The following is a 41,634-nucleotide window of genomic DNA, read 5'->3' on the forward strand; positions in this document are numbered from 1 at the left end:
GCCGCGCCGACGTCGAGGTGCTGTGCGGCGGGCCGTACAACCTCGGCGGGCTCTATCTGCTGCCCGAGGTGCGCGCCGAGCGGTTCGCCGGCTTCCATGCCGTGCGCGCCGAACTCAAGGACGCCTACCGGCAGTTGCTCGCCGCCACGGCCGCGGGCAGCGCCCTCGCCAAGAGCGAGCTCGAGCTCCGCACGGACCTGCTGTTCGGTCTGATCGAGGGCGTGATCCTCGTCCACCGCTCCGACCCCGAGCGACCCGTCTCCGTCTTCGCGGAGGCCACCGCGGACGCGGCCCTGCGCATCGCCGGAATCGGAGCCGGGAACCCGGCCGAACACTGATCTTCACTCACCGCAGTGAGTGGGATTCGCGCGCCCGCACGCCATGACTCGACGTGTTCGAATGGTGCCGGAGCGTGTAAATGGACCGAGGCTACTCCAGTCGCAATGCCCGTTTCAGGCGCTTGCTGAATATGACACGGCGATGATCCGGTCGGACTAAGCTCGCCCGCAGCGCACCGAGTTGATGTGTATTCGTGCGCTTGTTCCCTATATGTGCGACTCCCCGTCGATACGTCTCAGAGGGCCCACATGGTGAGTGTTCAATCCCCCCCAGGACGCCGTGAACTGCCGTATGCACGCGTGCTGTTGCTCCCCGCCATAGTCATGGCCGCGGTGACCGGGTCCGGTGTCGCGCTGGTGCAGCAGCCCGCCAGGGCCGCTGTCGGCTGGTGCGGTGCCATCGCCACGCTGCTGGTGATCGCGGTGGCGGCCGAAGCCGTACGGCGCGGTCGTGAACTGCGTGAGCAGCGACTCGAGCACACCCGTCACACGGCTCATCTGAAGCAGCGCATCGCCGACCACGACCAGGACATGATCCGGTTCGCGAAGGAGATCGCACCCGCCGCGCTGGACTGGCTGCGCCGCGGAAGTTCCCCCGGAGAGGTGATTCGCCGACTCGGCGAGTTCGACCCCGCGTGGGGGAACCTGCCCGAGGCGCAGATCCGGTTGCTCAAGACGGTGCTCACCATCGTCGACACCGAGGAGATCATGCGTGACGCCGCGCAGCGCTCCTTCGTGAACATCGCCCGGCGCGTGCAGGCCATCGTCCACCAGCAGGCCAACGAACTGCGGGAGATGGAGGAGGACCACGGACGCAACCCGGAGGTCTTCGACGACCTCCTGCGCATCGACCACGGCACCGCGCTGATCGGCCGGCTCGCCGACTCCATCTCCGTCCTCGGCGGCGGCCGCCCCGGCCGGCAGTGGCCCGAGCCCGTGGCGCTGTACAGCGTGCTGCGCGGCGCCATGTCCCGGATCCTGGAGTACCGGCGCATCGACCTCTCCTCGATCGCCAAGGTCAACGTCAAGGGCACCGCAGTCGAGCCGGTCATCCACGCCGCGGCCGAACTCCTCGACAACGCCACGCGGTACTCGCCGCCCCAGAGCAAGGTGCACGTCACCGCCACCGAGGTGCAGACCGGCGTCTGCATCGAGATCGAGGACGCCGGCGTCAGCCTCAGCGAGGAGGCCCGGCTGCGGGCCGAGGGCATGCTGGAGCGGGCCAAGGCCGGCGTGGACTTCCAGGACCTCGGCGAGTCGCCGCGCCTCGGCCTCGCCGTCGTGGGCCGCCTCTGCGCTGCGTACGACATGCAGGTCTCCCTGCGCGCCTCCGCGTACGGCGGCGTCCGCGCCATCCTCGTCGTACCCAGCGACATGCTCACCGACGAGCCCGGCGTCGGACTCGCCCACGGCATCGGCGCCACCGCCGTGCCCAAGGCCGAACTCGGCGCCCTGCCCGGCCCCAAGCGCACGATCAAGAAGCGCCGCCCCACCAGCCCCAAGTTCACGACGCCGGTGTCCATGGAGGACGACGTTCCCGAGGTCACCGAGTGGACGGCGAACGGGCTGCCGCAGCGCCGCAGCCGGGTCAAGACCTCGCTCACCCAGCGCTACGCCGAGCAGGCCGAGATCGAACGCGCCGAGCGGGAGGGCCGCCCGACCATCTGGTCGACGGCCAAGCGCGAGCCCGAGCCCGAGCCGAAGCCCGACGACACCCCGCCGGGTCTGTGGGTCCAGGCCTTCATGGACGGCCTCAAACGCCCCGCCTCTTCCACAGTCACCCAGCCGACCGACGAACCGGCCCGTACCGAGGCCGAAGACGAGGGGAACCTCAAGTGATCCAGCAGCGAGGCAACTTCGACTGGATGCTCCAGGACCTCGCCAAAGGCGTACCGGGCATCCAGATGATCGTGGTGCTCTCCGCCGACGGCCTGCGCATCGCACGGCACGGCGGCGACCCGGACACCGCCGACCGCGTGGCCGCCGCGTGCGCGGGTCTGCAGAGCCTGGCGGGTGCCGTGGCCGGGGAGATCCCGGGCAGCGACGGCAAGATGAAGATGGTCCTCATCGAGATCCACGGCGGCTACTTCTACCTCATGGCCGCCGGCCCCAACGCCTATCTCGCGGTGCTCTCCGACATCATCACCGAACCCGGCCACATGAGCGCCCGCATGAGCGATCTGGTCGTCCGCATCGGCGCGCACCTGACGAGTCCGCCCCGGCGCAACGGGCAGACCGTATGACTCCTCCACAACGCCGACGGCGATTCCCCAAGGCCGGTCAGGAACCGACCCCGCCACCCCCGCAGGAGGGCCAGGACCCACCCGAGGGACCGAAGAAGAACCCCGAGCGGCTGTACGTCATCACCGGCCCCGACGGAGCCGAGCGCTCGGAACTCGACCTGGTCACCTTAATCGTGGCGCACGCCGACCCACCGCCCTCCGCCACGCCCGAGCAGGCGGCGCTGCTCAGGCTCTGCACGGCCCCCCTGTCCGTGGCCGAGCTGTCCGCCTATCTCAGCCTGCCGTTCAGCGTGGTGACCGTCCTGCTCACCGAGCTGCTGACGGCCGAACTGGTGACGGCGCGCGCCCCTGTGATCCGCCAGGCGCTGGCCGACCGTTCCCTCCTCGAAGCGGTGATGCATGGACTTCAAAGGCTCTGACACCATCCCCGGTCCGCGAACAGCGGACCACCTGCCCCAGACCGCCGAGGCCGCGGTGAAGATCGTCATCGTGGGCGGCTTCGGCGTCGGCAAGACGACCATGGTCGGCTCGGTCAGCGAGATCAAACCGCTGACCACCGAGGAGACCATGACCCAGGCCGGCATCGGGGTCGACGACAACTACGGCTCCGAGACCAAGACGGCCACCACCGTGGCCATGGACTTCGGCCGCATCAGCATCACCGAGCAACTGGTGCTGTACCTCTTCGGCACCCCGGGCCAGGAGCGCTTCTGGTTCCTGTGGAACGGCCTGTTCGAAGGCGCGCTCGGCGCGGTGGTCCTGGTGGACACCCGACGCCTCGAGGTCAGCTTCGACGTCATGGACCGGCTGGAGGAACGCGGCGTGCCCTTCGTCGTCGCCGTCAACACCTTCCCCGACGGCCCCCGCCACCCCCTCGAGGACCTCCGCACCGCGCTCGACCTCAGCGAGGACATCCCCATCGTCGAGTGCGACGCGCGCCGACGGGCGTCCAGTCGGGACGTGCTGATGACGTTGTTGCAGTTCCTTCATTCGCTGGCGGTGGAGAAGGCGGCTGTGTGAGGCGGGGCATGGACGTCCGGTCCTTCCGCATCCAGTACGTCCGGGCACGCTGCCCGTCCCCGGCTCCCGCGCGAGCCTCCCTGTCCGGGCTTCGCTCGAACCGGGGCCCCTTACTTCCTGTACACCAGATCGACCTCAGCTTCGGAGCGACATCGTGACGCCTGACTCCTTTTCCCTGGCTGGCAAGGACGACCCCACGGTCGTCCCGCCCCCCGGCTGCCCCGCACACGACATCGGCGTCGGCGGACTGCGTCGGTTGTACGGCCCGGGGTCCGAAGACCTGGAGGCCGTGTACGAGAAGCTCCGCGCCGAGCACGGAGCCGTGGCTCCAGTGCTGCTTCACGAGGACGTACCGGTCTGGCTGGTACTCGGCCACGCCGAGAACCTGCACATGGTGCGCAATCCCTCGCAGTTCTGCCGTAACACCCGATTGTGGTCCGCTCTCCAGGACGGCACGGTCAAGCCCGACCATCCGCTCATGCCGCACTTCGCCTGGCAACCCATCTGCAGCCATGCCGAGGGCGATGAGCATCTGCGGTTGCGGGGTGCGGTCACCGGCGCCATCTCGACCATTGATCACCGGGGCATCCGCCGTTACGTCAACCGAGCGACCCAGCAACTCGTCAACAATTTCTGCGGAGAGGGAAGGGCCGACCTGGTAGGACAGTTCGCCGAGCACCTGCCGATGATGGTGATGTGCGAAATCCTCGGTATGCCCGACGAGTACAACGACCAGATCGTGCAGGCCGCTCGTGACATGCCCAAGGGCAGCGAAACCGCAATCGCCAGCAACGCGTACCTCATGGACGTCCTGATGCGTCTCACCGCTCGCCGCCGAGCCGAGCCCAGGGACGACTTCACCAGCCACCTGATCAACCACCCGGCACAGCTCACCGACGACGAGGTCGGTCAACACCTGCGCATCATCCTGGTCGCAGCGTACGAGGCCACCGCCAACCTCATCGCCAACGTGCTGCGGGTGGTGCTCACCGACCCACGGTTCCGCGCCCAGCTCAACGGCGGCCAGATGACGGTTCCGCAGGCGGTCGAGCAGTCCCTGTGGGACGAGCCGCCGTTCAGCACCGTGCTTCCCTACGTCGCGAAGCAGGACACCGAACTGGGCGGCCAGCGCATCCGCAAAGGTGATGCCCTCATCCTCGGGATCGCCCCCGGCAACGTCGACCCACGGGTGCGGCCCGACACCAAGGCACACATGCAGGGCAACCGCTCACACCTGGCATTCGGCGGTGGTCCCCATGAGTGCCCGGGACAGGACATCGGCCGTGTCATCGCCGAGGTCGGTGTTGACGCGCTGCTGACCCGCCTGCCTGACGTCCAACTCGCTTGCGAGGAAGATGTATTGCGCTGGTGGGCGTCCATTTCGAACCGGCACTTGCTGGAACTACCGGTGAAGTTCGAGGCGAAGCCCCAGCAGGATGTCATGGCGCGGCCCGCGCACCCGCTGGCGTTCCACAATTCCAGCAACTGGTTGATCAGCACACCCCAGCGCAAGACGGCGCCGGTTGAGGCGACCACTCCACCCACCGCTCCGACGCAGACGCCCGTACCGGACCCTCGGCCCGGAGTGTTCCAGCGCCTCCTGCGCTGGTGGCGCGGCGAGTGAGCCGATCGGCACCGGAGTCGGGCCTACGACCCGGTGACCCATTCGTCGTACGACGACCAGGCCCGCAGCACGCGCGGACTGACGAACCGATGCTCGCGTCCGGTGACCGGATCGGTGAACTCCAGCGTCCGTGACAGCAGTTGGAGCGGACGCCGGAAGTCGCCGGGCGCCACTGGAGCGGTGACCACCGGATAGAGGGGGTCGCCGAGGATGGGCACCCCCAGAGCGCTCATGTGCACTCTCAACTGGTGCGTCTGCCCGGTACTCGGTGTGAGCCGGTACCGGGCGCGCTCGCCCCGGTGCTCCAGCAACTCGATCCGGCTGACGGCGTTGGGCTCACCGTCGACCTCGCGGGCCGCCAGGACTCCGCGCTCCTTGACAATGCGGCTGCGCACGGTACGGGGAAGGGGCAGCGTCGGGTCGTAGGGGGCCACGGCTTCGTACTCCTTGGCCACCCGTCTGTCCCGGAACAGCGATTGGTAGGTGCCGCGTTCCTCGGGGCGCACGGTGAACATGACCAGGCCGGCCGTGAGCCGGTCCAGCCGGTGCGCGGCGCCGAGCGTAGGGATGGCCAGCTCCCGGCGCAGCCGCGCCAGGGCAGTCTCGGCTACATGGCTGCCGCGCGGGGTGGTGGCGAGGAAGTGTGGTTTGTCGGCCACCACCAGGTGTTCGTCCCGGTAGACGACGTCTATCGGGAAGGGGACCCGTTCCTCGGCGGGCAGGTCCCGGTGGAACCACACGAACATCCCCGGCACGTACGCCAGGTCCCGTGGCACCGGATGCCCGGCGGCATCCACGATCTGCCCGGCCGCCAGCATCCCGTCGATGATCTCGGCCCGGGCCGCGAGCCGCGCCACGAGATGATCCCGCACGGTCGGCCAGGCGTCGCCGGGCGGCAGCCGCACCCGCACCGGATCGACCCCGTCGCGCTGCGGCAGGGGAGAAGGCGGGGGCGGAGTACGGCGTCTCATCAGGGCCCAAGCCTACGAGAGGGCCCTGACACCGAGGGCGAGCGGGAGGCTCGGAAGAGGGGCGCGTCCTCGCCACGTTCCCTGCAGGCGCCGAGAAGTTATGGAGATACGGTCGTGAGGTTTGCGGGGTGGAGCTGGCCGGTCATATTCGGGCTCAGGGCGCTGGCTGTTCGTGGCGAGTAACGGCCGTTGCTGCGGCTCCAGTCGTAGCTCCCGCGTATCCATGTGAACAGGGCGGACGCATAGCGTTGGACTTTCTCGGACTCTGTGCTCTTAAGCCCCAGCCGGGCACAGAAAAGGGGGATCAGTTTCATCTGATCGAAGAGCTGACCGACTTTTGTCTGGATGAGGCTGACGGTGACCCTGATGGCTTCCTCGCGTGAACAATTGCTTTGCCGCATGAGGCAACGCACCAGATTGGGATCGCCTCGTGCGTCATCGTTCTCGAGGGACATCACCTCGTTGATGAGTTTGACGGAATCGACAGCTGCTCGTCGCATCGATTCCAGTTGGCTGCTATGCCAAATGATCTGCGGGATCTCGAAGTGGCCCACCCTTTCGGCCAGGTCGAGCGAGGGGATAAGCCCAAGAGTGCGGTGACCCACCCTCATTCGGGTGGCGAAGTCCTGGGGGATCCAGGTACGCCGATCGATCTCCTCAGTGAGGTTTCCCGTCAGGTAGTCCACCCAGTTGTGGGCGGCCCGCTGCTGCCATTCGTGGGACATCCCCGTCGTGGCTCGACGCCAGATGTCCGCGAAGGCGCCCACCAGAGGCGCATCGCGGTTGGTTTCCCGCGGTGACGGCTGGGTGACGAGCGCGATGAGTTGCTGGCACACATCGACGGCTACATCGGCTTCACGCCCCTCGGGTACATCAAACAGATCATCGAACAGGAAGAACCAGCCCATGGTGTCAAAGGCCAGGTCGAGGTCAGCACCTTCGGCGTCCGGATAGCTGTAGGCGGCCAGGTCCGCCACTGCCGAGAACATGTAGCGATGGATGGCCTCGTGTCCCGACACCAGGTTATGTCGGCGCATCCACTCCAGATTGCGTTCTCTGGCGGTTGCTAAACCGGTGTTCAGTCGGGACGGAATGGGCAACTTGATGGTTATGTTCTGGGGCATTATTGTCTCCCAGTTTCTGCCTCAGCATGCTTGTCTACCCAGCAAGTCAGGTGGTCGCCGATACCTCGTACCTGCGGGTGTCGCTGCTTCAGTATTCTTGTCCAGAGACCAATGAAAATGATCATCAGAGGATGAGAAGGAGTAGGCCGTTTCTGACGGCTCCTGAAACCGCTCTTCGGCCGCTTGTGCCGAGGTGGACGAGGCGAGCAGGAGCATCATCCGCCTTGCGACGGATGACCGCGGCCGGACCGTGTCCGATCAAGAGCCGTCAGAAGCGCCCTGGGGGAGTGCCCGGCAAGAGCCCCGCACCACTCCGGCGCCTCGGGGGGAACCGGGTGTCTGCGAGCCCGTGGGGGCGGAGAGGGGCAACTGGGAACGAGCAGAGCTTTTCATGATGCCCTCCGGGAGGCGGAGTCGACCAAGTTCATGAACTGTGCGTTGTGCTCCATACGCTGAACTGCGGCGTCGCTGACTCATGCACGGTTTGTGCGGCCTGTCGGCCGAGTAGGTCGAGCAGGGCTTCGTCAATCGCATGCCGGGCAGTTCTCTGGTGTGACCTTCGAGGCGGCCACCCGGCGGCACCCACAATCGGTGGCCACCACCGCCACGACAGCGTTGTCGGAGGCGAGGTCGTGGATCATCCCTACCTTCCAGTGCCACCGTGGGTTTCGTCAACCGTGTGGGGCCAGTTGACGCAGGTGCGAGGCACCGTGGGGGACGGCTGCGAGGGGCGCGTCGGGCAGCAGCCGGTTCGTTGGTCTCGGCGACATTCCGGGCGGCCCGGTCAGTAAGGGGTAGGCCTCCGGCGCGGTCGGATTCGCACTGGTACACGACCACGCCGACCACGCCGACCGTACCGACCGCATCCGCGCCTTACGCGCGACACGCTCCCGAGGCCCTCCGCCGACCATCGCAGGCATTCGGCCACCACCCTCACGGGCCCGGGTGCGACACCGCTCATGCTCGCAATTCACCCTGACAGCCCACCACTTCGCACCATGCGACGATTTTCGGCCGTGGGAAAGGGGGCGCAGCCCCGGCGCACGGAGCGGATCCCCTGGCCGCCGGATGCACGGCCGCGCATTCCAGGCCGTCGATGCGCCGTGGGTACCACCCGCGTTTGCGGCAGTTGGGAAGCAAGTTCACCGCGAGGCGGCACGTCTGGTCCGCGCGGCCGGGGGCGCGGGCTGCGGTCGCCCGAGGGTGGGTACCGACTGGCCAACGGCTCCACGTCGGCAAGGGGAAAAACCGTTGGGACGGGCCTTGCCCGATTGGCAGGATGCGGGTCATGCCCTTCCTCACTGGCCCGGTGCTCGCACCCGGCACCCTCTCCAGCACCGCCCAGCCCACCCTCCCCACCGGCGACGGACTGCTCCTGCGTCCCTGGCGGCCCGAGGACGCTCCCGCCGTCCATGCCGCGTTCCAGGACCCGGTGATGCAGCAGTGGCACGCCCGAGCCGCCGACTCCGTGGACGAGGTCGGCGGCTGGATCGAGGAGTGGCGACAGGCCTGGGCGGGGGAGAAGACCGCTCAGTGGGCCGTGGCGGACGGGGACACCGGTCTGCTGCTCGGCCGCGTGGCCCTGCGTGAGATCAATTTCGTCGACGGGCAGGCCGAGATGGCCTACTGGACGACCGCCGAGGCCCGGGGGCGGGGGGTCGCGGCGCGTGCCACGGTCGCCCTGTCCCGCTGGGCTCTCGACGAGGTCGGCTTCCACCGCCTCGAGCTCATGCACGCTGTCCGCAACGAGGCGTCGTGCCGTGTCGCGACCAAGACGGGCTTCGTCCTGGAAGGGACCAAGCGAAGTGCGGTGCTGCACCCGGACGGCTGGCACGACATGCATCTGCACGCGCGGGTGCGGGGCGACTGAGGGGCCCGCAGGGGCGGCGCTCCTGAGCCACCCCCGCGGTCCCCCCGCGTTCCACCCCCGCGTTCCACTCCCGCGATCAACCCGCCGACGTACGCCCGCGCAGTGCACGCCATGTCATGCCCACCGCCAGCGTCGCGGCCAGGAACAGCACCGTGAACCACTGGAAGTACCAGTGTCCGCCCGCCGGGTCGTACACCTCGGCGCGGGGCCAGGCCAGGTTGACGGTCATCAGGAGGCCGTAGAGGAGGGCCAGGGCGTTGACCGGGATGCCCCAGCGGCCCAGGGAGAACAGGCGGGCGCCTTCCTCGTCGGTGCCCGACGAGGTGAACTCGCCCCGGATGCGGCGGATCAACAGGGGGCCCGTGACCATCGCGTACGCCAGGTACAGCATCACGATGCAGGTCGTGCCGATGGCCAGGAACGCCTCCGGCGAGGCGAAGTTGAGCAGGAGCAGGGCGGCGGCCAGGATGCCGACGACCAGGGCGGGGGCGGTGGGCATGCCCGTGCGGGGGTTCACGCGCGCGAGGCGGCCCGCGAAGGGCAGTTGGCCGTCGCGGGCCATGGAGAAGAGCATGCGGCAGGCCGCCGTCTGGATGGCGAGGGTGGCCACCGCGATCGCGACCACCACGTCGGCCAGCAGAGCCTTGCCGACGCCGTCGCCGAGGCTGCTGGTGAGTACGTAGCTGAGGCCGTCGACCGAGAGGTGTCCGTCGGTGAGGCTGGGGGCGGCGAGCAGGCCGGCCAGGACGATCAGGCCGCCGAGCGCGCCGGCCGCGGCGAGCGCGGTGAGGATCGTGCGGGGCGCGGTGCGCCGGGGGTTGCGGGTCTCCTCGCTCATCTCGCCCGCGCTGTCGAAGCCGATCATCACGTACGCCGCCGTGAACGAGCCCACCAGCAGCGCCCCGAACAGGCCGTTCTGCGCGGCGCCCGCGGTGTGGAAGGTGATGCTCGGGGTGCGCTCGGAGTGGGTCAGCAGCAGCACGATGATCAGGACCGCGCCGATGATCTCGGCGGTGACGCCGACCCGGTTGATCAGGGACATGACGCGGTTGTCGACGACGTTCACGACGGTCGTCAGGACGAGCAGGATCACGCCGAGGACGGCCGCGTTGGCGGCGCCGTCCGCCGAGGTCGGCGCCGGGTCGGTGCCGACCAGCTGGAAGCCCGACCAGATCGCCGGGAGCACCATCTGCAGGGCCAGCGCCGCCGCAGCGACCACGACGATCTGCCCGATCACCATGATCCAGCCGGCGAACCAGCCGAAGGTCGCGTTGGAGAGGCGGGACGACCACTGGTAGATCGCGCCCGAGAGGGGGTAACGGGCCGCCAGCTCCGCGAAGCAGGCCGCAACCAGCAGCTGTCCGGCCAGTACCGCCGGCCAGGCCCAGAAGAAGACGGGGCCGCCGAACGCGTACCCGAAGGCGAAGAACTGGAAGACGGTCGTCAGGACCGAGATGAAGGAGAACCCCGCCGCGAAGGACGCGTACCGGCCCAGGCTGCGGTGCAGCTCCTGGGAGTAGCCGAACTCGGTGAGGGACCGGTCGTCGGAGGAGGGGGTTGGGGAGTGCGGGGGATCGGGACGGACGTCGGAGGGACTGGTCGTCGTCACGGCGGTACCTGCCTTCGGCGGCATGAGGGCGGAAGCACGGAACAGCGGTGCGGCAGCTGAATTCCTGTCGGGTGACAGAAATTAGGGAGGAGCTGTTTCGGGTGCGTGACGCGGGCATGTCGGCGCGGAGCCCAAGTCCTCACGTGCTTGCGTGGGCCTACAAAAACGCGATACATCGTGTCTATTGACGGGGCTTTCTGGATCGCGATATAGCTGGCCACGGATATTCGGATGCGAGGTGAATCCATGCAGCGCCGCAAGCTCCGCAACCCCCTGGCACTCGCCGTGCTGGCGACGCTCCGGCAGAAGCCCGTGCATCCCTACGAGATGGCCCAGACCCTGCGCTGCCAGGGCAAGGACTCCAGCACGACGCGGGGGAGCGCTGCTCGGCTGGCGGTCGTGGTGGTGTGGCTGTCGATCCGGACGTCCCGGTCGTGCCAGCGGTCGGTGTGATCCCTCCGGACACGACTACCTGACACGACTACCTGACACGACTCCCGGACACGACTCCCGGACACGGCTCCCGGACACGACGAAAGGGGCGGCACCTTCCAAGGTGCCGCCCCTTTCGGAGACCTATGCCTAAGCGGCCGATGCCGCCCCCTCCTGCTCCGCCTCGATGCGTGCGTTCCAGTCCCGCTTGGAAGCCTGCCAGCCGTCCTCGTTGTGGCCCAGGCGCCAGTAGCCGGAGATCGACAGGTCCTCGCGCGGGACGCCGCGCTCGACGCGCAGCAGATGGCGCAGCTGCTTCACGAAGTGCGCCTCGCCGTGCACGAACGCGCACAGCCGGCCCTCCGGGAACTCCAGCGCGCGCACGGCCTCGACCAGGGCCTCGCCGACGGGGCGGGAGCCGCGGTGCAGCCAGACGACCTCCACGTCGGAGTCGATCTTCTGTTCCTCCTCGGGCCCGGAGACCTCGATGAAGGCGTGCGCCCGGGCGCCGTCCGGCAGCGACTCCAGGGAGCGGGCGATCGCGGGCAGCGCGCTCTCGTCACCGACGAGCAGATGCCAGTCGGCGTCGGGGGCCGGGGCGTAGGCGCCGCCCGGGCCCATGAAGCGCACGGTCTCGCCGGGCTGGACGCGCATCGCCCAGGGACCGGCCAGGCCCTCGTCGCCGTGGATCACGAAGTCCAGGGTGAGCTCGCGCTGTTCGGCGTCCCAGTGGCGCACGGTGTACGTGCGGGTCACCGGCCACTGCTCGCGCGGGAACTCCTCGCGGATCCGCTGCATGTCGAAGGGCTCGGGGTAGGTCGCGCCCTCGGCCGGGAAAAGGATCTTGACGTAGTGGTCGGTGCAGGTGTCCGCCCCGAAGTCGGCGAGTCCGTCGCCGCCGAGCACCACGCGCTGCATGTGCGGGGTCAGGCGTTCGGTGCGGACCACCTGTGCGGAGTGGGGCTTGCGCGGCTTGCGTCCCGGTCCTTCTGCCATGGCGGCCTCCCAGTTCCCTACGCTTAGGCTTACCTAAGTTAGCACTCGCCTCGCTGGCGACGGCGTGCCACTTGTGGAAAGCGAGGGCAATATTTACGCGCCGAGCGTCGCCACCAGCCGCTGCAACGAGCCTCCCAGTCCCCATCGCTCCGCCAGCTTCTCCAGCGCCGCGGGATCACGCGGCGCACCCGGAACCGCGGTCTCCACCGGCGGCAGCGGGACGTCGCCGGCCACCCGCACGACCTTCGGCGCCACGGCCAGGTACGGCCGCGACTCGTCCAGCCGCTTGCGCTGCGACGGCGTGAGCTTCGTCCTCGGATCGTCGACCGCGGCCATGATCCCGGCCAGATCGCCGAACTCGGCCAGCAGCTTGGCCGCCGTCTTCTCACCGATGCCGGGCACGCCCGGCAGACCGTCGCTCGGGTCGCCGCGCAACAGCGCCAGATCCGCGTACCCCCGGCCGTCGACGCCATACTTGTCGCGCAGCCACGCCTCGTCGGTCAACTGGAGCGTGCCGACGCCCTTGAGGGGATACAGCACCCGCACCTGGCGCTCGTCGTCCACCAGTTGATACAGGTCGCGGTCGCCGGTGACGATGTCGACCGGGCCCGTCGCCTGTCCGGTGAACGTGCCGATCACGTCGTCCGCCTCGTATCCGGCGACCCCCACGCGCGCGATGCCGAGCGCGTCCAGGACCGATTCGATGACCGGCACCTGCGGCGACAGGGTGTCCGGCACCTCCTCCTCGTCCGGTCCGCTCTCGCGCTCCTCGGCGACGCGGTGCGCCTTGTAGGAGGGGATGAGGTCGACCCGCCACTGGGGCCGCCAGTCGGCGTCCATGCAGGCCACCAGCGCGTCCGGACGGTGGTCCTTGACCAGGCGGTCGATGAATTCGAGGAGGCCGCGCACGGCATTCACCGGTGTGCCGTCGGGAGCCTTCACCGACTCCGGCACACCGAAGTAGGCACGGAAGTAGAGCGAGGCGGTGTCGAGGAGCATCAGTCGTCCGGTCACGTCTCGCATCATGCCGTACCCCACTGACACCGGCCGTCGACGCTTGACTCGTTCGGCGGTGCGAGCGCCCTGTGAGCCGGGACACGGGTGTGTTTGCCTCGGAGACATATGGGCATGCGCCGCCCCGGAGCGGGGCAGGTTGCACCTTCAACTGTTCGCGGCCCTTCGTCTCCCCCACTGGTCGAACACTGGTCGAAGAGACGAGAGGCACGCGTGTCATCAAGGCTTGAGGCAGAGCAGTTGTACAAGGTCTTCGGAAGACGGCCGGCCGAGGCGGTCGACAGGCTCCGCGAGGGCGCCGACCGGGAGGGACTGCGTGCCGAGGGCACCACGACAGCGGTGATCGACGCCTCCTTCACCGTGGACCCGGGCGAGATCTTCGTCGTCATGGGCCTGTCCGGCTCCGGCAAGTCCACGCTGCTGCGCATGCTCAACGGCCTCCTGGAGCCGACCGCGGGCCATGTCCGCTTCGACGGCCAGGACCTCACCGCGCTCACCGACCGCGAGCTGCGCGCCGTACGCGCCCGGAAGATCAGCATGGTCTTCCAGCACTTCGCGCTCTTCCCGCACCGCAGCGTCCTGGAGAACGCCGCCTACGGCCTCGCCGTCCAGGGCGTCGCCAAGGCCGAGCGGATCGAGCGGGCCACCGAGGCCCTGGAGCTGTGCGGCCTGGGCGGCTGGGAGAACTCCTGGCCCGACGAGCTGTCCGGCGGTATGCAGCAGCGCGTGGGCCTGGCCCGCGCCCTCGCCACCGACGCGGACCTGCTCCTCATGGACGAGTCCTTCAGCGCGCTCGACCCGCTGATCCGCCGGGACATGCAGGACCAGCTCCTGCAGCTCCAGCAGACCCTGAAGAAGACCATCGTCTTCATCACCCACGACCTCAACGAGGCCATGCGGCTCGGCGACCGGATCGCCGTGATGCGCGACGGCCGGATCGTCCAGACCGGCAGTGCGGAGGACATCCTCGTGCGGCCCGTCGACGACTACGTCGCCTCCTTCACCAAGGACGTCGACCGCTCCCGCGTCCTGACCGCGTCCGCCGTCATGGACACGGACGTGAGCGGCGTCGAGGCCGACTGCGAGTGCGCGGGCGACTGCGAGACCGCGACGCCCGACACGCCGTTCACCGAGCTCTGCGCGATGAGCGCCCGGTCGACGCATCCGGTGGCCGTCCTGGACGAGCACCGCAAGCTCGTCGGCGTGGTCGCGCAGCAGAGACTGGTCGGCTTCATGGGTGACGTGGAGGTGGCCCATGCCTAGGATCCCGCTCGGCGACTGGGTCAACCACACCGTCGACTGGCTGCTCGACCACGTGGCCTGGCTCTTCGACTTCCTCAAGACCGTCTTCACCGGCACCTACGACGGTATCGACGCCGTCCTCCAGGCGCCCCAGCCCCTCCTGCTCGCGGGCATCTTCGCCGTGATCGCGTTCTGGTTGCGCGGCACCCTGGCCGGGCTCCTCACCTTCGCGGGATTCGCCTTCATCGACTCCCTCGAACTGTGGGAGGACGCGATGACGACCCTCTCGCTGGTCCTCGTCGCCACGATCATCGCGCTCGTCATAGCCGTGCCCGTGGGCATCTGGGCGGCCCGCTCGAACCGGGTCAGTGGCATCGTCCGCCCCGTCCTGGACTTCATGCAGACGCTGCCCGCGATGATCTACCTCATCCCGGCGATCCTGTTCTTCGGCACCGGCGCCTCCGCGGGCATCGTCGCCACCCTGATCTTCGCGCTCGCCCCCGGCGTCCGCATGACCGAGCTCGGCATCCGCCAGGTCGACAAGGAGCTCGTCGAGGCCGCCGAGGCGTTCGGCACCACCCCTCGCGACACCCTCCTGCGCGTCCAGCTGCCGCTCGCGCTGCCCACCGTGATGGCGGGCGTCAACCAGGTCATCATGCTCGGCCTGTCGATGGCCGCGATCGCCGGCATGGTCGGCACCGGAGGCCTCGGCGGCGACGTCAACGAGGCCATCGGCCAGCTCAACGTGGGCCTCGGCTCCGAGGCCGGTGTCGCCATCGTGATCCTCGCCATCTACCTGGACCGCATGACCAGTGCGCTCGGCACCCAGGTCTCCCCGCTGGGCCGCCGCGCCGCCGCCAAGGCCCGCGCGAGCCAGGGGCTCAGGATCTGGTCCTACCGCCCCCGCCCCCAGGTCGCGGTGATCGGTGTCGTCGTCCTCGCCCTCGTCGCGGGCGGCATGGGGATCTTCGGCGGCACCTCGGGCGAGGCCACGGCCGTCTCCGGCGGCAAGGACGTCGGCCAGGGCAAGAAGATCAGCATCGGCTACGTCCCCTGGGACGACGGGGTCGCCTCCACCTTCCTCTGGAAGGAGATCCTGGAGCAGCGCGGTTACCAGGTCGACGCCAAGCAGCTCGACGCCGGGCCGCTCTACACCTCCCTCGCCTCCGGCAACGCCGACTTCATGACCGGCGCCTGGCTGCCGACCACCCATGAGCAGTACTGGAAGAAGTACGGCGACAAGCTCGACGACCTCGGCGCCTGGTACGGCAAGACGTCTCTGGAGCTGAGCGTGCCGTCGTACATGAAGGACATCAACTCCCTGGCCGACCTCAAGGGCAAGGCCTCGCAGTTCGGCGGGAACGTCACCGGCATCGAGTCGAGCGCCGGTGAGATGGCCCTGCTCAAGAGCAAGGTGCTGAAGGCGTACGGCCTCGACAAGGAGTACAAGGTCGTCGACAGCTCCACGCCGGCCATGCTGGCCGAGCTGAAGCGGGCGTACGCCAAGAAGGCCCCGGTCGTCGTCACGCTCTGGTCGCCGCACTGGGCGTACAACGACTACGACCTGAAGAAGCTCAAGGATCCCAAGGGCGCCTGGGGCTCGGGCGACGGCATCCACACGGTGGCCCGCAAGGGCTTCGCGGACGAGAACCCGGTTGTCGGACAGTGGCTGAAGAACTTCAAGCTGGACGAGAAGCAGCTCACCGGCTTGGAGGCCGAGATCAACAAGGCGGGCAAGGGCAGGCAGCAGGACGCCGTCCGCAGCTGGCTGAAGCAGCACCCCGGCCTGGTCGACGAGCTGGCCCCCGTCCAGAAGACCGCGGCGGAGACCAGGCGCCCGGTGAACGTGGCCTGGTTCCCCTGGGACGAGGACATCGCCGTCACCTACCTCTGGAAGCACGTGCTCGAGAAACGCGGCTACCGGCTCGACCTCAAGCAGATGGACGTCGGCCCGGTCTACACCGGCCTCGCCTCCGGTGACCTGGACCTCAACTTCGACGCCTGGCTGCCGTACGCCCAGAAGAACTACTGGGACAAGAGCAAGGACAGCCTCGCCGACCTCGGCACCTGGTATCAGCCGACCTCGCTGGAGGTCGCCGTCCCTTCGTACGTCAAGGGCGTGAAGACGTACGAGGACCTCAAGGGCCGGGCCGCCGAGTTCGACGGGAAGATCATCGGCATCGAACCGGGCACCGGCGAGATGAACCTCCTCAAGAACAAGGTCCTGCCGGGCTACGGCCTCGACAAGGAGTACGAGGTCGTCGACGGCTCCACGCCCGCGATGCTGGCCGAGCTCAAGCGCGCCTACGCCAGGAAGCAGCCCGTCGCGGTCGTCCTGTGGTCCCCGCACTGGGCGTACAGCCAGTACGACCTCACCAAGCTCAAGGACGACAGGAAGCTCTTCGGCGAGGGCAACACGATCCGCACCATCGCCAACGAGAAGTTCCCCGGGCAGTACCCGCAGCTCACCAAGTGGATCAAGGGTTTCCGGATGAGTGAGGACGAGCTCGGTACTCTGGAGAGCGAGATCAATCGGTACGGCCAGGGGCACGAGGGGCAGGCGGTCGCGGCCTGGCTGAAGAAGCACCCGGAGATGGTCGGGCGGATGACACCGTCATAACCGCTCCGGGCACACGGTAAGGATCCGGCCAACCACATAGAGCTACGCCATCGCCCGAACTCCGATGCCGACGAGGGGACTTGGGCCGCTCGCGGCGGACGGGTGACCGAAACCCGGCCCCCTCGCCGCGGTGAGGGGGCCGTTCGGCTGGCGCGAACTGTGAGGTACGGTCGCACGCCGTATGACATGGATGTGACGGCCGCGTGAAACGGTTTGCCGAACATGCGTAGGGTGCAGACAACTCATCAGGGGACGGGTCACAGGACCGACGAGCGGAGGAGGGAGCCGGAGCCATGGGCGACCACAAAGAACAGCCCCTTCGGGTCGGCGCGGCCGTGCGCCGCAGGCGCCGCGCGCTGGAGCTCACCCTCGCCGTCGTCGCCGAGCGCAGCGGCCTCTCGGTGCCCTTCCTGAGCCAGATCGAGAACGAACGCGCCCGGCCCAGCCGCAGCTCCCTGGAGAAGGTCGCCGACGCCCTGCGCACCACGGCCGTAGAACTCCTCGCCGCGGCCGACCCGGCGTGCAGCGTCGACGTGGTGCACGCCGAGGGCCCGGAGCCGGACGGTGAACCCCGGATGCGCTCCCTGGTGCGCGGTCACCACCAGATGCACGCTCAGGAGTTCACCGGCGATCATGACGCGGGCCGTGAATTCCAGTTCCGCAACGACCAGTTGATGTACGTCGCCGACGGAGCGGTGGACGTCGAGGCCGAGGGCCGCGCGTACCGGCTGGGCCGCGGTGACACCCTGTACCTCACCGGCGGGGTGCGGCACCGCTGGCGGGCGACCGTGGCGGACACCCGCGTGCTCGTCGTCGCCGTGGCCGAGCACGTCGAGGCGGCCTGGGACCGGCCCCGGCAGTGAGAGTCGTCTCCCTGGTCCCCTCGCTGACCGAGGCGATCGCCCGCTCGGCCCCCGGCGTCCTGGTCGGCGCCACCGACTGGTGCACCTACCCGGCGGACCTGGACGTCACCCGCATTGGCGGCACCAAGAACCCGAAGGTCGACCGGATCGTCGCCCTCGCTCCCGACCTGGTGATCGCCAACGAGGAGGAGAACCGCGAGCCGGATCTGCGGGCTCTGCGCGAGGCGGGCCTGGAGGTCCTGGTCACCGAGGTCCGTGATGTCCCGCAGGCCTTCCGTGAACTGGCCCGGGTCGTCGAGGCGTGCGGCGTCGTACGGCCGCGCTGGCTGGACGAGGCCGAGGAGGCCTGGTCGGCGCTCGAACCCCCGTCGCGCCGCAGGACGGCGGTCGTGCCGATCTGGCGGCGGCCGTGGATGGTGCTGGGCCGGGACACGTTCGCGGGCGACGTACTGTCCCGGCTGGGCGTGGACCACGTGTACGCCGGTCACGAGGACCGCTATCCGCGGATCCCGCTGGAGGAGCTGCGGGCGGCGGCCCCGGACGTGGTGGTCCTGCCCGACGAGCCGTACCGCTTCACCGCCGACGACGGCCCGGAGGCCTTCCCCGGTCTGCCCTGCGCCCTCGTCAGCGGACGGCACCTGACGTGGTACGGACCGTCGCTGGCCGAAGCACCACGGGCACTGGGCGAGGCCCTGCGAGCAGCGCTCCGCTGACCAGGCCGCGCGCGGTGTGCACGGCGGCCGTGCTCCAGGCGGCGACGAGAGCGACGTAGAGGCCGGTGGCGAGCCAGTCGTAGACCACGAGCCCGGTGTGCCGGGCCAGCGCCTCGGAGCCCGTGACGCAGGTGCCGACCGGGAAGGTGAACGCCCACCAGGTCATCGAGAACCCCATCCCGTGCCGACGGGCCCGGACCACGTGCGCGGTGGCCAGCCCCAGCCACAGCAGTGCGAACCCCATGACGGGAACGCCGTAGAGGACCGCGAGGACGCCGAAGCCCTGGCTGTAGGGGGCCGGTATGACACCTGGGGCCACGTCCGCGAACTTGCCGACGGCGGTGGTGGACTGGCCGAGCGGGCCGAGCACCAGGAAGAGGGTCGGGGTCAGCGCGAGGGGGAGCGGGCCGCCGGTGACGATCCGGGCGAAGACGAGCGGCAGCATCAGCAGGGTGGCGAGAAGGCTGAGCCCGAACATCGCGAAGCAGGCGAGGAGGAGGGTCTCGCGCGGCTGACCGGCGGGGAGATACGGCACGAGGAGCGGCCCGAGCGCGGCGGACACCATGGGCGCGACGAGGGGCAGCAGCCACACCGGCGTGGCCTGCCCCGGCTCGGCCCGCTGCCGTACGGCCATGAGGTACGGCACGGTGATCGCGGCGGCCAGTCCCACGGCCGTACCCGCGGTGAACAGCACGGCGTCCAGAGCGACCGCGGCCGTCGTCCCGATCCGGTACCGGCCCACGGTGAGGGCACCGCCGCCGACCGCCAGCAGGGCCATGGCCAGGCAGCCGTAGAAGGGGGCCATGCCAGGGTCGAGGAGGTGGGCGCGGGCCTGGTCGGCATGGTGACGCCAGTGCAGGGCGCGGGCGCAGAGGAGGGCGAGCAGCAGGGCGAGGGACAGCAGCCAGCCGGCGGCGCAGATCGTGCGCCGGCCGGGGAGGTGCACGGGGAGCGCGACGCCGGCGGTGGCGACGATCGCGGTGCCCATGACGCAGGCGTACCAGTTCGGCCCGAGGTGACGGACGGCGGTGACCATGGCTCCACGGTGCCGCCGGGGGAGCGCCGCGACCAGGGAGTACGGCTCTATGAGGACATAAGCTGGTCTTATGAGCGGTGAGGAAGAAGTTCGGTCGGCGGTGGGCGGGATGCTGGCGCACCGGGTACCGGATCTCGGGGCGCTGGAGCTGCTGCTGGCCGTGGCGCGGCTCGGGAGTCTCGGCGGGGCGGCCCGGGAGCTGGGCATCACCCAGCCGGCGGCGAGCAGCCGGATCCGCTCCATGGAACGGCAGTTGGGCGTGGCCCTGGTCGACCGCTCGCCCCGGGGCTCACGGCTCACGGACACCGGGGCGCTGGTGACCGACTGGGCGCGGCGGATCGTGGAGGCGGCGGAGGCCTTCGACGCCGGGGCGCAGGCGCTGCGGGTTCGCCGGGACTCCCGGCTCCGGGTGGCGGCGAGCATGACGATCGCGGAGTACCTGCTGCCGGGGTGGCTCCTCGCCCTGCGCGCGGGGCGTCCGGACACGGCGGTGTCGCTGCACGCGGGGAACTCGGCGACGGTGGCGGAACGGCTGCTGTCGGACGAGGCGGACCTGGGCTTCGTGGAGGGGCTGACCGTCCCCTCCGGCCTCGACTCGGTGGTGATAGCCCACGACCACCTGATCGTGGTGACGGCCCCGGGGCATGCCTGGGCCCGCCGCCGACGTCCCCTGGAAGCCGCTGAACTGGCCGCGACGCCGCTGATCCTGCGGGAGAAGGGCTCGGGCACCCGACAGGTCCTGGACGCGGCTCTGGGCGGCCTGGCCCGCCCCCTGATCGAGCTCTCGTCCACCACGGCGGTGAAGGCGGCGGTGGTGAGCGGGGCGGGCCCGGCCGTCCTGAGCGAACTGGCCGTGGGCGAGGAACTGTCGATGCGCCGACTGGTGCGGGTGCCGGTGGAGGGGGTGTCGCTGGCCCGGGACCTGCGGGCGGTGTGGCCCACGGGCCACCGCCCGGTGGGCCCGGCGAGGGACCTGCTGTCGCTGACGCGGGCCTAGGGTCTGTCTGTCGTCGCGTTCCCGCCTGCCCGAACGGTGTCCGGCACGCGCGTTCGCCGCGCTGCCCACCGGCGCCGCCACCAGGGCGTCCCGACCGCACGGTGTTCTGGGCGGTGCGCAGGCGCCGTACGGCCGACACCACACCCGTCGGCACGGGCGTCTGACGTGGGTGCCGGACACGCCTTGCGATGACCCGCGGGACACCGCCAGGACCGCCGTCCGAGCGGACGACGGGAAATCGACGACAGGGCCTGGCCGACGACAGGGACCAGGACTGGCCTAGGATCGGCCCGCCGCCGAGACCAGTCCCCGCATCACCCGCAGGTCCTCGCCCATCTCCGGATGCCACTGGACGCCCAGCACCCAGTGCGGGCCGGGCAGTTCGACCGCCTCCACCGTGCCGTCCGACGCCTGCGCCGACACCAGCAGGCCCCTCCCGAGGCGGTCCACCGCCTGGTGGTGGTAGGTCGGCACGGAGGTCTCCTCCGGGGCGAGGTCGCCGTAGAGCGTGGCCGGTACCGGCTTGACCGGGTGGCGGCCGAAGACGCCCGGTACCTCCGCGTGGCCGTCGATGTGCTGGACGAGGGTGCCGCCCAGGGCGACGTTCAGCAGTTGCATGCCCCGGCAGATCCCCAGCAGGGGGACGCGGGCCGACAACGCGGCCTGGATCAGGGCCAGTTCCCAGGCGTCGCGGGCGCGGGCGGGCGGGCCGGTGCGGGGATCGGGGGTGGCGCCGTAGTGGACCGGCTCCACGTCCGGGCCGCCCGCGATCACCAGGCCGTCCAGACGGGCCACCGTCGCCGCCGCGTGCTCCGGGGCGTCCGGCGGGAGCATCGCGGCCAGACCGCCCGCCCGCTGCACCAGACGCGGATAGCCCGCCGGCAGCAGCGCCGCCTCCAGCTCCCAGACGCCCCAGCGGGCCCCGGCCTCCAGATACGTGCTGACGCCGATCAGCGGTCGTACGGTCACGCGGCCCTCCCAGGCTTGCAATGGCACACACGCATACCTTTGCCTCCCGGGGGCACGGGCGGCAAGGTCACGCCAGAAATCCCCGCAGCAGCGCCGCCGTCCCCCCGCAGTGCTCCCGCATCATCTCCCGCGCCCCGTCGGCGTCCCCGTCCAGCACCGCCTCGACCAGCGCCGCGTGCTGCCGCTGGGAGTGCTCCAGGTTGCGCACCAGCAGCGGGATGCAGTCCAGGAGGTCGTTCACCGAGGCACGTACCGCCGCGTACTGCGCGGTCAGCGTGGGCGAGCCGCACAGTTCCGCGAGGGTCAGGTGCAGCAGGGTGTCCAGGCGCCGGTAGTCCGCCAGCGGCGCCTCCTGCGTGGCCGCCAGCGCCTCGCGCAGCCGCTGTGCCTGCTCGTCCGTGAGGCCGTGCGCCGCGCACAGGCCCGCCGCGCCCACCTCCAGGACCTCCCGGAAGCGCAGCACGTCCTCGATGTCCACCTCGGCGATCCGGCGCCGCAGCTCCTCCTCGCCGACCGCGGCCCGGGCGCGGGGCAGCACGAACGTGCCCCCGTACCGGCCCCGCCGCGACTCCACCAGCCCCTGGTCCTGCAGCACCTTCAGCACCTCGCGCAGCGTCACCCGGCTGATCCCGAGCCGCTCCGCGAGTTCCCGCTCGGCCGGCAGCCGCCCGCCCCCCGGCACCAGCCCGAGCCGCACCACCTGCAGGATCTGCTCCAGCGCCTCCTCGAAGCCGTTGCCCGCCCTGACCGGCCGCAGCACCGGAGTCAACCGGTCGTCCGGGCCGCCGTCAGCGTCCACCGACATATGGCCGAGCCCCCTTCCCAAGCAATGGTTCAGAGCAATACCTTATGGCTCCCGGCCCGGTCGGAAAAACGCGCAGCAGCCGAAGGAGCTCTCCCGTGGCAGACCGCACACCCCCGCTCAGCGTCGAGGAGCTGCACACCCTCGTCGCGGGCGGTGAGATCGACACCGTCGTCCTGGCCTTCCCCGACATGCAGGGCCGCCTCCAGGGCAAGCGGTTCGCCGCCCGCTTCTTCCTCGACGAGGTACTCCACCACGGCACCGAGGGCTGCAACTACCTCCTCGCCGTCGACACCGAGATGAACACCGTCGACGGCTACGCGATGTCCTCCTGGGACCGCGGCTACGGCGACTTCGCCATGCGCCCCGACCTCGGCACCCTGCGGCGCGTGCCCTGGAACGCCGGTACGGCCCTGCTGATCGCCGACCTCGCCTGGGACGACGGCTCCCCGGTCGTCGCCGCGCCCCGCCAGATCCTGCGCCGCCAGCTGCAGCGGCTCGCCGAACTCGGCTACACCGCCCAGGTCGGCACCGAGCTGGAGTTCATCGTCTTCAAGGACACCTACGAGCAGGCCTGGGACGCGAACTACCGCGGGCTCACCCCCGCCAACCAGTACAACATCGACTACTCGGTCCTCGGCACCGGACGGATCGAGCCGCTGCTGCGCCGCATCCGCAACGAGATGGCCGCCGCCGGGCTCACCGTCGAGTCCGCCAAGGGCGAGTGCAACCCCGGCCAGCACGAGATCGCCTTCCGCTACGACGAGGCCCTGACCACCTGCGACCAGCACGCCGTCTACAAGACGGGCGCCAAGGAGATCGCCGCCCAGGAGGGCGTGTCGCTCACCTTCATGGCCAAGTACAACGAGCGCGAGGGCAACTCCTGTCACATCCACCTCTCGCTCGCCGACGCCGCCGGCGACAACGCCATGGCCGGCCCGGACGGCATGTCGGACGTGATGCGGTACTTCCTCGCGGGGCAGCTCGCGGCCCTGAGGGACTTCTCGCTCCTCTACGCCCCCAACATCAACTCCTACAAGCGGTTCCAGCCGGGCTCCTTCGCCCCCACGGCCGTCGCCTGGGGCCACGACAACCGCACCTGTTCGCTCAGAGTCGTGGGCCACGGCCGCTCCCTGCGCTTCGAGAACCGGCTGCCCGGCGGGGACGTCAACCCGTACCTCGCGGTCGCCGGACTGGTCGCGGCGGGTCTGTACGGCATCGAGCAGAAGCTGGAGCTGCCGGAGGTCTGCACCGGCAACGCCTACACCGCCGACTACGCCCACGTCCCCACCACCCTGCGCGAGGCCGCCGAGCTCTGGGAGAACAGCCCGATCGCCCGGGCCGCCTTCGGCGACGAGGTCGTCGCGCACTACCGCAACATGGCCCGCGTCGAACTCGAAGCCTTCGACGCGGCGGTCACCGACTGGGAGCTGCGCCGCTCCTTCGAACGCCTGTGAGAGGTATCTCGTTGTCCCCGTCGTCCTACGAGCACGATCTGACCGTCCTCAACCCGGCCACCGAGGAGGTCGTCGCCACCGTCCCCGCCGCCACCGCCGCCGACGTGGACGCGGCGGTCGCCCGCGCGTCGAAGGCACAGGTCCGCTGGGCGGCCCTCGCCCCCGCCGACCGGGCCCGGCTGCTGCGCCGGTTCGCCGACGTCGTCGATCAACACGTCGAGGAACTGGCCCGGCTGGAGGTCCGGGAAGCCGGTCACCTCCTCGGCAACGCCCGCTGGGAGGCCGGCAACGTCCGTGACCTGCTCGCCTACGCGGCAGGCGGGGTGGAACGGCTGAACGGCCGCCAGATCCCCGTCCCCGGCGGACTCGACGTCACCCTCCTCGAACCCCTCGGCGTCGTCGGCGTCATCGCGCCCTGGAACTTCCCCATGCCGATCGCCGCCTGGGGCACGGCACCCGCGCTCGCCGCCGGCAACGCCGTCGTCCTCAAGCCCGCCGAGACCACCCCGCTCACCGCCCTGCGGCTCGCCGAACTCGCTCTGGAGGCAGGGCTGCCGGAGGGTCTGTTCCAGGTGTTGCCGGGCCACGGGCCGGTCGCCGGCACCGCCCTGGTCGAGCACCCCGGTGTCGCGAAGATCGTCTTCACCGGCTCCACCCCGACCGGCCGTGACGTCATGGAGCGCTGCGCCCGCCAGGTCAAGCCGGTCACGCTCGAACTCGGCGGCAAGAGCCCCAACATCGTCTTCGCGGACGCGGACCTGAAGACGGCCGTCGACCCCTTCTCCTTCCTCGACAACTCCGGCCAGGACTGCTGCGCCCGCACCCGGATCCTGGTCCAGGAATCGGTGTACGACCAGGTCAGGGAGCTACTGGCCAACGCCGTGAACGCCGTCGTCGTGGGCGACCCCGCCGACGAGAAGACCCAGATGGGCCCGCTGATCTCCCGTCGGCAACTGGACCGCGTACGGGCGCTGGTGCCGGACGACGCGCCCGGTCTGCGGGGCAGCGCGCCCGACGGGCCCGGCTTCTGGTTCGCGCCGACCGTCCTCACCGGTGAGGCCCCCGACTCCGAGGCCGCCCGCGAGGAGATCTTCGGCCCGGTCGCCGTCCTGCTGCCCTTCACCGACGAGGACGACGCGATCCGGCTCGCCAACGACACCCCGTACGGCCTCTCCGGCTCCCTGTGGACCCGCGACATCGGCCGTGCCCTGCGCGTCTCCCGGGCCGTCAGGGCGGGCAACCTGTCCGTCAACTCCCACTCCAGCGTGCGCTACTGGACCCCCTTCGGCGGCTACAAGCAGTCCGGACTCGGCCGCGAACTCGGCCCGGACGCCCTGACCGCCTTCACCGAGACCAAGAACGTCTTCATCAGCACGGAAGGCCCCGCCCAGTGACCTCTTCGACCGATCAGATCGTGTGCCGCCGTCTCGTCGGCCGTACGGCCGTCATCACCGGAGCCGGCAGCGGCATCGGTCTCGCCACCGCCCGCCGGCTCGCCTCCGAGGGCGCGAACGTGGTCTGCGCCGATGTCGACGAGCCCCGCGGCAAGGCCGCGGCCGACGAGGTCGGCGGGCTCTTCGTCAAGGTCGACGTCACCGACCCGGAGCAGGTCGAGGCCCTGTTCAAGACGGCTTACGACACCTACGGCAGCGTCGACGTCGCCTTCAACAACGCGGGGATCTCCCCGCCGGACGACGACTCCATCCTGGAGACCGGCCTGGAGGCCTGGAAGCGCGTCCAGGAGGTCAACCTGACCTCCGTGTACCTGTGCTGCAAGGCCGCGATCCCCTACATGCGGCGCCAGGGCAAGGGGTCCATCATCAACACGGCGTCCTTCGTGGCCAGGATGGGCGCCGCCACCTCCCAGATCTCCTACACCGCCTCCAAGGGCGGCGTGCTCGCCATGTCCCGTGAACTGGGCGTGCAGTTCGCACGGGAGGGCATCCGCGTGAACGCCCTCTGCCCGGGCCCGGTCAACACCCCGCTGCTCCAGGAGCTGTTCGCCAAGGACCCCGAGCGGGCCGCGCGCCGGCTCGTGCACATTCCGGTCGGCCGGTTCGCCGAGGCCGAGGAGATCGCCGCCGCCGTCGCCTTCCTGGCCAGCGACGACTCCTCCTTCGTCAACGCCAGCGACTTCCTCGTGGACGGCGGCATCTCGGGTGCGTACGTCACACCGATGTAGGTCCCGCCCTACAGTGCCCTCATGAGCAGGACGCTCCCGCCCGGCTGGTACCCGGACCCCGACGCTCCGCGACTGGAGCGCTGGTGGGACGGGACCGCCTGGACGGACCACCGGCGCGTCCCCGGGGCACCCGGGCCGCCAGGCGCGGCCGGCGGGGCCTCGGGGCGCGCCAGGGCCGTCGCCCTCACGGCCTGCGGGATCGTCCTCGTCGCCGCGATCGTCAGCGGGGCCTTCGCCCTCGCCCGGGGCCAGGGCGACGATGTGGTGGCGGACCCGGCACCGACGGTCACGAGCCGGTCGCCCACCCCGGCCTCTGCGGCCCCGTCCCGCCTGGTCGACGAACTCGACGGCATCAGCCTGCCGTTGCCGGACGGCTGGGTCCCCTCGAAGTACGTCACCCGCGACAACCTCGTGATGACCACCGACGGCGGCAGGGTCTTCACCCGCACCCTGCCGGCGAACTCCGGGCCGGCGTCCCTCGCGAAGAAGGACATACCGCACGCCGCCGACAGTTCCTACCGGGGCATCCGCGGCCACCGGGTCGTCGGATCGGAGTGCGTGGAAGTCGCCGGACGCACCGGATACCTGGTCCGCTGGCGAGTGAGGACCGCCCAGGGAGCCGAGGGATACGTCCAGTCGCTGGCCTTCACTCCCGCCCCCGGCGGACCCCCGGACGCCGTCGTCGTCCGCTTCGCCTTCGACGCGGGTCCCGGCGGGCCACCGCTCGCCGACATGGACCGGATCACCCGGGGGATCCGGTCCGTCGGCCGCTGACCTACAGGAAGGTGTGGCCTTCCCCGCGGTACGTCGGGACGGTCGCCGTCACCGCGTCCCCCTCGATCAGATGCAGCTTCTCGAACCGCTCGCACAGCTCACCGGCCTTGGCGTGCCGGAACCACACCTTGTCGCCGAGCAGCAGGTCGTCGGCGGGGGCGCCGAGTAGCGGCGTCTGCACCTCGCCGGGCCCCTCCTGCGGGTCGTACTTCAGCCCCTCCGGCAGATACGGCACCGGCAGCCGGTCGGGTCCGGGCGCGCCGGAGGCCGGGTAGCCGCCGCCGAGGACCGTCACCACGCCGACCCCCGGCCTGCGTACGACGGGCATGGCGAAGAGGGCGGCCGGACGCCCGCTGAAGGACGTGTAGTTGTCGAACAGCCTCGGCACGTACAGCCCCGAACCGGCACCGATCTCCGTGACGGCGTCCTCGGCGGCGGTGTGCTGCACGCTGCCGGTGCCGCCGCCGTTGACGAACTCCAGGTCCGGTACGACGGCCCGCACCGCGCGCACCACGGCGGCGCGGCGCTCGGCGAGCTCCTTGCGGGCGGTGGCCTGCATGAGTCGTACGGCCCGGGACCGCAACGGCCGCCCGGCGACGGAGTCCCCGACCCCGGCGATGTGTCCCTCGTAGGCCATGATCCCCACGACCTGGAACCCGGGGCGCCGGGCCACCGCGCGGGCCATGTCGGCGACCTGGGCGGGGGAGTGCAGGGGTGAACGCCGGGCACCGACCCGGACCTTGCCGCCGAGCAGCTTCAGCGAGGTGTCCAACTCCAGGCAGACCCGGATGACTTCGGTGCCGCCCGCGCGGGAGGCGTCGATGAAGGCGAGCTGGGCGGGATCGTCGACCATCACGGTCACGGCGGCCGCGAGCTTGGGATCGGCGGCGAGTTCAGCGTACCCGGCGCGGTCGGCGGAGGGGTAGGCGAGCAGGATGTCCTCGAAGCCGCCCCGGGCCAGCCACAGGGACTCGGCGAGGGTGAAGGACATGATGCCCGCGAACCCGTTCTTCGCCAGGACGCGTTCGAGCAGCGCCCGGCACCGCACGGATTTGCTGGCGACGCGGATGGGTTTCCCCGCCGCCCGGCGGACGAGATCGTCCGCGTTGGCGTCGAAGGCGTCCAGGTCCACGATCGCGAGGGGGGCGTCCAGATGGGCTGTGGCCCGGTCGTAACGGGCCCGGTCGGCGGCGCGCGCAGTCATGGACGAAGACTGCCAGACAGGATTACCGCAGGGTAGGGGGACGTTCCGGGCAGATGCCCCCGGCCTGCTGGACTGGTTCCCGTTCGCCCAGGAACAACCCGTAGAGTGACGCGCACGCACGCAGGGCTGTTCGCCCCCCGTCGCCGCCGCGCCGGGATGCCGGCCCTCCCGTGCGGGTATGCGTGCCCCGACGGCTGTCTTCCACACCGACGACTCCGACGCGGGCCCGCGCACGACCGAACGGCCCGGACATGAGGAAACGGGGGGCGCATGAGCACGGAAGCACGCCGCGCCTCCATTCCCCCACGCCCCTCTACCCCACCGAGGCCGGCCCAGCCGCCGACGGTGGGCGAGGGCGGCCCCGAGGAGCCGGGACAGTCGGTCGAGCGAGAGATTGTCGAGCCGGGCGGACGCATGAACGACGACTCCGACTGGCAGGCCTTCGGCGAACGCACCCGCCGGAGCACCGGAACACCGTCTCGACCGACGTTCGGCGGCTTCGACTGGCAGAGCCCGCAAGAGAACGACGGCCGGGTACCGGGCGACGCGCAGGGACGTCAGCCGGCGGGGGCCGGTCGGGAGGACGTCGGCGCTACGGCACCTCGCGCGAGCGCCGCGGGTCGGCCACCGATACGCACGACCGACGGCACCGGCCCGACCTCGACGCCGATCCGCGGCGAGGCGCACGCCACGCCGGACGGCCGCAGGGCCGGTGGGGAGGCCCCCTCGGCGCCTGCGAACCACTCCGGCGCCCAGGACAGCCGGCGCCCCGAGTCCACGAGCGCCCGGTACCCCGGCAGCATCCCGCCCCCACCCCCGGCCTCGGCCCGCTTCCCCGACGCCCCACCGCCCTCCGACGGCGCCGACTCCACGGACTCCGGCCGCCGGGAACCGCGCGCAGGCAGCGGTGACAGGACGGTGCCGTCGTCCAGGCCCGGCACCGACGCCGACCCGCGCAGGGCTTCGAACGCCGGAAACCGCACTTCGGCGTCCGGCGTGCCCTCCGCGAACTCGGGCATGACCGCCCCCGGTCCGATGCCGCCCGCGGCCGGCGCGGGGAGCCGTGGGCCCCAGTCGCGCCCGACCGACTCCGGCACCGCGTCCGCGCCGCCCCGGCCGAGGTCTCAGCCGTCCGTGCCCCCGCGTCCTGCCCGTGCCCCCGCCGAGACCGCCTCGGAGACGACCTTCCGGATGCGGCCCGTTCCCACGGCGTCCGCGTCCCGGGCGGACTCCCGCGGCACCGCCGTACCGCCGAGGCCCGACGCCCGCCCCGAGTTCCCGCCGCGCCCCACGCGGGAGGCGCCGGTCCCGGGTGCCGCTCCCACAGCACCCACACCCGACCCCGCGCTCTCCTGGAGCGCCGCCATGCCCCCGCATGACGGAACTCCCGGCAACGGACGGCCCGTCGTGTCGTTCGGGGAGCCCGAGGTCGGTTACGAGAAGCGGTCGTGGGGAGTGCGGATTCCTCCCCGGATCGCCGCCGTGGCCGCGTGCGTCGTGCTGGGGCTCGGGCTCATCGGCGGTGCCGTGACCGGGAGCTGGCTGATCGGGGACTCCGGGGACGAGGGCAGCGGCGACACCTTCGCCGCGGCCGGTGAACTGTGGCACAGCGTGCCCGTCGACCGGCTGTTCCCGCCGACCGTGGACGGCCAGGGCGCCGGGCCCGGCGGAGCCGACCGCACCTGGACGCGGATCGCCGTCGCCCCGGACAGCGGCTGCCAGAACGCCTTCGACCCCCTGCTCCGCAAGGTCCTCGCCCCCGTCGGCTGCGAACGCCTCCTGCGCGCCACCTACACGGACGCCACCCAGAGCTACGTCACCACCGTCGGCCTCCTCTTCGCCGACGCCGACGCCACCGCCATGCGCGACCTCGACACCCGCTTCACCAAAGAGGGCCTGGAGACCCGCACCGACCTGATGCCCCTCCCGTACGCCGCGAAGAACACCCTCGCGGCGGGATTCGGCGCCAGGCAGCGGGCCTCCTGGACGATCTCCGTCCTCACCGACGCCCCCGTCGTCGCCTACGCCGTCTCCGGCTGGGTGGACGGCCGTACCGTCGACACCCCGGAGCCCGCCGAGGAGGCCATGGGGTCCGGCGACACCACCCCGGCCGCCCAGGCAGGGCTCGGCAACGAGGCCAAGGGCCTGGCCGACCGTGTCGAACGCGCCCTGCGCAAGACCGTCACCTCGCCCTCGGAGCAGCCGTCGTGAGCGTCACCACCCGCAGGGCGGGTCTCCTGAGCGTCCTCCTCGCGGGCGCCGTGGCCCTCGTCCCGCCCACCGCCGCGCACGCCGACGGCATCCGCGCCAAGCAGTGGGCCCTGGACGCCATGCACACCCAGCAGGCCTGGCAGACCACCAAGGGCGCCGGCGTCACCGTCGCCGTCCTGGACACCGGCGTCGAGAACGACCACCCCGACCTCGTCGGCAACGTCCTCACCGGCAAGGACATGATCGGCTTCGGGGCCGTGCGGGGACAGCGGCCCTGGGCCCGGCACGGCACCGCCATGGCCGGCATCATCGCCGGTCACGGACACGGCGTCGGCAACGGCGACGGGGTCATGGGCATCGCCCCCGAGGCCAGGATCCTCCCCGTCCGCGTGATCCTGGAGGACGGCGACCCGGCCCGCGCCAGGGCCCGCAACACCCGCGGCAACGCCCTCGCCGAGGGCATCCGCTGGGCCGCCGACCACGGCGCCGACGTCATCAACCTCTCCCTCGGCGACGACTCCGCCTCCGCGCACCCCGAGGCCGGCGAGGACGACGCCGTCCAGTACGCGCTCAAGAAGGGTGCCGTCGTCGTCGCCTCCGCGGGCAACGGCGGCGAGAAGGGCGACCACATCTCCTACCCGGCCGCCTACCCGGGTGTCATCGCCGCCACCGCCGTCGACAAGTTCGGCACCCGCGCCTCGTTCTCCACCCGCCGCTGGTACGCCACGGTCGCGGCCCCGGGCGACGACGTGGTCATCGCCGACCCCGACCACAAGTACTACGAGGGCTGGGGGACCAGCGCCGCCTCCGCGTTCGTCTCCGGCGCGGTCGCCCTCGTCAGGGCCGCCCACCCCGGTCTGACGCCCGCGCAGATCAAGCGCCTCCTGGAGGACACAGCCCGCAACGCCCCCGCCGGCGGCCGCGACGACTCCCGGGGCTTCGGCTTCGTCGACCCCGCGGCGGCGCTCAAGGCGGCGGCCCGCCTGAAGCCGGAGGGCCTGGAGCCGGCCGCTTACGGTCAGAAATACTTCGGCGCGGGCCCGGACACCGTCGAGTCGCAGGACGACACGGCCAGTTGGGCGGCCCCGCTGGCGGGCGGCGTGGGCGTGGCCCTGCTGATCACCGCGGTGGTCCTGTGGCGCGGCCGCCGCGGTCCCCGCCGGTCCTACGAGGGCTTCTGAGGCCTCAGCGGGCCGCCGTACCCGTGAACACCGACACCGCCGCCTTCGCCGCCGCTTCCACCAGCGAAATCCCCTTCGCCTGCGCGGTGCTGCCGTTCGACAGCACGGCCACGAGGTAGGCGTGGCCGTCCACCGTCACCCGGCCGATGCTGTTGATGTCCCACAGCCCGGTCGTACTGCGCGGCAGCCACCCGTTCTTCAGCGCCCAGCCGGATCCGTCGGCCGCCGCCGACACGCCCCACCGCTGGTCGGCCGCTATCTGCCCCATCAGATCCCGCAGATACGACCGCGAGGCCTCGCTCAGCTCCGAGTCGTCCCCGAAGACCTGCTGGAGCAGGACGAGTTGGTCTGCCGCCGTCGTCCGGGTCAGGCCCCACAGCGCCCCGTCGCCGCCCTTCGTACCGGTCAGCCCGAGTTTCTCGTTGGCGGCGTCGAGCCCCGAGGCCTTCCCGATGATGTCCCACAGGGCGGACGCCGAGGTGTTGTCGCTGTTCTCGATCATCGTCGTGGCGTACGCCTTCTCCTGCGCGCTCAGCCGCGTACCCGCCTCCTGGTGCCGCAGCAGCAGCGCCGCCAGGATGTCGACCTTCACGATGCTCGCCGTGTCGAAGGCACCGTCGCCGTGGACCGCGCTGTCGCCCGACTCCAGGTCGAGCACCGCCGCCGAGACCTTCTGCTCGCCCGTCACGCTCACCGACTTCATGGCGTCGGCCAGCCGCTCGTCGAGATCCACCACCGCCTCCGCCACGGCCGCCTCCTGAGTCGTGGGCGTGACCGCCGACGAGGGCGAGAGCGACGGCGTCGCCGCCGACGATACGACGCCCACCCCGGAGTGTGCCTGCGCCTTCACGTACACGGTCCCGCCGGCCGTGACGCCGACTACGGCGACGCAGGCGAGCGCGGTGTACATCAAAGGCCGTCGGGGGAACCTGCGGGCGCGGCGTCTGGCGGCTCTGGAGGACTCCATGCCGCCGATGCTCGGGCCGCCGACTGTGCGGGCCGTTAGACGGACGTTAGAGCTGTGTCAGCGAACTCTGAAAAACCCGTGAAAGCCGTCACGGGCGGGTTTCCGGGCCCGCACAACCGCAGCAGCAAGCCCCCTATAGGGTCGGTGACCGTGGCGAACAAGAACATTCCCGACTCCGGCTTCTCCGACGACGACGGCTCGGCCGATCCCCGGCTGAGCGCGGCGCTCGCGGCCTGGGCCGAGGACCGTGCCGCCGTGGGCCCCGTCCTGGAGGCCCTCAAGGGCGCCCGGCTGCTCGTCCCCGTGGTGGCCGTGCTGGGCGAGGTCGAGGAGGACGAGAACGGGCTGCGCCGCGAGAAGACCAGCGACATGGCCGTGCCGACGCTGAAAGCCGGATCCCGGACCGCTCTGCCCGCCTTCACCTCCACCGGCTCCCTCGCCCGCTGGGACCCCGAGGCCCGCCCCGTCGCCGTACCCCTGCACCAGGCGCTGCAGGCCGCCGCGCACGAGAAGGCGGACACGGTCGTACTGGACCTCGCGGGTCCGGTGCCCTTCGAGCTGACCGGCCCCGCGCTGCTCGCGCTCGCCGAGGGCCGCGCGAGTGCCGACCCGCTGGCCGACCCGGCCGTCGTCGGGGCCGTACGGGACGCCGTGGCCGCCGAGCCCGCCGTGCTCCGCGCCCACCTCGGGCCGGGGCAGGCCGACGGCACCCTGGCCCTCGTGCTGGAGCCCTCCGCGTCGCCCGCGGACGCCGCGCGGGCCGTCGCCGAGCGCCTCGCCGCCGACGAGACACTGCGGGCCCGCCTGGTGCGGGGCCTCGACCTGGCACTGCTGCCGGCCGGGGCCACCCCTCCGGGCGAGCCCTTGTACGTACGGGGATGAACTAGCCGTAGATCGGCCCGGTGTACTTCTCACCGGGGCCCTGGCCCGGCTCGTCCGGGACCAGGGACGCCTCGCGGAAGGCGAGCTGGAGGGACTTCAGGCCGTCCCGGAGCGGGGCCGCGTGGAAGGAGCTGATCTCCGTCGCGCTCCCGTCCAGCAGACCGGCGAGGGCGTGGATCAGCTTGCGGGCCTCGTCCAGGTCCTTGTACTTGTCGCCCTCCTCGGTCAGACCGAGCTTCACGGCGGCGGCGCTCATCAGGTTGACCGCGACCGTCACGATCACCTCGACGGCGGGGACCTCGGCGATGTCGCGGGTCATGTCGTCGAAGTCGGGGGCCCCGGCGGACGGGGGAGGGGTGTCACTCATGTCCCACACGATAGGGCCCGGTGCACACCGGTTCGCACCACCCCCGGGTTCCTGCTAACCTTGTGTGACGACCGGCCGGACACACCTGTGTGTAAGTGTGACCGGCCCACAAGTGGAGGCTCCGATCTCCCACCTGACCACCCCCAGGGGCGGCGGGTCACCCCGGTCAGGCGGTCACCATCGTTCCGTACGGACGATGGAGTCGCCCGAAAGCGCGCCCCGCGTCATCGCGGCGGTGCTCCGGCAGTGTTTTGGAGCCCCGTCTGTGATCGTCCGGGGCATTTTTTGTGCTTCGGCGCGGTTAGGTCAGTCTAAAAGAGACATACGCGGCTGTCCGCCAGACCGCCGTGTGGTGCTAACCGAGGAGGATCCATCAGCGCCGAGCCCCGCATCAACGACCGGATTCGCGTTCCAGAGGTGCGACTTGTCGGTCCCAGTGGCGAGCAGGTGGGCATCGTCCCCCTGGCCAAGGCACTGGAGCTTGCGCAGGAGTACGACCTGGACCTGGTCGAGGTGGCGGCTACCGCCCGTCCGCCTGTGTGCAAGCTCATGGACTACGGGAAGTTCAAGTACGAGTCGGCCATGAAGGCCCGTGAGGCGCGCAAGAACCAGGCGCACACGGTCATCAAGGAGATGAAGCTCCGGCCGAAGATCGACCCGCACGACTATGACACCAAGAAGGGTCACGTCGTCCGGTTCCTCAAGCAGGGCGACAAGGTCAAGATCACGATCATGTTCCGTGGTCGCGAGCAGTCCCGGCCCGAGCTGGGCTACCGACTGCTGCAGCGTCTCGCGGAGGACGTGGCCGACCTCGGGTTCGTCGAGTCGAACCCGAAGCAGGACGGCCGAAACATGATCATGGTTCTCGGTCCGCACAAGAAGAAGACCGAGGCGATGGCCGAGGCCCGCCAGGCGCAGGAAGCCCGCAAGGCAGACGCGAAGGCCAACCCAGGCAAGTCGCAGAACGCCGCGGAGGACGACCACGTCGAGGCCGAGGACGGGACCGAGGTCGAGGTCGACGTCGAGGCTCCGGCAGAGGCTGCCGCCGAGGCGTGACCCCCGGGGACGCGAGTCCCCAGGACACCACCGATACAAGAGCGACGCTCACAGTGCCCGGTTTCAGGACCGGGCACCGGAGCGCCACCGACGAGGAGATAACGGCGCTATGCCGAAGAACAAGTCGCACAGCGGTGCCAGCAAGCGCTTCAAGATCACCGGCTCCGGCAAGGTGCTGCGTGAGCGCGCCGGCAAGCGCCACCTGCTCGAGCACAAGTCGTCCCGCGTGACGCGTCGCCTCACCGGCAACGCCGAGATGGCCCCGGGCGACGCCGCGAAGATCAAGAAGCTTCTCGGCAAGTGACGTACCCGGCGCCCTGCCTGAGCGCCGTACGTCTGGACCGGGACCCCATCGATACCGGGCCGTGTGAGTCCAACCACGGCCCCGCTACAAGGAGTTAACAAGTGGCACGCGTCAAGCGGGCAGTCAACGCCCACAAGAAGCGCCGGGCGATCCTCGAGGCGGCCTCCGGCTACCGCGGTCAGCGTTCGCGCCTGTACCGCAAGGCCAAGGAGCAGGTCACCCACTCGCTGGTCTACAACTACAACGACCGCAAGAAGCGCAAGGGTGACTTCCGGCGGCTGTGGATCCAGCGCATCAACGCCGCTGCCCGCGCCAACGGCATCACGTACAACCGCTTCATCCAGGGCCTGAACGCGGCGAACATCGAGGTCGACCGCAAGATCCTGGCCGAGCTGGCCGTCAACGACGCGACGGCGTTCGCCGCGCTCGTCGAGGTCGCCCAGAAGGCGCTGCCGGCGGACGTGAACGCCCCCAAGGCTGCGTGACGCCGCGCCGGCCTCGGCCGACGTGACTGTGTGGACCCGCAGGCTGTGAAGCCTGCGGGTCCGCTGTTTCCCGGACACTCCCGAAGGTGAATCGCATGCCCCCCGTCACCCCCGAGCTGATCTCCCCCCGTTCCCCCCGCGTCTCCGCCGCCCGGCGGCTCGCCAGGCGGAACTTCCGGGGGAAGGAGCGGCTGTTCCTGGCCGAGGGACCGCAGGCCGTGCGGGAGGCCGCCGGGCACAAGGACACACTGGTCGAGCTGTTCGCCACCGTCGAGGCCGCGGAGCGGTACGCCGACATCATCGGAGCGGCCCGGGCCGTCGGGGCCCGTGTGCACCTCGCCGCCGAGGACGTCGTCGCCGACATCTCCACCACCGTCACCCCGCAGGGGCTCGTCGGGATCTGCCGGTTTCTCGACACCCCCTTCGAGGAGATCCTTGCCGCCCGCCCCAAGCTCGTCGCCGTGCTCGCGAACGTGCGCGACCCCGGGAACGCCGGCACCGTCCTGCGGTGCGCCGACGCCGCCGGTGCCGAGGCCGTCGTCCTGACCGACGCCTCCGTCGATCTCTACAACCCCAAGGCCGTACGGGCCTCCGTGGGCTCCCTCTTCCACCTGCCCGTCGCCGTCGGCGTGCCCGTGCAGGACGCCGTCGAGGGGCTCAGGCGGACCGGAGTGCGGATCCTCGCCGCCGACGGGGCCGGGACCGACGACCTCGACGCCGAGCTCGACCAGGGCACCATGGGCGGGCCGACCGCCTGGGTGTTCGGCAACGAGGCCTGGGGGCTCCCGGAGGAGACCCGCGCCCTCGCGGACGCCGTGGTGCGCGTCCCGATTCACGGGAAGGCCGAGAGCCTGAACCTCGCCACCGCGGCCGCCGTATGTCTCTACGCGTCAGCCCGTGCACAGCGCGCCTCCGGAGGGTGCCGCTCCGTCACCGAGAACCAGTAAGGTGACCAGCTCGGGGGCCCCTCAGACGCCTGAGAGGTGGGGTGCGGGGATGAGTGTCGGCACGAGGAGCGCGCAAGGCGTGTCCGAGGCCTGTGCCGGTGGACTCGCCGAGCTCGGCATCGATCCCGACCAGCTGCCCGACGGCCTCGTCGTCGCGGACGAGCAGGGCCGCGTGATCTGCTTCAACACCGCCGCGGCCCGGATCACCGCCCTGCCCGCCGAGGACGCCCTCGGACAGCGGCTGGAGAAGGCCCTTCCGTTAGAGGACCTGGAGGGCCGGCGCTGGTGGCAGCTGACCGACCCCTACGGCGGGCTCGCGATCCGCAGGCGACAGCCCGAGCGGAATCTGCTGCTGCCGGGCGGCCGTGAGGTCCTCGTCTCCGCGCAGTACGTGCGCACCCGGCCGACCGGGCCCGTCCACCGTGTCGTCGTCGCCCTCCGGGACACCGAGGCCCGCCGCCGCACCGAACGCAGCCACGCCGAGCTGATCGCCACCGTGGCCCACGAGCTCAGGTCCCCGCTCACCTCCGTCAAGGGTTTCACCGCGACCCTCCTCGCCAAGTGGGAGAGGTTCACCGACGACCAGAAACGCCTGATGCTGGAGACCGTCGACGCGGACGCCGACCGGGTCACCCGCCTCATCGCCGAGCTCCTCGACATCTCCCGCATCGACTCCGGGCGCCTGGAGGTCAGGCGCCAGCCCGTCGACATCGGCGCCGCCGTCGGACGCCACATCCAGGCCTACGTCGCCGCCGGCCTTGCCGCCGACCGCTTCCTGCTGCGCCTGGAGCAGCCGCTGCCCGCCCTGTGGGCCGACCCCGACAAGATCGACCAGGTGCTGAGCAACCTGCTGGAAAATGCGGTGCGGCACGGCGAGGGAACCGTCACGATTGACATCACGCCCACGGAGTCACCCCGCGAGGGGGAGGACACCGGCACGTCGGTCACGGTGAGCGACGAGGGTCCCGGCATCCCGGAGGAGTCCATGAACCGCGTCTTCACCCGCTTCTGGCGGGGCAGCAAGCGCGGCGGCACCGGCCTCGGGCTCTACATCGTCAAGGGCATCGTCGAGGCCCACGGCGGCACCATCACGGTCGGCCGGGGCCCCCAGGGCGGCGCCGAGTTCCGATTTACGTTGCCCGTGAGCGTTCCGGCCTACCTCACCTGAGACCGGCCTGAGCTGCCCGCGGGCGTATCCGTACACCTCCACCCCGTTAGACTCGGCCCTTGGCACCCATGTGTCCCATGGACGGCCCTCTGACCTCTGAGTGAGTCGGTGACGGGGACCTTCAGCCAGCCAATCGGAAGCACGGGAAGAGATGTCGGCACCGAACAAGTCGTACGACCCTGTAGAGGTCGAGGCCCTGAAACCGGAAGAGATCGAGCGCATGCGGGACGAGGCGCTCGCCGCCTTCGCCGCCGCGGACTCCCTCGACGCGCTCCAGGAGGCCAAGGTCGCCCACACCGGCGGCGCCTCCCCGCTGGCGCTCGCCAACCGCGAGATCGGCGCCCTGCCCCCGCACGCCAAGGCCGCCGCCGGCAAGCTCGTCGGCCAGGCCCGGGGCGCGGTGAACAAGGCCCTCGCCGGCCGTCAGACCGAGCTGGAGGCCGAGCGCGACCAGCGCGTGCTCGTCGAGGAGGCGGTGGACGTCACGCTGCCGTACGACCGCGTACCGGCCGGCGCCCGCCACCCGCTCACCACGCTCTCCGAGCGCATCGAGGACGTCTTCGTGGCCATGGGCTACGAGGTCGCCGAGGGCCCGCAGGTCGAGGCCGAGTGGTTCAACTTCGACGCGCTCAACATCGGCCCGGACCACCCGGCCCGCGGCGAGCAGGACACCTTCTTCGTCGAGGGCCCGAAGGGCGGCACCGAGTCCGGTGTCGTGCTGCGCACCCACACCTCACCCGTGCAGATCCGCTCGCTGCTCAGCCGTGAGCTGCCGGTCTACGTGATCTGTCCCGGCGTCGTCTACCGCACCGATGAGCTGGACGCCACGCACACCCCGGTCTTCCGCCAGGTCGAGCTGCTGGCCGTCGACGAGGGCCTGACCATGGCCGACCTCAAGGGCACCATGGACCACATGGTCCAGGCCCTGTTCGGCGAGGGCATGAAGACCCGGCTGCGCCCGAACTTCTTCCCCTTCACCGAGCCGTCCGCCGAGATGGACATGGTGTGCTACGTCTGCCGCGGCGAGTCCGTCGGCAACCCCGACCGCCCCTGCCGTACCTGCTCCTCCGAGGGCTGGATCGAGCTGGGCGGCTGCGGAATGGTCAACCCCAAGGTGCTGACCGCCTGTGGCGTGGACCCGCAGAAGTACAGCGGCTTCGCCTTCGGGTTCGGCATCGAGCGGATGCTGATGTTCCGCCACAACGTCGAGGACATGCGAGACATGGTCGAGGGTGACGTCCGGTTCACCCGGCCGTTCGGGATGGAGATCTGATGCGGGTCCCGCTTTCTTGGCTGCGGGAGTACGTCGACCTGCCGGCGACCGAAACCGGCCGTGACGTCCAGGCCAAGCTCGTTTCCGCGGGCCTCGAGGTCGAGACCGTCGAGCACCTCGGCGCCGACCTCAAGGGCCCCCTGGTCGTCGGCCAGGTGCTGACCATCGAGGAGCTGGAGGGCTTCAAGAAGCCGATCCGCTTCTGCACGGTGAACGTCGGGCAGGCCAACGGCACCGGTGAGCCGCAGGAGATCGTCTGCGGTGCGCGGAACTTCCAGGTCGGTGACAAGGTCGTCGTGGTCCTCCCGGGCGCCACGCTGCCCGGCGGTTTCTCGATCTCCGCACGCAAGACGTACGGCAAGACGTCCCACGGCATGATCTGCTCCGGCGACGAGCTGGGCATGGGCGACGACGGCAGCCACGGCATCATCGTGCTGCCGCCGGAGACCGAGGTCGGCAAGGACGCCATCGAGCTCCTGGAGCTGGTCGACGAGGTCCTGGACATCGCCGTCACCGCCAACCGCGGCGACTGCCTGTCCATCCGCGGCGTGGCCCGCGAGACCGCGATCGCCTACGGCATCCCGCTGCGCGACCCGGCCCTGCTCGACGTCCCGGGCCCGAACGCCTTCGGTTACCCGGTGCAGGTCTCCGACCCGCTCGGCTGCGACCGCTTCACGGCCCGTACGGTGACCGGCCTCAGCCCCGAGACCCGCTCCCCGCTCTGGCTCCAGCGCCGGCTCCAGAAGGTCGGCATGCGCCCGATCTCGCTCGCCGTCGACGTCACCAACTACGTGATGATGGAGCTCGGCCAGCCGCTGCACGCCTACGACCGCACGCTGGTCCAGGGCACCATCGGCGTGCGCCGGGCCGAGGAGGGCGAGAAGATCGTCACCCTCGACGGCGTCGAGCGGAAGCTGCACGCCGAGGACCTGGTCATCGTCGACGACCGCGGCCCGATCGGCCTCGCCGGCGTGATGGGCGGCGCCAACACGGAGATCGCCGACCACTCCGAAGCTCAGGGCACCACCGACGTCGTGATCGAGGCCGCCCACTTCGACGCGGTCTCCATCGCCCGTACGGCCCGTCGCCACAAGCTGTCCTCCGAGGCGTCCCGGCGCTTCGAGCGCGGTGTCGACCCGCAGGCCGCCGCCGCTGCCGCACAGCGCACGGTCGACCTGCTGGTGCTGCTCGCGGGCGGCACCGCCGAGGCCGGTGTCACCGAGGTCACCGCCCCGTCGGCCCCGCACACCATCAGCGTCCCGGCGGACCACCCCGACAAGGTCGCGGGTGTGTCCTACGGCCGCGAGACGGTCGTACGGCGTCTTCAGGAAGTCGGCTGCGACGTGTACGGGCAGGACGAGCTGATCGTCACCGTGCCGTCCTGGCGACCCGACCTCCAGGAGATCAACGACCTGGCCGAAGAGGTCATCCGTCTGGAGGGTTACGAGAACCTGCCCTCCACGCTGCCCAGGCCGCCGGCCGGGCGGGGCCTGACCCACCGCCAGCGGCTGCACCGCCGGGCGGGCCGGGCGCTGGCCGGTGCCGGGTACGTCGAGGCGCCGAACTACCCCTTCGTCTCCGAGCAGGTCTTCGACCAGCTGGGCCTGGACGCCGACGACCCGGCCCGCCGGGTCGTGAGGCTGACCAACCCGCTCAACGACGAGGAGCCCGCGCTGCGTACGTCGCTGCTGCCGGGCCTGCTCGCCGCGCTGCGGCGCAACGACGGGCGGGGTTCGCACGATCTGGCGCTGTTCGAGACCGGGCTGGTCTTCCTGCCGCGCTCCGAGCAGCGGGTCGCCTCGGTGCTGCCGGTGGACCGGCGTCCCACGGACGCGGAGATCGCCGAGCTGGACGCCGCCCTGCCCGAGCAGCCGCGGCACGTGGCCGCGGTGCTCGCCGGTGCCCGGGAGCAGGCCGGCTGGTGGGGCAGGGGCCGCCCGGCCGACTGGGCCGACGCGGTCGAGGCCGGTCGCCTGGTCGCGCGTGAGGCCGGGGTCGAACTGGTCGTCCGCGGCGGACAGTACGGGCCGTGGCACCCGGGGCGGTGCGCCGAGTTCGTCGTCGGGGACACCGTGGTGGGGCACGCCGGTGAGCTGCACCCGCGGGTCGTGAAGGCGTTCGGGCTCCCTGCGCGTACCTGTGCGATGGAGCTCGACCTGGATGTCCTGGAGGCGGCCGGCGACGACGCCCCGCAGGCGCCGGGCATCTCCACCTTCCCGGTGGCCACGCAGGATGTCGCGCTGGTCGTCGACAAGCTCGTGCCGCACGCCGAGGTCGAGGCCGCGCTGCGTGCGGGTGCGGGTGAACTCCTCGAGGCCATCCGGCTGTTCGACGTGTACGAGAACGAGGAGCAGCTGGGCGACGGCAAGAAGTCGCTGGCCTACGCGCTGCGGTTCCGTGCCGGGGACCGGACGTTGACCGTGGACGAGGCCTCTGCTGCTCGAGATGCGGCGGTGGCTCTTGCGGGAGAGCGGACCGGGGCGGTGCTGAGGGCTTAGGCCTGGGCCTGGTCGCCGTGGGGGGCCGGGGGCGTCTGGCGGCCTCGGCTGCGTCGTGGCCGGTCGCGCAGTTCCCCGCGCCCCTGTGGGGGCTGCGCCCCCCGAGTCGGACCGGCCCTTCGAGGCCGTAGGCCTGGGCTTGGTCGCCGTGGGGGGCCGGGGGCGTCTGGCGGCCTCGGCTGCGTCGTGGCTGGT

The 41,634-nt window shown here is 70.9% G+C and carries 37 protein-coding genes and 2 pseudogenes; 27 read left to right on the forward strand and 12 right to left on the reverse strand.

Annotated elements, in window-relative coordinates:
* The 6 genes and pseudogenes from ACFVYN_RS15680 to ACFVYN_RS15705 form a co-directional block, all read left to right on the forward strand.
* Positions 1 to 338, forward strand: a pseudogene (locus ACFVYN_RS15680) (TetR/AcrR family transcriptional regulator); the annotation flags it as partial.
* 249 nt (positions 339 to 587) lie between these two features.
* Positions 588 to 2,177 (forward strand): sensor histidine kinase, encoded by a 1,590-nt coding sequence (locus tag ACFVYN_RS15685; protein ID WP_389998080.1) that lies wholly within the window; start codon positions 588 to 590, stop codon positions 2,175 to 2,177.
* On the forward strand, positions 2,174 to 2,581 hold the full coding sequence (locus tag ACFVYN_RS15690; RefSeq protein ID WP_007380839.1) for a roadblock/LC7 domain-containing protein: 408 nt from the start codon (positions 2,174 to 2,176) through the stop codon (positions 2,579 to 2,581). Before ACFVYN_RS15685 ends, ACFVYN_RS15690 begins: the two co-directional genes overlap by 4 nt.
* Positions 2,578 to 3,000, forward strand: coding sequence for a DUF742 domain-containing protein (locus ACFVYN_RS15695; protein ID WP_389998083.1), 423 nt, complete (start codon positions 2,578 to 2,580; stop codon positions 2,998 to 3,000). Before ACFVYN_RS15690 ends, ACFVYN_RS15695 begins: the two co-directional genes overlap by 4 nt.
* Positions 2,981 to 3,601, forward strand: coding sequence for an ATP/GTP-binding protein (locus tag ACFVYN_RS15700; RefSeq protein WP_389998085.1), 621 nt, complete (start codon positions 2,981 to 2,983; stop codon positions 3,599 to 3,601). Before ACFVYN_RS15695 ends, ACFVYN_RS15700 begins: the two co-directional genes overlap by 20 nt.
* 154 nt (positions 3,602 to 3,755) lie before the next feature.
* Positions 3,756 to 5,225: a cytochrome P450 gene (locus ACFVYN_RS15705; protein WP_389998088.1), complete on the forward strand. Its 1,470-nt coding sequence runs from the start codon at positions 3,756 to 3,758 to the stop codon at positions 5,223 to 5,225.
* A gap of 23 nt (positions 5,226 to 5,248) precedes the next feature.
* On the opposite strand, the gene ACFVYN_RS15710 is transcribed toward ACFVYN_RS15705, so the two are convergent.
* On the reverse strand, positions 5,249 to 6,196 hold the full coding sequence (locus ACFVYN_RS15710; protein ID WP_389998091.1) for an RluA family pseudouridine synthase: 948 nt from the start codon (positions 6,194 to 6,196) through the stop codon (positions 5,249 to 5,251).
* A gap of 98 nt (positions 6,197 to 6,294) precedes the next feature.
* The gene (locus ACFVYN_RS15715; RefSeq protein WP_389998093.1) at positions 6,295 to 7,320 is read right to left on the reverse strand and encodes a pentalenene synthase; all 1,026 of its coding nucleotides are present in this window, start codon (positions 7,318 to 7,320) and stop codon (positions 6,295 to 6,297) included.
* A gap of 1,288 nt (positions 7,321 to 8,608) precedes the next feature.
* On the opposite strand from ACFVYN_RS15715, the gene ACFVYN_RS15720 reads away from it, so the two are divergent.
* The gene (locus ACFVYN_RS15720) at positions 8,609 to 9,190 is read left to right on the forward strand and encodes a GNAT family N-acetyltransferase (RefSeq protein WP_389998095.1); all 582 of its coding nucleotides are present in this window, start codon (positions 8,609 to 8,611) and stop codon (positions 9,188 to 9,190) included.
* A gap of 76 nt (positions 9,191 to 9,266) precedes the next feature.
* Here the strand turns inward: ACFVYN_RS15720 and ACFVYN_RS15725 are convergent, their stop codons facing one another.
* Positions 9,267 to 10,799, reverse strand: coding sequence for an amino acid permease (locus ACFVYN_RS15725; protein WP_389998098.1), 1,533 nt, complete (start codon positions 10,797 to 10,799; stop codon positions 9,267 to 9,269).
* Positions 10,800 to 11,045: 246 nt separating this feature from the next.
* On the opposite strand from ACFVYN_RS15725, the gene ACFVYN_RS15730 reads away from it, so the two are divergent.
* Positions 11,046 to 11,252 carry a hypothetical protein gene (locus tag ACFVYN_RS15730; RefSeq protein WP_389998101.1) on the forward strand — a complete coding sequence of 69 codons (207 nt, stop codon included), beginning with the start codon at positions 11,046 to 11,048 and terminating at the stop codon, positions 11,250 to 11,252.
* A gap of 129 nt (positions 11,253 to 11,381) precedes the next feature.
* On the opposite strand, the gene ACFVYN_RS15735 is transcribed toward ACFVYN_RS15730, so the two are convergent.
* Both ACFVYN_RS15735 and ACFVYN_RS15740 read right to left on the reverse strand, forming a co-directional pair.
* A complete protein-coding gene (locus ACFVYN_RS15735; RefSeq protein WP_389998104.1) occupies positions 11,382 to 12,227 on the reverse strand; it encodes a siderophore-interacting protein in 846 nt (281 codons plus the stop codon).
* Between the two features lie 93 nt (positions 12,228 to 12,320).
* Entirely contained in the window at positions 12,321 to 13,250 is a 930-nt protein-coding gene (locus ACFVYN_RS15740) for a 5'-3' exonuclease H3TH domain-containing protein (protein WP_389998297.1), read from the reverse strand.
* Between the two features lie 204 nt (positions 13,251 to 13,454).
* On the opposite strand from ACFVYN_RS15740, the gene ACFVYN_RS15745 reads away from it, so the two are divergent.
* From ACFVYN_RS15745 to ACFVYN_RS15760, 4 genes are all read left to right on the forward strand, one after another.
* A complete protein-coding gene (locus ACFVYN_RS15745; RefSeq protein ID WP_389998106.1) occupies positions 13,455 to 14,504 on the forward strand; it encodes a glycine betaine/L-proline ABC transporter ATP-binding protein in 1,050 nt (349 codons plus the stop codon).
* Positions 14,497 to 17,103: an ABC transporter permease/substrate binding protein gene (locus tag ACFVYN_RS15750; protein WP_389998109.1), complete on the forward strand. Its 2,607-nt coding sequence runs from the start codon at positions 14,497 to 14,499 to the stop codon at positions 17,101 to 17,103. The genes ACFVYN_RS15745 and ACFVYN_RS15750 overlap by 8 nt, the downstream gene beginning before the upstream one ends.
* A gap of 293 nt (positions 17,104 to 17,396) precedes the next feature.
* Positions 17,397 to 17,966, forward strand: a complete 570-nt coding sequence (locus ACFVYN_RS15755) for a helix-turn-helix domain-containing protein (protein WP_389998112.1) — start codon at positions 17,397 to 17,399, stop codon at positions 17,964 to 17,966.
* Complete coding sequence (locus tag ACFVYN_RS15760) at positions 17,963 to 18,679, forward strand: helical backbone metal receptor (protein ID WP_389998115.1); 717 nt, start codon at positions 17,963 to 17,965, stop codon at positions 18,677 to 18,679. Before ACFVYN_RS15755 ends, ACFVYN_RS15760 begins: the two co-directional genes overlap by 4 nt.
* Here the strand turns inward: ACFVYN_RS15760 and ACFVYN_RS15765 are convergent.
* Positions 18,591 to 19,715, reverse strand: coding sequence for a TDT family transporter (locus ACFVYN_RS15765; RefSeq protein WP_389998117.1), 1,125 nt, complete (start codon positions 19,713 to 19,715; stop codon positions 18,591 to 18,593). The two genes, ACFVYN_RS15760 and ACFVYN_RS15765, sit on opposite strands and share 89 nt — an antisense overlap.
* Before the next feature lie 70 nt (positions 19,716 to 19,785).
* Here ACFVYN_RS15765 and ACFVYN_RS15770 point away from each other — a divergent pair, with 70 nt between their 5' ends.
* Positions 19,786 to 20,712 (forward strand): LysR family transcriptional regulator, encoded by a 927-nt coding sequence (locus ACFVYN_RS15770; protein WP_389998120.1) that lies wholly within the window; start codon positions 19,786 to 19,788, stop codon positions 20,710 to 20,712.
* Positions 20,713 to 20,991: 279 nt separating this feature from the next.
* Here the strand turns inward: ACFVYN_RS15770 and ACFVYN_RS15775 are convergent, their stop codons facing one another.
* Together ACFVYN_RS15775 and ACFVYN_RS15780 are read right to left on the reverse strand one after the other, a co-directional pair.
* Positions 20,992 to 21,681, reverse strand: coding sequence for a gamma-glutamyl-gamma-aminobutyrate hydrolase family protein (locus ACFVYN_RS15775; RefSeq protein ID WP_389998123.1), 690 nt, complete (start codon positions 21,679 to 21,681; stop codon positions 20,992 to 20,994).
* A 67-nt stretch (positions 21,682 to 21,748) separates the two neighbouring features.
* Positions 21,749 to 22,486, reverse strand: a complete 738-nt coding sequence (locus ACFVYN_RS15780) for an FCD domain-containing protein (protein WP_352390088.1) — start codon at positions 22,484 to 22,486, stop codon at positions 21,749 to 21,751.
* A gap of 95 nt (positions 22,487 to 22,581) precedes the next feature.
* On the opposite strand from ACFVYN_RS15780, the gene ACFVYN_RS15785 reads away from it, so the two are divergent.
* From ACFVYN_RS15785 to ACFVYN_RS15800, 4 genes are read left to right on the forward strand one after another with little or no spacing between them, the layout of a single operon-like run.
* Complete coding sequence (locus ACFVYN_RS15785; protein ID WP_389998127.1) at positions 22,582 to 23,940, forward strand: glutamine synthetase family protein; 1,359 nt, start codon at positions 22,582 to 22,584, stop codon at positions 23,938 to 23,940.
* A gap of 11 nt (positions 23,941 to 23,951) precedes the next feature.
* Entirely contained in the window at positions 23,952 to 25,334 is a 1,383-nt protein-coding gene (locus ACFVYN_RS15790; protein ID WP_389998129.1) for an aldehyde dehydrogenase family protein, read from the forward strand.
* Complete coding sequence (locus ACFVYN_RS15795) at positions 25,331 to 26,122, forward strand: 3-oxoacyl-ACP reductase (protein WP_389998131.1); 792 nt, start codon at positions 25,331 to 25,333, stop codon at positions 26,120 to 26,122. Before ACFVYN_RS15790 ends, ACFVYN_RS15795 begins: the two co-directional genes overlap by 4 nt.
* 21 nt (positions 26,123 to 26,143) lie before the next feature.
* The gene (locus tag ACFVYN_RS15800; RefSeq protein WP_389998134.1) at positions 26,144 to 26,896 is read left to right on the forward strand and encodes a DUF2510 domain-containing protein; all 753 of its coding nucleotides are present in this window, start codon (positions 26,144 to 26,146) and stop codon (positions 26,894 to 26,896) included.
* A 1-nt stretch (position 26,897) separates the two neighbouring features.
* Here ACFVYN_RS15800 and ACFVYN_RS15805 read toward each other — a convergent pair whose 3' ends face one another.
* Both ACFVYN_RS15805 and ACFVYN_RS15810 read right to left on the reverse strand, forming a co-directional pair.
* Positions 26,898 to 28,100 carry an amino acid deaminase/aldolase gene (locus tag ACFVYN_RS15805; protein WP_389998137.1) on the reverse strand — a complete coding sequence of 401 codons (1,203 nt, stop codon included), beginning with the start codon at positions 28,098 to 28,100 and terminating at the stop codon, positions 26,898 to 26,900.
* Between the two features lie 557 nt (positions 28,101 to 28,657).
* Positions 28,658 to 29,119, reverse strand: coding sequence for a hypothetical protein (locus tag ACFVYN_RS15810; RefSeq protein ID WP_389998140.1), 462 nt, complete (start codon positions 29,117 to 29,119; stop codon positions 28,658 to 28,660).
* Between the two features lie 388 nt (positions 29,120 to 29,507).
* Between ACFVYN_RS15810 and ACFVYN_RS15815 the strand changes: the two genes are divergently transcribed.
* Together ACFVYN_RS15815 and mycP are read left to right on the forward strand one after the other, a co-directional pair.
* Positions 29,508 to 30,311, forward strand: coding sequence for a hypothetical protein (locus tag ACFVYN_RS15815; protein WP_389998300.1), 804 nt, complete (start codon positions 29,508 to 29,510; stop codon positions 30,309 to 30,311).
* The gene (gene mycP / locus ACFVYN_RS15820) at positions 30,308 to 31,492 is read left to right on the forward strand and encodes a type VII secretion-associated serine protease mycosin (RefSeq protein ID WP_389998142.1); all 1,185 of its coding nucleotides are present in this window, start codon (positions 30,308 to 30,310) and stop codon (positions 31,490 to 31,492) included. Before ACFVYN_RS15815 ends, mycP begins: the two co-directional genes overlap by 4 nt.
* A 4-nt stretch (positions 31,493 to 31,496) precedes the next feature.
* Here the strand turns inward: mycP and ACFVYN_RS15825 are convergent, their stop codons facing one another.
* Complete coding sequence (locus tag ACFVYN_RS15825; protein WP_389998145.1) at positions 31,497 to 32,459, reverse strand: serine hydrolase; 963 nt, start codon at positions 32,457 to 32,459, stop codon at positions 31,497 to 31,499.
* A 150-nt stretch (positions 32,460 to 32,609) separates the two neighbouring features.
* Here ACFVYN_RS15825 and ACFVYN_RS15830 point away from each other — a divergent pair, with 150 nt between their 5' ends.
* Complete coding sequence (locus tag ACFVYN_RS15830) at positions 32,610 to 33,341, forward strand: SseB family protein (protein ID WP_389998148.1); 732 nt, start codon at positions 32,610 to 32,612, stop codon at positions 33,339 to 33,341.
* 1 nt (position 33,342) lies between these two features.
* Here ACFVYN_RS15830 and ACFVYN_RS15835 read toward each other — a convergent pair whose 3' ends face one another.
* Positions 33,343 to 33,708 carry a DUF1844 domain-containing protein gene (locus ACFVYN_RS15835; RefSeq protein WP_352390079.1) on the reverse strand — a complete coding sequence of 122 codons (366 nt, stop codon included), beginning with the start codon at positions 33,706 to 33,708 and terminating at the stop codon, positions 33,343 to 33,345.
* Between the two features lie 347 nt (positions 33,709 to 34,055).
* Between ACFVYN_RS15835 and infC the strand changes: the two are divergent.
* The 7 genes and pseudogenes from infC to pheT all read left to right on the forward strand — a co-directional run bounded on the left by infC (position 34,056) and on the right by pheT (position 41,439).
* Positions 34,056 to 34,764 (forward strand): annotated as a pseudogene (gene infC / locus ACFVYN_RS15840) (translation initiation factor IF-3).
* Between the two features lie 109 nt (positions 34,765 to 34,873).
* A complete protein-coding gene (gene rpmI, locus ACFVYN_RS15845; RefSeq protein WP_003977225.1) occupies positions 34,874 to 35,068 on the forward strand; it encodes a 50S ribosomal protein L35 in 195 nt (64 codons plus the stop codon).
* 101 nt (positions 35,069 to 35,169) lie between these two features.
* Positions 35,170 to 35,553: a 50S ribosomal protein L20 gene (gene rplT, locus ACFVYN_RS15850; RefSeq protein ID WP_020132316.1), complete on the forward strand. Its 384-nt coding sequence runs from the start codon at positions 35,170 to 35,172 to the stop codon at positions 35,551 to 35,553.
* Positions 35,554 to 35,648: 95 nt separating this feature from the next.
* A complete protein-coding gene (locus ACFVYN_RS15855; protein WP_389998151.1) occupies positions 35,649 to 36,500 on the forward strand; it encodes a TrmH family RNA methyltransferase in 852 nt (283 codons plus the stop codon).
* Between the two features lie 49 nt (positions 36,501 to 36,549).
* Entirely contained in the window at positions 36,550 to 37,668 is a 1,119-nt protein-coding gene (locus ACFVYN_RS15860) for an ATP-binding protein (RefSeq protein WP_389998152.1), read from the forward strand.
* Positions 37,669 to 37,819: 151 nt separating this feature from the next.
* The gene (gene pheS / locus ACFVYN_RS15865) at positions 37,820 to 38,941 is read left to right on the forward strand and encodes a phenylalanine--tRNA ligase subunit alpha (RefSeq protein WP_389998154.1); all 1,122 of its coding nucleotides are present in this window, start codon (positions 37,820 to 37,822) and stop codon (positions 38,939 to 38,941) included.
* Complete coding sequence (pheT, locus tag ACFVYN_RS15870; RefSeq protein ID WP_389998156.1) at positions 38,941 to 41,439, forward strand: phenylalanine--tRNA ligase subunit beta; 2,499 nt, start codon at positions 38,941 to 38,943, stop codon at positions 41,437 to 41,439. The genes pheS and pheT overlap by 1 nt, the downstream gene beginning before the upstream one ends.
* Positions 41,440 to 41,634 lie beyond the last annotated feature (195 nt).

The sequence above is a fragment of the Streptomyces sp. NPDC058307 genome (assembly GCF_042880295.1).
Lineage (GTDB): Bacteria > Actinomycetota > Actinomycetes > Streptomycetales > Streptomycetaceae > Streptomyces.

Coding starts and splice junctions, on each gene's coding strand:
- ACFVYN_RS15685 (WP_389998080.1), top strand. CDS start 588: ATGGTGAGTGTTCAATCCCCCCCAGGACGCCGTGAACTGCCGTATGCA.
- ACFVYN_RS15695 (WP_389998083.1), top strand. CDS start 2,578: ATGACTCCTCCACAACGCCGACGGCGATTCCCCAAGGCCGGTCAGGAA.
- ACFVYN_RS15700 (WP_389998085.1), top strand. CDS start 2,981: ATGGACTTCAAAGGCTCTGACACCATCCCCGGTCCGCGAACAGCGGAC.
- ACFVYN_RS15710 (WP_389998091.1), bottom strand. CDS start 6,196: ATGAGACGCCGTACTCCGCCCCCGCCTTCTCCCCTGCCGCAGCGCGAC.
- ACFVYN_RS15715 (WP_389998093.1), bottom strand. CDS start 7,320: ATGCCCCAGAACATAACCATCAAGTTGCCCATTCCGTCCCGACTGAAC.
- ACFVYN_RS15720 (WP_389998095.1), top strand. CDS start 8,609: ATGCCCTTCCTCACTGGCCCGGTGCTCGCACCCGGCACCCTCTCCAGC.
- ACFVYN_RS15730 (WP_389998101.1), top strand. CDS start 11,046: ATGCAGCGCCGCAAGCTCCGCAACCCCCTGGCACTCGCCGTGCTGGCG.
- ACFVYN_RS15735 (WP_389998104.1), bottom strand. CDS start 12,227: ATGGCAGAAGGACCGGGACGCAAGCCGCGCAAGCCCCACTCCGCACAG.
- ACFVYN_RS15740 (WP_389998297.1), bottom strand. CDS start 13,250: ATGCGAGACGTGACCGGACGACTGATGCTCCTCGACACCGCCTCGCTC.
- ACFVYN_RS15750 (WP_389998109.1), top strand. CDS start 14,497: ATGCCTAGGATCCCGCTCGGCGACTGGGTCAACCACACCGTCGACTGG.
- ACFVYN_RS15755 (WP_389998112.1), top strand. CDS start 17,397: ATGGGCGACCACAAAGAACAGCCCCTTCGGGTCGGCGCGGCCGTGCGC.
- ACFVYN_RS15765 (WP_389998117.1), bottom strand. CDS start 19,715: ATGGTCACCGCCGTCCGTCACCTCGGGCCGAACTGGTACGCCTGCGTC.
- ACFVYN_RS15770 (WP_389998120.1), top strand. CDS start 19,786: ATGAGCGGTGAGGAAGAAGTTCGGTCGGCGGTGGGCGGGATGCTGGCG.
- ACFVYN_RS15780 (WP_352390088.1), bottom strand. CDS start 22,486: ATGTCGGTGGACGCTGACGGCGGCCCGGACGACCGGTTGACTCCGGTG.
- ACFVYN_RS15800 (WP_389998134.1), top strand. CDS start 26,144: ATGAGCAGGACGCTCCCGCCCGGCTGGTACCCGGACCCCGACGCTCCG.
- ACFVYN_RS15805 (WP_389998137.1), bottom strand. CDS start 28,100: ATGACTGCGCGCGCCGCCGACCGGGCCCGTTACGACCGGGCCACAGCC.
- ACFVYN_RS15810 (WP_389998140.1), bottom strand. CDS start 29,119: ATGCCCGAGTTCGCGGAGGGCACGCCGGACGCCGAAGTGCGGTTTCCG.
- ACFVYN_RS15825 (WP_389998145.1), bottom strand. CDS start 32,459: ATGGAGTCCTCCAGAGCCGCCAGACGCCGCGCCCGCAGGTTCCCCCGA.
- ACFVYN_RS15835 (WP_352390079.1), bottom strand. CDS start 33,708: ATGAGTGACACCCCTCCCCCGTCCGCCGGGGCCCCCGACTTCGACGAC.
- rpmI (WP_003977225.1), top strand. CDS start 34,874: ATGCCGAAGAACAAGTCGCACAGCGGTGCCAGCAAGCGCTTCAAGATC.
- ACFVYN_RS15855 (WP_389998151.1), top strand. CDS start 35,649: ATGCCCCCCGTCACCCCCGAGCTGATCTCCCCCCGTTCCCCCCGCGTC.
- ACFVYN_RS15860 (WP_389998152.1), top strand. CDS start 36,550: ATGAGTGTCGGCACGAGGAGCGCGCAAGGCGTGTCCGAGGCCTGTGCC.
- pheS (WP_389998154.1), top strand. CDS start 37,820: ATGTCGGCACCGAACAAGTCGTACGACCCTGTAGAGGTCGAGGCCCTG.
- pheT (WP_389998156.1), top strand. CDS start 38,941: ATGCGGGTCCCGCTTTCTTGGCTGCGGGAGTACGTCGACCTGCCGGCG.